Here is a 57,671-nt window from a genome sequence, read left to right as displayed (position 1 = left end):
CAGTTATAACCATGAGTAAGCCTAGTTCATTAGCGGCCTTGATAGAATCTTTATCTCGAAGACTTCCCCCCGGCTGGACAATGGCAGTAATGCCAGCAGCAGCGGCAGCGCGAATGGTATCATCGAAGGGGAAGAAACCGTCACTGGCTAAAAATGCACCTTGGGCTTTTTCTCCGGCTTGGGCAATAGCGATTTTTGTTGAACCGACGCGGTTCATTTGTCCAGCACCAATACCTAATGTAGTGCGATCGCTTGTAATTACAATAGCATTTGACTTGACGTGCTTACACACCTTCCAAGCAAATAATAATTCCCCTAACTCCTGGGGAGTAGGTTGACGTTCGGTGACAACTTGCCATTGAGTAGGATCAGCAATGATATCATCAGCAGATTGGACTAAAAACCCACCAGCGATCGCTTTTACAGTTTCTTTCGGTCCAGTCAACAAGTCTGGTAAAATCAAAAGGCGGACATTGCCCTTTTTAGTTAATATCTCTTGGGCTGCTGCGTCACAACCGGGAACAACTACGCATTCTAAGAATGTCTTTGTTAACTCCGTTGCAGTTGCCGCATCAAGAGGACGATTTAAAGCCACAATTCCCCCAAAAGCCGAAGTAGAATCGGCATTAAAAGCCTTTTGATAAGCATCGAAAATGTTGGTTGCTTCCGCAGTTCCACAGGGGTTAGTATGTTTAATAATTGTCGCTGCCGGACTATCGGTAAACTCAGCAATTATCCGCCGTGCGGCTTCCAAATCTACCAAATTATTATAGCTGAGTTCCTTCCCTTGCAGTTTAGTGGCCGCTGCCCAACCTGTGGCTTCACTGCCAGTTTGATACCAGGCTGCCGGTTGGTGGGGATTTTCCCCATAGCGTAAAGATTGAATTTGTGTACCAGCAAGAGTAAATTCTTGTGTTTGCGTACCAGCTAAATAAGATGCTATGGCATGATCATAACTAGCAGTGTGGGAAAAGCCCTTTAAAGCGCATCTTTGGCGAAACTCTAAAGAAACTACTTCATTTTGGCGTAATTCTTGTAAATACTCGCCATATTGGGCAGGATCACATAATACCGTTAAATGGGCGTAATTTTTAGCAGCAGCCCTTAACATTGCCGGACCCCCAATATCAATTTGTTCCACAGCGTCAGCTAAGGTAACACCCGGTTTAGCAATGGTTTCCGTAAACGGATAAAGATTAACCACCACCAAATCAATGGGTCGAATTTGGTTATTTTCCAGGTCTATGATATCCTCTTCCATATCCCGCCGTGCTAAAATACCTCCATGAATGCGAGGATGAAGAGTTTTGACTCGACCGCCTAAAATTTCTGGCGAACCTGTATAATCAGAAACCTTAGTAACTGGTATTCCTGCATCTTTGAGGGTTTTGGCTGTTCCTCCACTACTGATGATATCAAAGCCAAATTCTTCAACCAAACTCCGGGCTAAATCCCCAATACCAGTTTTATTAGATACACTCAGCAGGGCTAAACGCGCCATAATTCCCCAGATTCCTTTGGACTAAATTACAAACAGAAGAGTATTTTACCTAAAGAGTGGTCAGAAATGCGGCCTAGATCAGCGGTATACTGGATAGAAGTTGATTCTTGACTCAATTATCCATGACTCCAGTATTAGATTTTATTAGGGTTTCTCCACCAGCGAAACAAACACCAAAAGCCTTAATCGTTACTTTACATGGTTGGGGCGCAAATGCTCAAGATGTGGCATCTTTGATTCCTTATATCAATTTACCAGATTACGAATTTTTACTACCAAATGCTCCCTATCCCTATCCTCATGCTGACACAGGTAGGGCATGGTATGACTTGCGGACAGAAAATATGTATGCTGGATTAGTAGAAAGCAAACAACTACTCATAGATTGGTTGCAATCTTTAGAAACTAATACAGGCATACCTTTATCACGCACAATTTTGAGTGGATTTTCTCAAGGTGGGGCAATGACTTTAGATGTAGGATTAAGCTTACCATTGGCTGGTTTAGTTGTGATGAGTGGATATCCACATCCTAGCGTAGCAACGCTTAATCCAGGCAATTTTCCACCTACGCTAATCATGCACGGAACAAAGGATGAAGTAGTTCCCCTACAAGCGGCCATTAAGTCCAGGGACATGGCAAAATCTCTAGGGGTAGCAGTGGAGTACCATGAATTTGAAATGGGACATGAAATTAATTTACCAATGTTAGAAGCACTAAGAACCTTTGTTGTCAAGACAATTGGTTAACTCTAGTTACAAAAATTTTGCAAATTCTGGAAAAATCAGAAAAATTTTTACAAATTTAATGCTCGTTAATGAGTAAGATAGATCAGGTGGAAGCAACTCCACCCTAAGCTGAATGTAAGTGCTGCAAAAGGGAGGGGCAAGCATTATGAAAACTCTAAGCATTTCCAAAACAGAAATTTCTGCTATGACAGCGACAGAGGTACAAGATTTGGCTACACGTCTGGAATTAGATAACTATAGTCATGCTTTTGAGGGTTTAAATGATTGGCATCTACTGCGGGCAATTGCTTTCCAGCGTCCAGAGTTAGTTGAAGCCTATATTCACCTCTTAGATTTAGAACCCTACGACGAAGGCTAAAAATTTTAGATTTTAGATTTTGGATTTTAGATTGGTAGAACGGTTTAAAATCTCAAGTAATTGAGATCCTATCCTAAAATGCCATTATTTTCAAGTCCTAAATCCAAACGAGTCCTCATTGCTGTAGGCGGTGGTATCGCCGCCTATAAAGTTTGTGAGTTGGTTTCTACACTCTTTAAATCTGGGGTGGAATTGCGAGTTATTCTCACTAAATCTGCCCAAGAATTTATCACTCCTTTAACTTTAGCAACTTTATCGCGCCATCAAGCTTATACAGATGATGATTTTTGGCAACCAATTTATTCACGTCCATTACATATCGAATTGGGTGAATGGGCTGATTTAATTGTTATCGCGCCTTTAACTGCTAATACTTTGGCTAAGTTAGCTTATGGAATGGCAGATAATTTATTAACAAATACTATTCTCGCTTCTACTTGTCCCGTATTGTTAGCACCAGCAATGAATACAGATATGTGGGAACAGGTAGCAGTACAAAGAAATTGGCAGCATCTATTGACAGATAGCAGATTTTATGGTATGGAAACTGGTTCCGGGTTGTTGGCTTGCGATCGCATTGGTGCTGGTAGAATGGCAGAAGCCGCAGAAATATTTATTTATATTCAATCCTTATTATACACCCAAGGAAAAAGAGATTTAGTGGGGAAAGAGGTTTTAATCAGTGCTGGGGGAACGCGAGAATATTTAGATCCGGTGCGATTTATTGGCAATCCCTCAACTGGTAAAATGGGTTTAGCATTGGCACAGGCTGCACTACACAGAGGTGCAAAAGTAATATTGGTACATTGTCCAGCAAGTTGGGAAGTACCTTTAGGAGTAGAAGCAATTCCCGTAATTACCTCAGAAGAGATGCAGCAAGTCATGTTAAATCAGTTACTCAACGCAGATATAATTATTATGTCAGCGGCCGTTGCAGATGTCAAACCTAGAGATTATAGTACCGAAAAATTGCCCAAGCGATCGCTCCCCGAAAATTTACCATTGATACCAGTACCGGATATTGTCGCGGAAATCGGCAACCGTAAACAACCCCATCAATACTTAATTGGTTTTGCAGCACAAACCGGGGATATTGTCAAGCCAGCGCGGGAAAAATTGCAAAAAAAGAAATTAGATGCAATTGTCGCAAATCCTATTGATCAAGTTGATAGTGGTTTTGGGAGTGATCATAATCAAGCGGTGTTTTTAGATAAAGAAGGGAGAGAGGTGGAAATTCCCACTTGTTCTAAGTTGGAAATGGCGCATTATTTGTTTGATTTTGTTGTTTAATAGAATAAAATCACATTTTTATTTTTACCAGGACATTTAAAAATGACAGTGCATTTACCTGAAATTGGTATGGCTAATTGGATAAGAGCAATATCATTACTTGAAGAATATCCCAAAAATATTGTAGGTAGTTTTTGGGTCATGTGTGGTCGTGGATTTAATGATACACAAAAAATTCCTGATTGGTGGACTGATAATCTTAGAGAAGACAATCAAGCACAAAGTATTATTGATGGGTTTGAAAAAGGGTATTTTAAAGGAGAATATAATAATCCTAATCCTTTATATTTAGGATTTTGTATTATTGTTGTTGCAGATTCTTCTAATCCTGCTCATTTATCTTATGACATTCAACACCTGAGAATGTCGGAAGGAGAGGGAATTGCTTTATTAAGAATAATGGCACGTCATAATATACCTGCTTGTACATATACAGATCGTAGTTATCCTGATGAGTTTTTAAAATATCGTTATGGCTCAGAAAATCCTACTTATAAATACCTTCGAGAAACACTAGATCATTGGTCTGTTCAAGTTTGGGAAGACTACTGTAGTTATCTAATGTCTGTTCATGGTCAAAGAATGTTTTATGACTATTGTAAAAAAATAAATTCTGTTAAAGATGAAGTCCAAGCTACTGTAGAAAAAGGTACGAAACCTCTAGTTTTAACAGAAGGGGAAACTGACCCAATTTATATTAAAACTGCTTTAGAATTACTAGGAGAAAAGGGAATTTTAGCACAAGTTGATATTGAATGGGTAGGTGCTTCTATAGGTAAAGGTGAAAGTATCAATACTGGTGATGGTGGTTTGAAAAATACCAGAGATGTTTTACTTTCTAACCCTAAATTCTTAACTAGAAAAGTATTACTATTATATGATTGTGATACTCATAAACCTAATGAAGACCATGATAAATTGAAAATTAGGACAATACCTGAACAAAAGAATCGAAACGTGAAAAAAGGTATAGAAAACCTATTTCCTGATCATTTATTTACAGAAGAATTTTATTCATGGAAAACCAAATCTAGAAGTTATGGGGAAAAATTTCAAGAATTTCAAAAAATGAAATTTTGTAAATATATTTGTGAACAAAGAAAACAGGCTGATGATTTTGTTGATTTTAAGATCATTATTGATTTTATCAAAGATTGTTTAGGAACAGTTATTTATTAAAGTTCATCATTCGAGCGATTATAAATCGCGTCTACACAGGCAAAACCCACCTGCGTGGGTTTCAAAACACCCACATTTAATTTTCAACAGATACAGCAGTTCCCAGTATTATGAAGTACAGATATTAATGATAAAACTCTTGTGGTGCGGGCATCTTGCCCGCATAAGCAGTTCCTGGTATTATGAAGTACAAATATTAATAATAAAACTCTTGTGGTGCGGGCATACTTCGACCAAACTCAGTACAAGTCTTGCCCGCATAAAGTTTACCTCACTCAAGCTAAACTTGCTGTATCTAATGTTCTTTGCAAAAATTTACCCCATTTTGCGGCCAGGGGAACTTCTGTAAAAGGAACACAAATTGATTTATCACTAGTTAATAAAAACTGCAATTCAATTTTTCTACCTTTTTGCGGAGGATTTTCCATATCTACCACATTACCATTCACTAAAAAGCGAATTTCCTTAACATCTAATAAAGAAAAAGTTTCTAATGCAATTGGTCCTTTAGTTGTTGGTTTTCCCCAAGTAATATCATTACCTTTTTGAGCTAATACAGCATAAATATCATATTTAGCTCGTTCAAATTCTTCAGCCCAAATCCGATAAGCTTCAAGTTTCTGATATTCCTGTGAACCTTGCCACGCTAACCAGAAAAATGCTACTAACAAAGGCAACCATAAAAGACCACGTTCCATACTTTGATTTCTGTGATTTGTGTGATTTTTCTTATTATTTAGTCTAGACTATTATTCATGGAATTGATGTCAAACGATTAATTTTCACCACCCTATGCACCAAAACCAGAAACATTTCACCCCGTTACCTGTCAGCAACTATAGCCTAAATTTTCCCAAAAATACCATAATATGAGTTATCGTAGTGAACAAACTGACAAGAAGCGGTGATCAGCGGATATGAAAAAACTTATATTATTCTGCTTGTTCTTTGTGGGACTGACTACTGCGGTGTTTGGATTTCTACATTTTCAGGGACTCGCAGTTAAAGGCGAATTTGAGACAATTTTACTGGATTTTCGGGAAGATATAGCAGAAAATCTCATTCAAAAGGATTTACAAGCGATCGCTCAACAATATCATGTTACACCCCAATTGGATAATAAATATTCAGCAGCAGATCATGTATATATTATCAAAGGCGATCGCCAAAGAATCACAGATTTAAAAAAATCCCCATTGGTCAAAGTTACGGAATTTATCGAACCCAATTACATTTACAAAACTGTACCTACAGATAAAACCACCCGCTTAGGGGAAATTCTACCACCAGAAAACGACAAAGAACCAAATTCCTCTTTAATTGGTCCCAATGATCAATATTATAGCAAACAGTGGAATTTACACAAAATCGGTATAGAATCTGCTTGGACACGCACTAAAGGTAGTGGTATCACTGTTGCTGTCATTGATACTGGTATTACTAAAGTCCGTGATTTACATGAAACCAAATTTGTCAAAGGCTATGATTTTGTCAATGATACAGAACAAGCCCAAGACGACAATGGACATGGAACTCATGTCGCTGGTACAGTTGCCCAGTCTACTAATAACAGTTATGGTGTAGCGGGAGTAGCCTACGAAGCCAATCTTATGCCCCTAAAAGTATTAAATGCTGACGGTGCAGGAACAGTAGCTGATATTGCTGAAGCTATCAAATTTGCCGCTGATAATGGTGCAGATGTAATTAATATGAGCTTAGGTGGTGGTGGAGAAAGCCAACTTATGGCGGAGGCGATTAATTACGCTCATAATAAAGGTGTAACTATTATAGCCGCCGCTGGGAATGAAAACACTAATGGCGTTAGTTATCCTGCCCGTTATCCTCATGTTATCGGTGTTGCGTCCTTTGGTCCTGACGGTGAAAGGGCATCTTATTCTAATTATGGTGCAGGTGTGGACATTTCCGCCCCTGGTGGTAGTGAAACTGGGACAATTCTCCAAGAAACTATTAACGAAGAGGGTGAGGGTCTATTTCTCGGACTGCAAGGAACAAGTATGGCTTCTCCCCACGTTGCGGGTGTAGCTGCATTAATTAAAGCTTTGGGAATTAAAGAACCCAATGAAATTTTACAGGTTCTCCAGCAGTCAGCGAGAGTTATTCAAGATGATGGTTTAAACTATTATGGGGCTGGACAACTTAACGCCGAAGCAGCGGTTAAATTAGCTAGTGATGGTATAATTAGCGTTCCTGACTTTTTCCGGTGGTTGCGAGAAAACGGCTATCTAAATCCTGGTTTTTGGATAGATGGCGGTGCGATCGCTTTATTGCCTAAAATACTCATGGTGATAGGTTCTTATCTCCTGGCTTGGTTTTTACGGGTTTATTTTCCCTTCGCTTGGAGTTGGTCTTTATCCAGTGGTTTGATTTTTGGTAGTTCTGGCTTATTTTTCCTCAAAGGAATTTATATCTTTGACCTTCCCCAATGGCCTTTCCGGCTTTTAGGTAGTTCCATTCCCGAACTAGGAAACACTTTACAGGGAACAGACTCATTAAATCCTCTTTTTGCCAGTGTCTTAATTCCCTTTGTGTTGATAGCCTTATTTTTAGGACATCCTACTGGGAAATGGTTTGCTATTGGTTCAACTTTAGGTATAGCAGCTTGTTTAACAGTTACCGCTATTTATAGTCCTACTGTTTGGGGTTTAGCAAATATTCATCTATCACGAATCTTCCTTCTTGTCAATGCCCTACTTTGTTATGGATTAGCCCGGTTAGCTTTGAAGAAGGACGGACCAACTGACAACCTCTTAAAAGTCTAACTCTCAATACAAATATCCCCGATTTTTTGAACAAGTCGGGGACTCTGTGTTTTATTAATTCAATAACAGTAAAATAGTTCTTCCTTATCAAAATAAGGATAACATATTCAAATTTCTTTGTCAATACCAAAAAATAAATTTTTTCGGGGTTTTGAGTTTATTGTTTCTGTTATCACTTCCTATGAATGAGTTAACAATCAATCATCATGAAAACTGATCATAGGATTGCGTATCTTCAACCATCCAATGTGCTAATTTAACATAAGTTTTCTCTGTAGTGCAAGCTATTTGTAAATCCTGGGCTATTACCTATAATGATCTTAACTGGTGAGTGATGCAGTTAGGTCATAATTTTGACATAGCTTGATGAGATTTCCTTTAATACGCGATCGCACATCCTCCGGTGAAACTACAATACATTCAGACGAATATTGCATAATTTCCCGAATAAACCAGAATGTATTTGATATTCTTCTAATTACTTTTTTGACCTGTGGTTGATCTGGTATCCATTCCACTATTTTATCCTCTGGTTTAGGTTGATAGGCAAACGCTAACTTATTTAATATGTGCATTTCTACATCTATTTGATCTAGGTTAGAATGCCATTGTCCAGTAATTTCCGTAACTGCTGCTTCGTTAATTCTATCTAAACGGAAACACCAATTATGTTGTAGTTCTGGTATGTCAGAGTTTCCTTCTGTTTCTTCACACCAACAGTCAAGGTATTGGCGTTTTTCATAGGGTGTGATTTTGGCATAACGTACAGTAAAATTAACTACTCTTTCTGCCGCATCTTGATAAGCAAGTTGAAAGGGTTGTTGACGTAAGATATAGTGATCTATTTGTAACCGCCAAGATGGACGGCAGTTATTTAAAAACCCTTCTATTTCCTTTCGTAAAGGGACGGATAATTCACTGCGTGCTAGTAGCAAATTAGCGATAATTTCCGCTTGTTCATTTTGTCCGATGTCCGTTAATGCACTTATGCAACGATGTAAAGCACGGATACGTGAATCTTGCCAGTCATTATTTTTACTAACTATTAATTCATGTTGAGCTATGGCCTTGATCAGTTTGGAGATATTGGGATCATCTCCCCACTTCATCCCAAATTGGAGAGCGATCACTTCTAGTTGCGCTTTATCACGCTCTGATACCGACAGGGTAATAGATTGACCTTTTCGACTCATAAAAAGTGTCCGTATACTTTATACTTGTTTTCGCTTGTCAATTTTTATTGTGGCTGTTATGCTAGATTTTAGCAATAAGTTACGGACAGTTTTTAATTGTCTCAATGAATTACCAAAAATAAAACAGTAAAAAGGACTAAATAGGAAATAGCAGAAATGAGTACCAATAATTTACTATCTCGAATTTCGATTGATCCAAATATTTGTGTTGGTAAACCTTGTATTAAAGGTCATAGAATTTGGGTATCACTAATTTTAGATTCACGTGCAGGAGGGGAAACAATAGAGACAATTTTAGAAGCATATCCCAGTATAGAAAGAGATGACATTTTAGCTTGTATTGCTTACGGTAATAAAAATGAGTAACCCAATTGCCAACAAATACACAAATCTACTCATGGAAATCAAACAACTCATTATATTAGTCGAGTATCAAGCCTTAAAAGCAGTTAATCGAGAAATGATTAACCTTTATTGGGCAATTGGAAAAATGATTTTTAATCAACAACAAAATCCTAATTGGGGTAGATCAGTAGTAGAAAATTTAGCCAAAGATCTACAGACAGAGTTTCCAGGAATTAGCGGATTTTCAGCCCGAAATATTTGGAGAATGAGAGATTTTTATTTAGCTTATCACTCCAAAGAAAAACTGACACCATTGGTGGCAGAAATTAGCTGGACTCAGAATATAGTCATTTTAGAAAAGTGTAAAAATGACTTAGAACGTGAGTTTTACATGAGAATGACTCGCAAGTTTGGCTGGACGAAAAATGTTTTAATCCATCAGATTGAGAATAGAACTTATGCAAAACAGTATTCCCACAATTGCAGAACTTCAAGAATTATCTTCACAGATTCCTGAGAGAATACCTTACTTAAAAATGTTAGTTTTATTTGGTTCTAGAGCAACTGGTAATACCAAAGCCGATAGTGACTGGGATTTTGCGGTTTTATGTGATGAAGAAAAATATAACTTATACATTGAAGATCACCCATTAGCTTTATTTGCAATACCTGGAATTTTGGGAGAGATATTTAAAATCAATTCTGATAAAATTGATATTGTCAAACTTAATTATTCTTCCAAATTAATAGCCCATTTTGTAGCTCGTGATGGAAAGGTATTATATGAAGAATCAGCAGATGAATTTGAAAAATTTAAACAAAGGGTATTATTGAGTAATACAGAAATTACAATGATTAGAAAAAACCAATTGGCAACCATTGAAAATTTTTTACAAAGGTGGGAAGTATGACAAATACATCAATATCCTATTTATGTTAGACAAACTAACTCTTATTGAATTAGATTGGAAGAAGAAAATGATTAAACGTGGTCGGCTTTTAAATCGTCCTCCCATATCTTTGGAGGAACGTTATTTTAGCGAAATTCGCCCCCAGCTTTATGAAAATCATGGACATCATGATCAATATGGTGTGAGAAAAGGTAGAACTCTAGCAGAACATTTAGACTCTGCTTGTCAATTCATTTTGACAGTCAGCCATATAGCACAAGTAGCAGAAGATAAACGACCTTTATTATTAGCTGCAACTGCTGTTCATGACCTCAATAAATTAGATCCTCAAGAACGAAAAGTCAAAACCTTAGCTAGAGATAAAGACTTTTTAAAAGAACAACTTGAAAAGGCTTGTGTTCTTAGCTTTGTAAACACAGAAGATGATTTAGAATTACTCAGAAAACTAATTGAACGCCATTCAGGTCACAATGTCAGTGATGGGGCAAGATTTTTACCAGAAGACCCAAATATTGAACGTTGGGCAGCAATGTTAACTGCTGCGGACTTGTTTGATTTAGGTATTCCAGATGAGCTAAGAATTCGCAAAATAGAAACAGAATTAACCGTTGCTTTTGGCAGAAAATGTAATCTTTTTCGAGTACGTTTATCCGAAGATAAAGGTTATATTACATCTCTGTTACTGGGTGCTTGTGAAGCAGTTTTACAAAAATATGGCTTTCATACAATCGCAATTTTTCCAGATAGCGAACTGTTTGAAGGGTCAAATTTACCAAATGTAGATTTAACCAAAGAAATCGCTGCTGTTTGGCAAAGTAAAATTGATCAAGTTTTTGGTAATAATATTGAGAAACTTGTCAGACCTACTAAAGATGGTATCAAAGTTACTCATCAAGCTATTCAACAAAATGTTGATGAAGTTTTGGTCAATGTTCAAGCTCTTTTAGAAAAGAAAAAAGCTGGTTATAAATCAGATAAAATTGCTAAAGATGTTACTAAATGGGGTGATAATGCTGGTGAGGAAGCACTAATAAAAGCTGCTGAACTGGGATTATTATCTGTAAGTAATGCAGAAGAATTTGCTATATCTGAAGGTTTGAAAGCAGCTTATCTAAGCTATCGAGAAGCAGGTTTAAACCCTAAAGAAGTTTGGGATAAAATCGCTCATCATGCTGGAATTTCTGAACATCAACGTCTTGCACTTGAACCATTTAATGGTCAGTATGGACGACCTTTATTTGCAGCAAAAGCAGCTAGTAACGGAATTGAAGGAATTAACGAAGCTCTCAAAGAGTCTTTTCAATTAAGAAATAACAGTACAGAAACTTCTGAAGAAATAGAAGTATCTGAAGAAATGATTTTAGCAGTTAACAGAATGGTAAAGTTACCTTTTGCTACTCAGTTAATTGGAATTAATGATTTAAGTTCCTATGTAGAAGCTAATCCTAGACAAAGATGTTCTTTAGGTTCTACATCCAGTGAAATAGATGAATTAATTTCTGCAAATATGCCTCCTGGAACAAAAGTACAGGCTTTTTCTAATCGTTTACCAGGTGGTATTAGTGCTGAACCAAAAAGACAAGCAGATTCTATTGCGGCTTTAGCTTATCAACTAATGACAGTTGGTGCAAAATTCCCTAAAGTTAGCAAACAAGAACCTCTTTATTTACATTTAGCATTACCTAAAGGTTCTTCTCCTGAACTTTTGAGAATTTGGCGGGAATTTTTAGAAAAACTTGCAAATACAAATGCTGAAGGAGGTACTGTTACTGTTGATCAATTACAACTTTATCGAGATCACCAACTTGAATTTAAAGCTAATAAAGTAGTTGGTGCAGCATTACCTAAACGACCGGATTTTATTCATACATCTGTGATTATTCCTTTAGTTTGGGGAGATGTTAATGCTTCTTTAGCTTTACTCAAATCACTGAGATTAGGATTAGAAATATCTTTATCTTTAGATATTCGTTTTCCTTTTACTTTAAGCAGCAATATGGAGGTAGATTTATTTGATGATGTGTATGGCAGAGTTGAAGGTATTCCCTCTGCACTGCAACCTTTACTGGGAAATGGACAATATTATCAAAGTCAAGATGCAGAAAAAATTCTTGAAAGATTACGTTGTCTTGGAGAATTAGCAATATCTGTTGCCAGCATTCAGAAATCTGATGATTGTTTATATGATTTAGCTCGTACTTGTGATAGACCAATTGAACTTTACTTTGTTTTGTTACGTTGGATTTTGCGAGAACAAGATGAACCGAATTTGAGTGTTATTTGGAGTCGTATTTGTCAGCCGTTAAATACATTAATGGAGAGCCTTATGCCTAATGAAAATTCACTTTTGACTAAGTATTTGAAGGAAGCTGCTCAAATAGCAGCAGAAGGCAGAATTTGGGGAAGTTCATTTAAAAGAACTGCTCAATCAGAACCTTTGACAGCTTTTATTGCTGCTGTCAAAACTCAAAAACCTTATTTAGATTTAGAGGTAATGTTTGCAGCTTTGGTACAGCAATATCATACTCGTTTAGATCGGATTAGTGAATATCATGTAGGAGCAACCAAACGTGAAAAAGTCAAGCGTTATTACGATGTATTACACAAGCTATATGAGGAAGTTTACTCAGCACGTCCAGAAAAGTTGTTATCTGATCAAAAGACTTTAGAAGCTGCTTATTTATTTTTCTTAGAAGAAGCACGTAAACAGCTTAAAAATAAATCAGAAGATGATTCTGATGACACAAATACAAACGTTTAATTAATCATTAACCAACCAGGAGTTTATCATGTCAATTCAAAAACTTTCCCCTGTTCTTGCAACCACCTATGAAAATTTCCCCAAAGGTCGGTTTATTACCTTAATTGTTCTCAGAACAACTCACTCAGAAACGATTTTTCGCACAGAAGGTTCTGGTGAATCAATGTGTAACGAGTTTGTTCAAGCTGGTGTGAATAATGATAATATTATTCAACGTTTAGTGATGACTAAACGTAAACAAGTAGCACCAGAAAGACGTTATGGAAGAGAACATTTAAGGGCGCATGAACTCCTATACAGTAAAGATGGTTCTCTTTGTTCTTTAAATACTAATGCACCTTGTGAAATGTGTGTAGATTGTTTCCTTTATGGTTTTGCTGCTGGTGGAGGTGGCGCACAAAAAAGCCGTATTTGGACTGAAGATGCTTTTAGTATATTATCCGCTACTGATGTGGTAGGCGATCGCACTATTAACGCCATTTATGAAAACGGTACAATGCGTTTAAAGCGAGAAGAGGATACTAAAGCTTCAACATCTTTAAATACTAGCGAATACATCAAACCAGGAGTTCATTTTTTAGATGTTGTCACACTCAAAGATGTAACTGCTGATGAACTGCGCTACATTATCGGAAATATTCTTTTTACCAGTCGTTATGGTGCTGTTTCCAGTCGTGTAGGAAGAATGGAAAATCAAATATTAGGTATTTTTGGCAGTATTACCGAATTACCTAGCTCCTTGGAACTTGTACAAGCTACATACAGTGCTTTAGGTGAACCTTTAGAACACCCTTTAAATATTAATAGAGTCATCACAGCAACCAAGCAAGTAATTACAAATTGGCAAAACAGAAGAGGGGTTTCTGTGCAATTATCTGATCAAGAATTAGCAAATTTAATTACTGATGTAGAAACTCACTGGTCAGAAGCAGAACGTGATACTTTTCTCAAGCGTTTAAGTCAATCCTATGAACCTTTCCGTCAAGTAGCACCTGAGAAAAACAAAGGTAAAGGTAAAGGTAAAAACAAAAATACTCCAGTTGAAGTAGAGAGTTAAATTATGTCAACAATTCCTTTTTCACAGGCAAAACTTATTGAATTAAACTGTCTTGAACCAGTCTTTTTTGCCTCTAGGGAGTTGTCTGATACCTATTACACTGAGGGGTTACTTGGGAATTATGCTTTAACCTATGCTTTAGGTTGGGTAAATTCCCCCTATCGTCTCCAAGGTCAGGCTACAGGACGACCAACCTACAAAGAAGATTTTCAAGCAATAGCGTCATCTTGCTACATTTTACCAGCTTCACCAATAGGCAGAGTTACATTTAGATTTGAAAGATTTAACGCTCTTTCTGATGCTTATTGGTACACCATGACTAATAACCGTGTAGCAACTGCGAGAGAAGATTTACCATTACAACGTCAAGGTACAAAACCTAGTTCCTTTAGAGCAAGTAATTTTCCTCAAACTGGCAGATTACGCATGATTGAAAGGGGTAATAAATTCCAAACATTAGTATTTGGAAATCAACAATTACCAGATTATATTCGTGTGGGAAAATTCGCTAGTAAAGTTAAAGTGAATGTCTTAAAAGAGTTTCCTATAACTTTACTCCCAGAAGGCGAATATAAAAGTCAATTTTACCTAAATGTTGCTGATTTACCAACACAAATAGAAGTATTTGCATTTGACTTAATCTCTATACCTCCTGCACCGATATTAAAAAATCTCCACTTCCGTGGTGCAGCTTGGCAAATTGGAGAAATGATTGTACCCGCAGGTTTACATTATTGTGGTAGAGAAAACAGAAATGAGTAATCAAAAATTAGTTATCAGGTTAGAAGATCGGAGTATTTCAGCTTGTGTATCTCCACCAAGTGAATTATTTTTTATGGGTAGTCAACCACTACAACATCAAATTGATGTATTTGAAAAGTTAAAAAATGCCGATATTATTCTGGATTTAGCACCCACTGGTACAGGTAAAACTAAAGCTGGATTAACAGTTTTATTACATCAACCTACAAAAAGTGCTGTTTATATAGCTCCAACTAATGCTTTAATTGAACAACAAACAGAAGCAGCACAAAAATTTGTTAAAGATGCCAATTTACCTCATGTAGTTAAATCAGCTTCAGCTAAAGAGATTAAAAATTGGCCTAGTGATAAAGTTGGCAATCGTCCAGGAGAAAAGCTATATAATGTTTTGCGAAATCCGGCAACTATTTTTAGTGATATTGGTGCTAATACACCGATTTTGCTAGTAACTAACCCTGATATTTTTTACTATGCAACTTTCTTTGCATACAACAGGTTAGATAAAGGTAATATTGCTAGTGGTTTCTACACTAAATTCTCTACAGTTATCTTTGATGAATTTCATCTTTATGATGCTAAACAGTTAGTAGGGATGTTATTTTATCTTGCTTATTCTCACGTTTTTAAATTTTTCCAATATGGACGTAAGGTAGTATTACTGACAGCAACACCTGAACCAGCTTGTGAATTAGCATTAGAAAATTTACAAAATGCAGGTGTGAGAATAGCAAGAATTGATGGAGAAGCAAATAATGGTCAGCTTTTACCATCACAAACAGCAGTTAATTTAGAATTACGACCTAAACCAGATACTAAAGAAGAATGGATAACAGAAATAGCAGCAGAAGTTGTTAAACGTTTTCAATATAAACCAAATGAAAATGGTGCAGTAATTCTTGATTCTTTGGATAATATTAATCGTCTCTCAGATTTACTAAAACAGCAAGGACTTAGTGAACATATTGGACGTATCACAGGACCTGCACCAAAAAAAGATAGACATAGTGCTATGCAACGTCAAATCATTTTAGCAACTAGCACTGTAGATGTAGGATTTAACTTTGAAAGAACTCCTGAACCCACAAGACAAAATTTAGATTGGTTGATTTTTTCGGCACGCGATCGCTCGGCATTTTGGCAAAGAATAGGTAGAGTAGGCCGTGTTTTAGGTAAATCTGAAACTAATATAGATTCAGAAGCCATTGCTTATTTACCTGCTGAAGCATGGGAACAAAATATAACTTCTCTTGATACTACTGGTGGACGTGCAGCAATCAAAGAGATGTTAGATAAACTTCCTTGTTTAGATAAACCTTTCCTAAAAGCTTATTGGCATTCAGAAGCATCACTAGAAATAGCACGTCCTTTATTAGAATTGGAAGAATTACTTGATAAAATACCTGGTGCTGAATTAATTCCCAAACTGTTTGATACATTAAGACTAATTTTTGAAAGTAAACGAACTTGGGAAGAATGCCGCTACAGAATGAAAGTTTTACAAGGTGCTGAAAACATAAGTAAAGTACCATTAGAAAAAATCAGAAAAGAGTGGAAATACATTAAAGGTGGTCAAGCTTTTGTTAAAAGATTTATCAAAGTCAAATCACCTCAAGAATGGGATGATTTAGAAACTGGACGGACAACGATAGAAGAATATGAGGAAATATTTAAAAAGCACGATGATATACTGACTGAGTTAAAAGAATTTGCCGAGATATTTAGTACCAGCTATGCACCTTTATTTAGTTTTCGCTATAGCTTATTTGATACTCTTCCCATTCGAGATACCCGTGGATTTATTTTAGATGAATCTGAGGAAACACAATTAGATCCTTTTCACTTATTGAGGTATTATGAATTTTTCCAAAACGGTGAAGTTATAGAAATTCAAAGTCGTGCTAAGGAAATCTATAACATCAGTTTTAGAATGCGTTACCCTGATAGTAAACGAGAGTTTGCTAGTACGGAAATCAATAAATTAACAGCTTTTCCAAATTGTCAAGTTGTTCGTAAAATTGGAGATGCAATTAGACCAACACCAGCATTACAAATGTTATCAAAATATCTCTTACCAGGAGTAATTATTTGTCCCATAGCTAATGCTGCTGTGATTTTTCAATTACGTAAACAAGGAATAATTTCCTATCCTATAACTATTGTTTGTAATGATGGTGAAAGAGAATATCAATTTTTAACAGGTTTATCAGGTATCTTAACCATTGCCATGAAACTTAAACAGTTACAACTTCCAGATGATGAAGTTTTAATTGCTTAATCTTATACCCATAACCATCAATAAAGTTGACAAAATAAACCCGATCAAATTACAGAGATTCAAACCGAGGAAAATTAGATTATGACTATTCTTGATCATACTCAATCTTATACTTTTAGCAAATATTTTGAGATGCACATTTCACCTCAAGATTTTGCTCAAGAATTTGGCTATACATTTACTCGAAAACGTTTGAATTTACCCCAATATCAAGAAAATCTAGACCGATTACAAGAATTGCAAGAAAGACTTGATGAAATTCTTCCATACTTTGATTTAGCCAATGAGACAAGTCGCAGAGAAGTATTAATTTCTCCAATAATTTTAGACTTAGTTCACTATACTAAATCACAGGTGAGAATTGAATATCAAATTAAAGTCAGCGAACAACTACAAGGTTACTTTGATTATCTGATTAAAAATCGCAATAACCTCTTAGTAATCGAAGCTAAAAAAGAGGATTTAGATTATGGTATGACACAGCTTTTTGCAGAATTAATTGCCCTAGATAAATGGCAAGAAAATCAACAACAAACTCACCTTATTGGTTCAGTTACCACTGGCAAAATATGGGAATTTGCACAACTAGATCGCATTAATAAACATCTTACTCAAGGACTTGATAGTTATCGTGTTCCTGATGACGTAGACCCCTTAATGCGGATTCTCGTTCAAGCTCTCATTTAACATTTAATTGACTCTCATCGCCATTAAACATTTATTTCCAGGAGAAAATTATGTCACTCTTAAAAACCGTTGACGCTAAATTATTTCAAACAGAAATTCCCTACAAACCAATGGGAAAATATGTCCACTTTTTAACTATTCGTGTTACTGAATCTTACCCTTTATTCCAAACAGATAGCGAACTAAATAAAGCACGAGTAAGAGCAGGAGTTAAAGACAAAAACACCATTAGCCGTCTTTCCATGTTCAAACGTAAACAGTCTACACCAGAAAGATTAGTAGGTCGGGAATTATTGCGGAAATACAAATTTATGACAGCAGAAGAATGTGAATATAACGTATCTTTTGCAATGGATAACCCTGATTGTATAATTTACGGTTTTGCTATTGGTGATTCTGGTTCAGAAAAATCCAAAGTTGTGGTAGATACCGCATTTTCAATTACTGCTTTTGATGAATCTCATGAAACCTTTACTCTCAATGCTCCTTTTGAAAATGGGACAATGGCTTCTAAAGGAGAAAGTGGTTCTAAAGCTGGTGAAGTTACTAGCAGAATTAATCAACAAGACCACATTAGACCACAGGTATTTTTCCCCAGCATTGTCACATTAAAAGACCCCACAGAAGCTAGTTTCCTGTATGTTTTTAATAACATCCTCCGAACTCGTCACTATGGCGCACAAACAACCCGTACAGGTCGTGTTAGAAATGAATTAGTCGGTGTGATTTTTGCTGATGGAGAAATTACCAGTAACCTGCGTTGGACTCAAGCCATATATGACCAAATGAAAGCAAATAATACTCTCAAATCTCCAGATCCTTTAGATGAAGATGATGTAATTACATCTGCTAAAAGTGCAATTGAGAGTTTAATGAATGATGAATTTATTGTGCATACAGACTTTATTGGTGATGCTTTTATTCCGCTAATTAATGAAGTTAAATCTCTCACAAATAACGAAGCAGGAATTAAATCAATTTTGCAAAAAGCTGATACTGAAGCTAAAGAATATGCCAGCAAACATATTAGCAAAAAGAAAACAGCCGCTAAAACTAAGTAGTTGAATATTCAGATTCTCGACTTCTCAAAGAAGTCGGGAATCTATACCCCATCATCACCACTATGACCATTATCTATCGCTGCAAATTAGAACTACATGACAGCCTCTATTTTGCCACCCGTGAAATTGGCAGACTTTACGAAACAGAAGCCATAGTTCATAACTACGCACTTTGTTATGCACTCGGTTTAGTTGATAGTCAAATCTACTCAACAACCGTTGCAGAAGAAGATTCTTATCGCTATTTCTGTCCCGAACAAGTACCAAAATATGCAGCACATTTAACTCCTTTAAATGAGCAAGGAATTTATATAACTCCGGCTCGTTCTTTGCATCATTCATCTGTTCTAAATACATGGAAATATGCAAATAATAACTACCATGTAGAAATGGAAAAAACCCAAAAGAATATTCCCAGTTTTGGTAGAGCAAAGGAAATTGCCCCAGAAAGTCAATTTGAGTTCTTTCTAATTGCTCAAAAAGACATCAAATTACCTAAATGGATTCGTTTAGGTAAATGGATGAGTAAAGCAGAAATTACCGTTGAGAAATTACCACCACCAAAAACTAAAACTGATTTATTTACTTGTACTCATCCTTTAAATCCTTTAGATGTCATGTTTACTAATCGAGTAATTAGCTATGATGTGGTAAATATGCCGCCAGTAAGTCTGATTCAAAATGTGCAAATGCAAGGAGAATATTACGATTTTGATGATGTCAAAAATGTAAAAATTCCCAAACAAATGCAATATAGATTTAAGGCTTAAATTCTCATCATTTTCACACTTACAAATCCTGTGGGGTGGGCATCTTGCCCGCCCTTAACTTAAAATTTTCAACCATCAAAAATATGCCCCATAGTCTCATCCTCAACATCATCCCCCAATCTCCAATTTACCCCAATTTCCTCACCGGGAGACATTACCACGCCTTATTTCTTAACCTAGTCAGTTCTGTTGATAGAAAATTAGGAGACTACTTACACGAATCCAACGCCGATAAAGCCTTTACTCTCTCACCATTGCAGGTACAAAACAAACATAAAACCCAATCTTATACTTTGCAATATGCCCATCAAAACCCTATTCCTGCTGGTAGTTCTTGTTGGTGGCGTATTTCTTTATTAAATGACAATTTATTTAGTCAACTCACCCCTTTATGGTTAAATATCAACCCGGAAAAACCTTGGCACTTAGGTTCAGCCAACCTATATATTACTAGCATTCAGGGTACACCCCAATCTAATCAACCTTGGGCTAATGCTTGTACTTATTACCATTTATATCAACAAGCAAGTGAAATAGAACGCAATCTTAATTTCATCTTTTCTACACCTGTAGCTTTTCGTCAAGGTGAATTTGATAATGTTTTACCAACACGGGAATCTGTATTCAATAGTCTACTAAATCGGTGGCATAAATATAGCGGTATTGAATTAACCAATATTTCTTTTGAATCAATTTATGCTAGTGCTTTTAATATCAATACTCAGGTTATTAGCAACTATGACAACAAATTTATTGGTTGTTTGGGTGAAATTAGTTATCGCATTCTTGGCAATGTAGAAACAACAGCAATTAAACAAATTAACGCCTTAGCTGATTTTGCTTTATATGCAGGTGTTGGCAGAAAAACAACTATGGGTATGGGCATGGTGAGGAGAAGGTGAGAGGTGACAGGGGAGAGGTGACAGGTGACAGGTGACAGGTGCTACGCCACGGGGAGAGGTGACAGGTGACAGTTAAGAAGTAAAAAGAGAAAAGAGAAAAGATAAGAGGAGTTATTTATGAAGATTGAATCACATCGAGATTTAATTGTGTGGCAAAAATCAATGGATATGGTAGTGAATATCTATCAATTAGCTGCTGGATTTCCAAATACAGAAATTTATCGTCTTACTTCACAAATTACCCGTGCGGCTGCATCTGTTCCAGCCAATATTGCCGAAGGTCATGGACGAGGAATAACTAAAAACGATTTTGGACATTTTTTATCTATAGCTAAGGGTTCATTAATGGGAACAGAAACTTTTTTAATGCTTGCAGTTAGGTTAACTTATCTAACTTCAGAACAGGCAAATCCTACATTATCCCTGATTATAGAAATTAGTAAAATGCTCACTTCTCTTCGTTTGAAAATCTTAAATACACCATAACTAACTTTCTTCCCACTATCAACTTTTACCACTTTTAATTAACTATGACTAAACAAAATCAAACTAACTCTCTTCCTACTGTAACCTGTAACCTGTCACCTGTCACCTATTACCAGTCACCTGTCACCTCTGATGAGGATTACGTTAATATTGCCTCTTTAAATCAATATTCCTATTGTCCTCACCGTTGCTGGTTGATTCATTGTGCTGGTGAATTTGTTGATAATCAATATACCATTGAAGGTACAAGTTTACATGAACGAGTTCACACAGTTGGAGGACAAAATCGTGAGGAAACTTGGCAGATACGCGCTATTTATCTGAAATCAGAGCAATATCAACTTATCGGTAAATCTGATTTAATTGAATTTGAAAATGGCGAATTTTACCCTATTGAATATAAACGCGGACGTAAAGGAGAATGGGATAATGATGAATTGCAAGTTTGCGCTCAGGCTTTGTGTTTGGAGGAAATGACAGGCAAAAATATCAATACTGGCTATATCTATTATGCTCAAACTCATCAACGCAAATTAGTAGAAATTACCCCAGAATTACGAAGTATTACTATTGCGACTATTGAAGCTATCCAAACCTTACTGTTTACAGGTGCTATGCCAAAAGCTGTCAAAACAAAACGCTGTGATGCTTGTAGTCTTTATTCTCGATGTTTGCCACAAGTTGCTGATAAAGTGGGGCGTTATCAAGAAGCAGATTGAGAAATTTATACTTGATGCAAAAACCTTTCTAAAACTCCTTTTACTGTCAACTGTCAACTGTCAACTGTCACCTATTTTGAGGATTTAATCATGGGTACTCTTTACATCACACAAGATGATGCTTTTATTGGTAAGGTTGATGAACGGATTCATGTGAAATTTGAAAAGAAAATTCTTCAAGATATTCCTTTTATTCATCTGGAAGGTGTAGTTATTTTAGGACGAGCAACTATTTCACCAGCGGTTATTTTTGAGTTAATGGAACGCCATATTCCTCTATCTTTTATCAGTAATATTGGTCATTATTTGGGACGGTTACAGCCAGAAATGACTGGCAATATTTTCATTCGCCAAGCACAATGGCAAGCAGCAGGAGAAACACCTAAATCTATTCATGCTGTTCAAGGTTTTGTGAGGGGGAAATTAAAAAATTATCGCCAAACTTTAATGCGGTATCAGCGTGAATTTAGTGATATTGATCTATCTAAAAGTATTCCTCGCATTGAACAGGTCATTACTGCAATTAGTTCAACTGAAAATATCAGTTCTTTGCGTGGTTTAGAAGGTTCTGGTAGTGCTGCTTATTTTGGTTGTTTTGATCGTCTGATTCGTAATTCTCAATTTTCTTTTACTAAGCGTGTCCGTCGTCCACCTACAGATCCAGTAAATTCATTGTTAAGTTTTGGTTATTCTTTATTGCGTCATGATGTGCAAAGTGCTGTGAATATTGTCGGTTTTGATCCATATTTAGGATACCTACATTTTGATCGCTATAATCGCCCTTCTTTAGCTTTAGATTTAATGGAAGAATTTCGTCCTTTGGTGGTAGATGCGGTGGTTTTATCTGTTTTGAATAAGCAATTATTAACCCCAGCAGATTTTGTAACTGAACCATTAAGTGGCGCTGTTTCTCTCACTCCAGAAGGACGCAAAACTTTTTTGACTTTGTACGAAAAGAAAAAAATATCAGAGTTTAAACACCCGGTAATGGGACGTAAATGTACTTATCGAGAAGCTTTTGAATTGCAAGCAAGATTACTGGCTAAGTATTTAATGGACACAACTGATAAATATACCCCTTTGGTACTCAAATGAAACTTCTCTACATCAACAAGGTATAACTTAACACAGAATTTATGAATGTTGTTATTTCTTACGATATTTCTGAGGATAAACGACGTACTAAAATCCATAGTATTCTCAAGTCCTATGGACAATGGGTGCAGTATAGTATTTTTGAATGTGAGTTAACTGATACTCAATATGCTAAATTGCGATCGCGTCTTAATAAACTCATTAAACCTGAAACCGACAGCATTCGCTTTTACTTCCTTTGTGCTTGCTGTTTTGGTAAAATAGAGAGAATTGGTGGTGAAGAACCCCGTGATCAGACAATTTTCTTTGCTTAATAATGCGCGGATGGGTGGGTGTAAAAAATTCAGATCAGAAAAAAATGCCTGCAATCATTTCTACACAAGCTTTTCATCGAGTTCATGGAGTTCACCCATCCGCGCACCTTGCACAGCAAGAGTTTCAGCTATTTTACCCCTTGACACTTTTTTTGAAATAGATTATCATAAGAACATCCGCGCAACTGAACCTTGAAAACTACATATATATAGGCTTTCAGCATTCCGCTATTGCAATTTAACTTAATCCCTATTAGGGATTGAAACAGCTAATCAGTTGCATGATAAAGATATGCAACTATCCGAATTGCAATTTAACTTAATCCCTATTAGGGATTGAAACTGCAACCTGAAACTATTAGATATTTGTCAGAAATTGCAATTTAACTTAATCCCTATTAGGGATTGAAACATTGATCATCAATAATAATCATCGACTTTTTTCCTATTGCAATTTAACTTAATCCCTATTAGGGATTGAAACTTTACATTTAAAATGAGTTATTGATCATCAATAATATTGCAATTTAACTTAATCCCTATTAGGGATTGAAACTAGTAGCATGATTTTTTCTCCTAAGATTGTAGATATTGCAATTTAACTTAATCCCTATTAGGGATTGAAACTTTAGTAGGTTATTTTGTAGCATTTTAGGAGTCAAATTGCAATTTAACTTAATCCCTATTAGGGATTGAAACTACATCTGATAAATTAGAATCTGGAAAATATCAGTTATTGCAATTTAACTTAATCCCTATTAGGGATTGAAACCTGCTTTATTCAATGCTAAATTACCATTGACTAAAGAATTGCAATTTAACTTAATCCCTATTAGGGATTGAAACTTAGAACGTTCAAAAATTGAATCTAATTCTGATTTAATTGCAATTTAACTTAATCCCTATTAGGGATTGAAACCTAATAACAGGTTCTCCTAAGTATAAATGCATACCATTGCAATTTAACTTAATCCCTATTAGGGATTGAAACCACAAAAACTCCTAATTAATGTTAATTGATCCCGGCATTGCAATTTAACTTAATCCCTATTAGGGATTGAAACTGGTTTTTTCGGCATCTTCGCTTAGGAATCCCAGACCATTGCAATTTAACTTAATCCCTATTAGGGATTGAAACATGATGCTTTAATCCTGGTTTTCGTAGTGTTTAATATTGCAATTTAACTTAATCCCTATTAGGGATTGAAACCCTGCTGAACTCAAGCGTAAGCTTTTAAGAATTATATTGCAATTTAACTTAATCCCTATTAGGGATTGAAACGAGAAAGTAGGGGACTAACATTAAGAGAATTTTATTGCAATTTAACTTAATCCCTATTAGGGATTGAAACACCCCTATGAATAGCTTTAAGTAAGGAGTTAGGGTGGTATTGCAATTTAACTTAATCCCTATTAGGGATTGAAACTTCCATATTTACATTATGTATGGATAGAACAAAAATGTCAAATTGCAATTTAACTTAATCCCTATTAGGGATTGAAACGCTCATCAGACAAGGAAAGGTTTAAGTCAAAGACCGATTGCAATTTAACTTAATCCCTATTAGGGATTGAAACCCAATGCCATGCCTAAAACATCTTCAGCAGTTTTGGGTATTGCAATTTAACTTAATCCCTATTAGGGATTGAAACCATACTAGAAGCGCGACTACATATTGATTTAATTAATATTGCAATTTAACTTAATCCCTATTAGGGATTGAAACGGGCTAACAGATAGCCCCAACCCAGCCAAAGGCCAGATTGCAATTTAACTTAATCCCTATTAGGGATTGAAACCCACCAAATGACAAATACATCAGATTTAAGTTTTTTATTGCAATTTAACTTAATCCCTATTAGGGATTGAAACCCTCTGGTTCTGCAAGTTGAAATATGCTTACTTCCAAAATTGCAATTTAACTTAATCCCTATTAGGGATTGAAACATTATAAAAGAGTGGGAGAAAACAAAAAGAGTGGGAGATTGCAATTTAACTTAATCCCTATTAGGGATTGAAACTATATGCGATCCACCGTGCGAGCAGCTTTTATGATTGCAATTTAACTTAATCCCTATTAGGGATTGAAACTTAGAATCAAGAAAAAAGCTCGATTGATTCTTATTGCAATTTAACTTAATCCCTATTAGGGATTGAAACGGTTTTTTCTAGCATAGCACAAAACAAGTAAACTTATTGCAATTTAACTTAATCCCTATTAGGGATTGAAACGACAGGTAGTAGATAACTTGATATGATGTAAACATGATGATTGCAATTTAACTTAATCCCTATTAGGGATTGAAACATTTCAAGTAGAGACTCAAGCTCTAATCGAAATTATTGCAATTTAACTTAATCCCTATTAGGGATTGAAACTAAATCAATTACAAGTAAACTTGTATATAGCTATTATTGCAATTTAACTTAATCCCTATTAGGGATTGAAACGATACTGACCAACGCCTTGATATTTAAGGCAAAATTGCAATTTAACTTAATCCCTATTAGGGATTGAAACTTGATTGGGATGTGGTTGCATGGTAAAGCAGATTGCAATTTAACTTAATCCCTATTAGGGATTGAAACCGCACTGGATAATCTGCAAAAGCAATTTAATAATTATTGCAATTTAACTTAATCCCTATTAGGGATTGAAACTTGAAGTGGAGTGAGTTATTTGGAGTAGAAACTAATTGCAATTTAACTTAATCCCTATTAGGGATTGAAACGCAAGTTCATAATCAAACACAACTGTAGCACCTGTAATTGCAATTTAACTTAATCCCTATTAGGGATTGAAACATTTCTAATTCAGCAATTAGGGATTCACGACTAAATTGCAATTTAACTTAATCCCTATTAGGGATTGAAACATTAGACCCTCTCCGATTAGTGTTTGTAGGCGTAATTGCAATTTAACTTAATCCCTATTAGGGATTGAAACAATAGTGAGTTGCAATTAAATAATGAGAAGTTGTGCCTATTGCAATTTAACTTAATCCCTATTAGGGATTGAAACAACTAACAAAGATATGCAACTATCTGCTGAACAAATTGCAATTTAACTTAATCCCTATTAGGGATTGAAACTTTGACAGATGCGCTTAAATATCTACTGTATTTGATTGCAATTTAACTTAATCCCTATTAGGGATTGAAACCTTAAACATATTTTAGATGGTGGTACGTTTAGTATTGCAATTTAACTTAATCCCTATTAGGGATTGAAACCTTCTTTTTTCTTCTTAGCAAATATTCCAATCTCTATTGCAATTTAACTTAATCCCTATTAGGGATTGAAACAAAAAAGAAAAAATTCAGAAGACGATAGCATTTTTATTGCAATTTAACTTAATCCCTATTAGGGATTGAAACGCTTATTTTCCCATTTTTCGCGCCGCTAATAGATTTAAATTGCAATTTAACTTAATCCCTATTAGGGATTGAAACCTAATTCGACATTTTTTGAATTATTTACAATCTCATAATTGCAATTTAACTTAATCCCTATTAGGGATTGAAACGAAATTAAAAACCACAAAACCCTTGATTAAATGTATTGCAATTTAACTTAATCCCTATTAGGGATTGAAACTTCTATGTCGTCTTGGGTTGTGGTGACGGCTTCATTGCAATTTAACTTAATCCCTATTAGGGATTGAAACTAGCAGGTGGTAGTTGTTTCATTTGATTTCTAGATAAATTGCAATTTAACTTAATCCCTATTAGGGATTGAAACAAAACTATCACCTATATCGATCAACCCTGGTAATAACGACAATTGCAATTTAACTTAATCCCTATTAGGGATTGAAACCAAATAACTGGATAACCTCACACCTATGAGATTTTAATTGCAATTTAACTTAATCCCTATTAGGGATTGAAACCCCATAATTTTAGCCATTAATTATTAGAAAATAATTGCAATTTAACTTAATCCCTATTAGGGATTGAAACCTAGCAGTTGGTTTTCTGCTTATGTTTTTACTATAGCAGAAAATTGCAATTTAACTTAATCCCTATTAGGGATTGAAACAATATTTTTGAAACATTATCTATGCTACTAGGATATTATTGCAATTTAACTTAATCCCTATTAGGGATTGAAACAAGACTGCGGAAGATGTAATGCAAAAAGTGGAAATAATTGCAATTTAACTTAATCCCTATTAGGGATTGAAACTACACTTTGAGGTAGTAATAAGCTCATAGCAAAATAGCATTGCAATTTAACTTAATCCCTATTAGGGATTGAAACTGAATCTCAAAATTGAAAGGAAGAGGAATAGGATTATTGCAATTTAACTTAATCCCTATTAGGGATTGAAACGTCAAGCTAGGGGCTGATAACTCACCACTGATTGCAATTTAACTTAATCCCTATTAGGGATTGAAACTCCTGTGGGGTGAAATTGTGACTTCCCACGATTACCGGGGATTGCAATTTAACTTAATCCCTATTAGGGATTGAAACATCTAAAAAAGTATACATTGAATCTATGTACACAAAATTGCAATTTAACTTAATCCCTATTAGGGATTGAAACAACATTTTGGGGTATTAATATTTCTTATAAGGGTACAAATTGCAATTTAACTTAATCCCTATTAGGGATTGAAACTATATAACGCATATATCATTTATACATCACGCATAATTGCAATTTAACTTAATCCCTATTAGGGATTGAAACAAAACAAAGAATTATTTAGAATATCAAAAATACATATTGCAATTTAACTTAATCCCTATTAGGGATTGAAACAATTTTTGTTTGTAAATGAATCACAAATGAAAAATATTGCAATTTAACTTAATCCCTATTAGGGATTGAAACCTATTGTATCAAAATTTATTAAAGATTTGATTTATAAAGAATTGCAATTTAACTTAATCCCTATTAGGGATTGAAACCAGAAGTGAAATTTGATATCTTTATGGCTACCTTTATTGCAATTTAACTTAATCCCTATTAGGGATTGAAACAATTAGTAGAGGCTCTAAGGCGATTACCAGCGCTGATTGCAATTTAACTTAATCCCTATTAGGGATTGAAACTCGTTGTGCGATCGCGCGAAAGCCGAAAAAATTAAATTGCAATTTAACTTAATCCCTATTAGGGATTGAAACATCACTATACCAAATTTTTCTAAGTATACGTATATTATTGCAATTTAACTTAATCCCTATTAGGGATTGAAACCATATTTAAACCTGTGGAAACTGTCAAACTATTCTGATTGCAATTTAACTTAATCCCTATTAGGGATTGAAACGTTGAGCTACTTGAATAACTACAGTTCGTAACTGATTGCAATTTAACTTAATCCCTATTAGGGATTGAAACCTGAAGATGCGATCGCCTCCAAAGTATTAAAGTTATTGCAATTTAACTTAATCCCTATTAGGGATTGAAACGTAGACAAAATCATCTAAATCATAACTCTCAAAAGATTGCAATTTAACTTAATCCCTATTAGGGATTGAAACTTTTAAAATATTTTTAGATTGCGATCGCAACCCTGATTGCAATTTAACTTAATCCCTATTAGGGATTGAAACCCTTGACGTTATCAGGCGTGCTATCGCCTAAAATTGCAATTTAACTTAATCCCTATTAGGGATTGAAACAATTTCCACATCTCCATTAACAGCCTGACTCACCAATTGCAATTTAACTTAATCCCTATTAGGGATTGAAACAACCATGCTTTACAATCTATGAAAAATGAACAGCAATATTGCAATTTAACTTAATCCCTATTAGGGATTGAAACGAGAGAAACAATGGCTAGTAAAAACAAACTGGATATTGCAATTTAACTTAATCCCTATTAGGGATTGAAACTGATCATCACGGGATGCCAGTGTGGGACTAGCAAATTGCAATTTAACTTAATCCCTATTAGGGATTGAAACAAAAAATCTATTAACGAATCTTGCTTCATAGCAGGTATTGCAATTTAACTTAATCCCTATTAGGGATTGAAACCGCTTAGAAGGCGGTAAAGAAATCTTTGGAGTCTATTGCAATTTAACTTAATCCCTATTAGGGATTGAAACGTTTAAATTGCATTTGGTCGGGCTTCATCATTGAATTGCAATTTAACTTAATCCCTATTAGGGATTGAAACATTCCAAAAACAACTAATTCCGTGACAGTATTGAAAGGGATTGCAATTTAACTTAATCCCTATTAGGGATTGAAACTTTTACGCTTACAGGAAGTACAAACGCTATTCCTGGATTGCAATTTAACTTAATCCCTATTAGGGATTGAAACTCATAAATTCAAATAGCAAACATCACCAAATATTTTACATTGCAATTTAACTTAATCCCTATTAGGGATTGAAACAACTAAATTCACAGAGCGTCAATTCTGGTTTCTGATTGCAATTTAACTTAATCCCTATTAGGGATTGAAACCTCTTAACTGAACTTCCCAGTTTTCAGAGTCAAATTGCAATTTAACTTAATCCCTATTAGGGATTGAAACCCATCTAGCTTGTCTTTGAAAACAGGAGGACCATAGATATTATTGCAATTTAACTTAATCCCTATTAGGGATTGAAACTATCAATCTTTTATTTTGTTTTTAATCATGTCTGCATTAATTGCAATTTAACTTAATCCCTATTAGGGATTGAAACAACATTTGGGGTATAAGACTTGCTTATACAAACATTGCAATTTAACTTAATCCTTATTAGGGATTGAAACAACGAACGTAGGGGTTAACGGCCGTTAACCCCTACACAATTGCAATTTCACTTGTGATATAGTGAATCTATAATCGTAAGATTGCAATTTAACTTAATCCTTATTAGGGATTGAAACATTGGAACTATTGCAACGCCAAAAAATCATTCAATGTTGCAATTTAACTTACTCCTTATTAGGGATCGAAACATTGGAAATATTACTGGAAAGTCTATCCAATGATTGCAATTTAACTTAATCCCTATTAGGGATCGAAACATTATTAAACTGTAACCTGTCACCTGTTCCCTGTCACCTGTTCTCTGTCACCTAATTGCAATTTCACCTACTCCCTAAGATATTGGATTTTGTTCCTCCACCCAAATTACATAATTTATTTCGTGGGTAATTTTGGATGTTCTTGGGAGTATTTACTGACTAGGTTGGATACTTCCGGGTTATACAGTCGCAGGTAATTCCAGTAATTACCGAATACTTGACGGACATAATTTTTGGTTTCATCAAAGGGAATTTCTTCTACAAATTCATCAGGATCTTTTTTGGGTATGGTTTGCAACCATTTAGCTACATTACCCGGACCTGCATTATAACTAGCGATCGCTAACATGGAATTATTGCTATACTGTCGATGAGTATAATCTAAGTACCAAGTCCCCAACATAATATTATCATTGGCATTTTCCAAATTGATTTTTTTGATATCTGCATTCATTTGTGGGGCTATCCACGCTGCTGTACTGGGCATAACTTGCATTAAACCTGTTGCACCCACGGGAGATTTAATTTTTGCCTGAAACCGAGACTCTTGGCGCATCAAAGCTGTTACTAACAGTGGATTAAGTTGACGGGAAATTGACCATTTTTCAATTTCCTGAAAATAGGGAAAGGGATAACGGGCTTGCCAGTAGATGCTTTTTTGACTTAAAGCTTGATATTCGGCTTTTTCGGCGGGTTTTTCTCGATCTTCTAATTTGGCAATTTTGTCAATCCCAATCAGGTACTCACCCTTTGTTAATTTCATCAACCCTTCTGTAAATTCTTCAGCGACACTAGGCTGATTTTTACTCTGAAATTCCGTTTCCCATTGCAACCAAGCATCACGGTCTTGTCCTAATAAATACAATTCCTTAAAGGTTTCAGAACCCGCTGGTGGCACAGGACGTTGAAATGGTATAATTGTCGGGTTCATCAAGCGCAGGCTGTCAAAATTACCTACATTTAAACCCAAAATACTCGCCGAACGCCAGGCATAATAAGAGTAAGGAAACTCACTAATCACAGACTTATAAGCTGTGACAGCTTCCTCTTGCTTACCTAATATCGTTGCCCATTTACCTACCCAAAATCCGGCTCTGGGTGCTAAAATACTACTCTTGTTATTAATGGTAATTGGTTGCGCCCATTCCCATGCCCCTAAATAGTCATTGTTTTTTGCCTTGGTTTGGGCTGTTTTCCACCGAAATTCTGCTGCTTCATCACTGGTACTATATTTACCTATTAATAATTTATATATGCCATCAGCCGATTGATTATTTTTTAGGGTTGTCAATAATGTGGCTTTTTTGACTAATGCCTGCGGAGCTATTTCGGGAAATTTAGTAATAATTTCGTCAAGATAGGTAATAGATTCTTTACCTTTGGCAATGTCTGATAATCTTAATAGAGCTATACCTGTTTCTGTCGCGGTGGGGAATTTTTGCAGCAGTTGTTTATAAACGCTAATGGCTTGATCTTGCTGTTTATTTAATTGTAATCCCCTAGCGATGCGGTAGAGGCTGGTGGCCGTTTTCGGTGCTTGAATATAAGCATCTTTAGCTTTCGTGAATTGATTATTATCCCAGTAAACTGAACCAATTAGTTCCCAGTCTGTGGATTTGAGTTGGGTTTGTTTGACTAATTGATCTAATACACCCACAATTCCCGGCTCGTCAGCGGCGTATTTAGCTAAGATTAATTGTAAGTTCGGCTGATTTGAGTTATCTTTTAAGCTTTTGCGGATAATTTCCCAGGTGAGAGGATGGGAGGGAAATTGTGCGATCGCTTGATTATATAATTTTGGTTGGGCGATCGCATATATGGCTTTGACTACGGCCGCTTCCTTGCTATATTCCTTTACTACCTTTTGGCGCAAATCTGAGGCTTTCCTATCTTCACCTAAAATATCATGAGCTTGGGCTTGTTTAAGTAAAATATAAGGAGCTAAAACAGGATAGTCTTTTTCCAATCCTGCCAATAAACTCAGGGCCTTTTTTCCCTGGGAGGTTTCTACATAATCACTGGCCAATAGATAACGGGCCCGTTCCCGATCTGGTGAACTACCTGTTTCAGCAATTTCCTGGAGTTTTGTTAATCTCTCTGGTACAGATTCAGACAACAGAGAAAATACAACCGACTTGACTTTATTAGCCTCAGATAACCCTTCTGGCTTACTCTGACTCAAGTTCAACCATTGACTTAGGGTTTTGCCAGCTTGGGGGGCTGACACCATTGCCCCAGCTAAAAAGGCACATAGTCCAGCACCAGCAAGCAGATAAATTTGTCTTTTTTGTAGTTTCTTTAACATTGATACTCGCTGTTTGCCTAGTGTCTCCAAAAGTTGCCAATTAATCTCTTTGCAACTCTAACATTAAGGTAACACCCATGACCAACTTTTACTGCTATGATGGCGGACTTTCCGCTAGTTTCGACAAATTCTTTGGTCTCCACGGGAAATAGGGCATATTCATAGATCATGGGTGACTTTTTAAACATCTTTTAATTCCCCGCCCCACACCGGACAAATGGCAATAAATCCTGTAAAATCACCTCATGATAATGTTCTTGGGGGTAATGTCCCACATTATTAAGTTTGATAATTTCACCATTGGCTACAGATTTAACCAAGTTTTCCGCTATATCTACAGATAACCAAGGATCTATCATTCCCCATTGTACTAAAATCGGTTTTTGCCATCCTTTCAACCCATCTTCTATTTCTATCATCGCTTTTTCTAATTGTAAATTGCGAATTGTCCCTAGGAGACTTCTCCCAGACGCAGAACTTTTCAAAAATGGTTTTCTATAAACATCTAAATCTTGATCTTCAATGCGGTAACAACTACCACTTTCTAAGGTTCTATCCACTAATAAGGGGTCTTGGGTGATTATATCCCCAGCTAGAGGTAAACCCATTTGTTTGATTTTCCAAGGGATTTTCACGGACGTAGAAATCGGTGTATTTAAAATGACTATATTAGCAATTTTCTCAGCATGACGTAAGGCGTATTGTAACCCAACTGAACCTAAAAATCCTTGGACAACTAAGGAAAATCTTTCTAATTTTAAAGCTTCAACAAATCCTTCTAGTGCTTTGATGAATTCATCTGGAGTATAAGCAAAATCCTCCTTCTCTGGTTTACCTGAAAATCCGCAACCAATCCAATCAGGAGCGATCGCTCTAGTTCCCTGTGCTGCTAAACTGGGAATAATATTCCTCCAACTATAACTTTGAGAAACTAACCCATGTAACAATAACACGGGAATTAAGTCCGTTCTACCCATCGGTTCAGCTTCCCGATAAAACCATTCTAAAGAATCTACTGTAATTTTATGTTCTTGAATTGACACTTTATTTTATTTTCCTATGTGGGAATTCAATAGTACCGCACAGATAGTACAGAACTTTCCTATCATCCTACTAGGTAATAGGCAACCAAATTCCACAAGACAAAAAATAATTTTCAATTTTTTTCGCATTTTATGAGTTAAGGGTATTGACTTGCGGCTGGGAATTTGCTATACTCAATCCTGATAAGGAAGAACTATCTCGCCATAAAATCACCAAAAATACCATCTTCACAAATTCTTACCCCTACTTTTACTCCGTGGGTCTCAGGGGTGAGACACATTCATACTTTCATTTTTCCAGTCGGGTTCTATCATGGATAATCTGCGATACTGTGTTTGAGAATTTTATCGCGGCGGAGATGGAAAGTATTGGCAATTTCCAGAAAATGAGTAATTAAGGGGAAACTTAAAAAAATATTCCCCTAATTCTCCAGCAATAGGGAATTAAGGGAACCTGATTTTGATTTGGTCAAATCCAAACTACTAGGAAGTAAGGATGTAAGATCTCAGTTGAGCGCGTATTAGGCAATCAAAGTAAAATCGCTACTCACAAGGGTGATAGTAGGATCACTTAAAACGGCAAACTTAGATTCTCCACCCGGAGTAGATCCGTTGGAGTTATAGAAAAGACTACCAGTGCCTTGGCTATACACAATGCGGGCATTACTAGCACCTACTGAATTATCGTTAGGAACTACTCCAAAATCAGTCAGAGCCTGTCCCACTGCATTAGTAATGGCACTGAAAGTAGCTTTACTCAATGCAATGTTGTCTCTATTTTGTCCTAGACTAATTTGTCCCGCTTGAAAATTGATGGTATCAACACCTAAATTGTTAAAGACTCCATTGAACTGATACTGATCATTACCGAGTCCTCCTCTGAGAGTATCATTACCACTTCCTCCTATGAGAGTATCATTACCACTTCCTCCGTCCAGAATGTTATGGCCACTATTACCAGTGATGACGTTATTACCTATGTTACCTGTACCATTGATATTGCCAGTGCCGGTGAGATTAAAATTCTCGTACAGGTCACTTAAAACGTAGTCCACTGAACTTGATTGGGTACCAATGACAGTAAAATCATTCCTGTCAAGGGTGATACCAGGATCAACTTTGGCAAACCGAGATTCTCCACCCGCAGCACTTCCGTTGGAGTTATAGAAGACAAAACCAGTGCTTGTGCTATAAACAATGCGGGCATTACTAAAAGTTGCTAAAGAATCATCAGTAACTTGGGCAAAATCAGTCACCGATAGATCCCCACTATCAACACTAATAGCATTGAAACTAGCTTTACTTAAAGCTATTTTATCTTCTCCTTTGACAAAATTCTCGATTGAAGAAAGACCTAATGAGGGGGAAGAAGAGGAAGAGTAATCTCTCTTGAACCAAAATGTATCATTACCATTTCCTCCCTCGAGAATATCGAAATTAGTATTTATATTTGATCCAGAATTACTCCCTCCCCACAAAGTATCATTACCATTTCCTCCCATCAGAATATCAGCACCAGATCCTCCCATGAGGATATCATTTCCGTTCTGTCCGCTCAGTCGGTCATTACCACTACCGCCCTGTAATGAATTATCTAAGGCATTACCAGTGAGCAGGTCATTTCCTGCTCCACCAATCGCATTTTCAATGACATTTCCGGCAGAAAGAGTAAGTTTGAGGTTACTATTATTGACCGTTACCGATTGCTGTGTGGTGATGCCCAAGTTAATATTTACCGGAACAGCAATATTAGTCCTAGGATCACTAAAGTCAATAGTATCAATACCCTCGTTTGCTGCTTCCACAATGGTATCTGCTCCCAAAGCATTGGCAACACTAAAGACATAAGTATCGTTTCCTGCTCCACCAGTAAGGATGTTGTTGCCACTATTACCAGTGATGACGTTATTACCTGCGTTACCTGTACCATTGATATTACCAGTGCCGATGAGTGTGAGGTTCTCTACGAGGTTAGGTAAAGTGGTGGTCTCTGAACTTGACAATGTATCAGTAATAACGACTTCTATGCCACGACCGGTTAAAGATGGACTGATAGTAGCATTAGTTGGGTTGGACAATCTTAGTAAGAAGGATTTATCGGGTTCATTGATGTTGTCATTGGTGATGGGAATACGGATAATGCCGGAGGAAGTGCCGGCGAGGATAGTCACCGTTCCTGAACTATTAGTATAATCAACGCCCGGTATTGCGAAAACTGCACCTGTCGGACTGGTGGTGTAATTGAAGGTGATGTCGTCTTTACTAGTGACGGGTTGTCCATTAGCATCGATAAGGTCTATGACTATTACAGCCTGATTATTGAAGCCTTCAACGCCAATGAAGTTAAACTGACTGGATGATAAAATTGGACGGTCATTGTCATCGTTAATAGTCCCTGTGACGGCTCCTGGTGTATGAACGGTGTAACCTGTGCCATTAGCTAAGGTGACAACAACTGTCTCATTACCTTCGTAGTTGTTATCTGATGTGGGGTCTATGGTTAAAGTAGCTGTGTTTGCACCCGCAGCAAAGGTGATGGTTTTACCTGTTCCTGGTGTTGCTCCTGTGTAGTCATCACCATTGGCTGTACCGCCAATGCTATAGTTGACCGTTAGGGGATTACCTAAGGACAGGCTTGTACCACCAGGATAACTGCGAGTGAAGGTATAGACTAGGTTGGTTGTACCGTCTTCATCTACGCTGCTTGGAGTTACGGTTAGGGTAATGCTGGCAGTATCGTCATCATTAATAGTTCCTACGACGGCTCCTGGTGTATGAACGGTGTAACCTGTGCCATTAGCTAGGGTGACAACTACTGTCTCGTTACTTTCAACGATGGTATCTGCTTTGGGGTCTATGATTAAAGTAGCTGTGTTTGCACCCGCAGCAAAGGTGATGATTTTACCTGTTCCCGGTGTTGCTCCTGTGTAGTCATTACCATCGGCTGTACCGCCAATGCTATAGTTGACTGTTAAGGGATTCGTTGTGCTTCCTGTACGGGTGAAGGTATAAAACAGGTTGCCTGTACCGTCTTCAGATACGCTGCCTGGAGTTACGGTTAGGGTAATGCTGGGAGTATCGTCGTCGTTAATAGTTCCTACGACGGGTCCTGTTGTACCAACGGTATAACCTGTGCCATTAGCTAAGGTGACAGCTACTGTCTCATTACTTTCAATGATGGCATCTGCTCTAGGATCTATGATTAAGGTAGCTGTGTTTGCACCCGCAGCAAAGGTGATGATTTTACCTGTTCCCGGTGTTGCTCCTGTGTAGTCATTACCATCGGCTGTACCGCCAATGCTATAGTTGACTGTTAAGGGATTCGTTGTGCTTCCTGTACGGGTGAAGGTATAAAACAGGTTGCCTGTACCGTCTTCAGATACGCTGCCTGGAGTTACGGTTAGGGTAATGCTGGGAGTATCGTCGTCGTTAATAGTTCCTACGACGGGTCCTGTTGTACCAACGGTATAACCTGTGCCATTAGCTAAGGTGACAGCTACTGTCTCATTACTTTCAATGATGGCATCTGCTCTAGGATCTATGATTAAGGTAGCTGTGTTTGCACCCGCAGCAAAGGTAATGGTTTTACCTGTTCCCGGTGTTGCTCCTGTATAATCGCTACTATCTGCTGTACCAGTGATACTGTAGTTGACGGTTAAGGCATTGGTGGTAATTCCAGTTCTAGTGAAGGTGTAAACTAGGTTGGTTGTACCATCTTCAAAGACGCTACTTGGTGATACTGCCAGGGTAATGTTAGGAAGAGTCATATTTCACTCCATTCAAATTTACAAATCGCTGTTGAAATTAGCCAAATACTATCCCAAGACATCCTATAGGATAAATAATCCTATAGGATTCTAAAACTACAAATCCAAAGAGTCTATTGACAAAGCAGACCCGCCTTTACAAGTATTACTTCCAAAGACACCAGTTGCTTGTTTAATTGTTCATGATGATAATCTTTACTAAAATAATTGTCACATAATTGATTTGGATTTGTCAATCCCAAATCCAAATTTTTTTTACTCAAGGCGGTATTGAAAACCTGCTAGAAACTATTTAGTCCCTGGACATTCCCAAACTCCGGCTGGGAACGAGTTAATGATAATCAGCCAGAGCCAGGGCGGGCAGGATGCCCACAAAAGTTTAAATTTTAAGTAATTCAAGTAAAATATTTAACAGCTTATTTAGTCAGTAATTTTGGGCGTTCTTGGGAGTATTTGCTGACTGTAATTTCAAATAATTTTCAATATTTTTTGCATTTTATGAGTTAAGGGTATTGACTTGCGGCTGGGAATTTGCTATAGTCAATCCTGATAAGGAAGAACTATCTCGCCATAAAATCACCGAAAATACCATCTTCACAAATTCTTACCCCTATTAATAATAAAACTCTTGTGGGGTGGGCATCCTGCCCGCCTATCTGTACCTTACCCAGATCATATATACTGTAAGTTCAAATAATTTTCAATTTTTTTCGCATTTTATCAGTTAAGAGTATTGACTGGCGGCTGGGAATTTGCTATACTAAATCCTGATAATGAAGAACTATCTCGCCATAAAATCACCGAAAATACCATCTTTACAAATTCTTATCCCTATTAATAAAACTCTTGTGGGGTGGGCATCCTGCCCGCCTATCTCTACCTTACCCAGATCATATATACTGTAAGTTCAAATAATTTTCAATATTTTTCGCATTTTATCAGTTAAGAGTATTGACTGGCGGCTGGGAATTTGCTATAGTCAATCCTGATAAGGAAGAACTATCTCGCCATAAAATCACCGAAAATACCATCTTCACAAACTCCTATCCCTATTAATAAAACTCTTGTGGGGTGGGCATCCTGCCCGCCTATCTCTACCTTACCCAGATCATATATACTGTAAGTTCAAATAATTTTCAATTTTTTTCGCATTTTATGAGTTAAGAGTATTGACTTGCATCTGGGAATTTGCTATAGTAAATCCTGATAAGGAAGAACTATCTCGCTATAAAATCACCAAAAATACCATCTTTACAAATTCTTACCCCTATTAATAATAAAACTCTTGTGGGGTGGGCATACTATGGCTAACGCCACGCTACGCGAACGACAAGTGTTACAGTGAGCTTGTCGAACTGCTCAGTACAAGTCCTGCCCGCCTATCTCTACTTTACTCAAATCATATATACTGTAAGTTCAAATAATTTTCAATATTTTTCGCATTTTATGAGTTAAGAGTATTGACTTGCGGCTGGGAATTTGCTATACTAAATCCTGATAAGGAAGAACTATCTCGCCATAAAAAATATCCTAAACCCCAATTCCCCGTCCCTCTTCTCGCCATAATTGATTTAACCTAGTAGCGGGCATAGTTAAATACAGAACATCACCAGGGGCCAAAATAGTTTCCAATAAATCCCAGCCTTGGACAGTTTCGTGATTGATTTCCACATACAAAGGCACAAAATCCGCAGACTTAGCCACATCCTTTACCCACTCATCACAAAAAGGGTGTATAGGTGTAATCACAGTCGCAAAAGCTACCCATAAACTATCGGCGATCATGCCATTACCAATAATCCTACCACCAATAGCCGCAGCAGCAAAAGCAGGAGCGGCTAATTCAGCGGGACTGAGTACAGCTTCAAAGTCAAATACCTGTTGCGCTATACCCGCGAAATCAGGATCAGCATAGTTGACAATTACAGGAATATTTGGCGCTAAAGCCTTAGCTTTGAGAGCAATTTCCAAATTCGTGGCATCATCACTAGTAACGGCTAAGACTGAGGTAGCAGTATCTATGTTACTCCTTTGTAAAGTAGCACGGAAACTAGCATCAGCCAGGATGACAGGAATACTCATGTCTCTTGCAGTAGTTACAAATCTGTTATTAGCGTCTGTTTCAATTACTACTACTTCATGGCCACTCAGATGCAGTTGTTGAACAATTTTAATACCAATACCACTTAAACCACAAACAATATAATGATGACGTTCAGGAATTCTGGCCGCATCTAAAAATTGCTTTAAACGACTACCCAGAATAAAATCTGTTAGCATAGCATACCAAATCCCAATCACCGCTGCCCCAATGAGCATAATCACAACGGTAAATAATTTAATACTATCCGGTGCATTTTCTACTACTTTATCATTGCCACCGGCTCCCGTAATCATGCCCACAGCAAAATATAGGGCATCTATAAAGGAGATACTATGTTTAGTGGAAATATAAGTAAATGTAGATAGTAGAATAATTACTAGTAGTGCAATGGCCATACCAGTAACAGATTGGGCGTGCTTCTGAAATTCCCTGATATTGGCAAATATTTTGACCAGTTTTCTGATTAGTGATTTACGCGGTTGACGAATGCGCGGTTGTGTGCCGATAATTAAGCGATCGCCTACTCTTAATTGTTGTTCTGATAAAACCGCAGAAACTAAATTCATTTTTCCCTGCACAGGTACATAATAAATTAGCATCCGCGTAGGATCTTCCCATAAATCACTGAGTTTTTTACTTTTCCAAGGATGATTTTCGTGAATATATTCCTCCTGAATTGGCCAAGTTTGCTGGAGTAATTTAATTTGTCCAATAGCTTTATTTCCCAAAGCTGCAAAAGTAAATACTGGTGCTGCTAAACCAACAACACTCATACTTAAATGGTTTGACAAGGTTTGATCCAAACGCTCACCTAAATTTGTATTATAAAAACGATTAATAATCCGAATTTGCGGGTTTAGAACTCGTGCTTGCATCATAATTGACAAATTTAGCGCATCCTCGGTAGTCGCAATTACTAGAGTATGTGCTTCTTTAATTCCCGCTGCTTGCAGGGTAGAAGCTGCTTGTAACTCACCAACAATTACATTAGCAGCGGTTTCCCCAGAAACGGGTTGGTGGTGAATACCGACAACTATAGCGCCCTGTTGTCTGAGTAATCGCAAAATCTTATATCCAGTACGTCCTAAGCCACAAACAATAATTCGAGGTTTCATACAACAGCAGCATAAAGCATAATATTTTATTTGTATAAAGGGCTATTACTTATTACGAAATAATTCATATAGCAGGAAATAGGGAATAGGGAATAGGGAATAGGTAACAGGTAACAGGTAACAGGTAACAGGTAACAGGAAATAGGGAATAGGTAACAGGTAACAGGTAACAGGTAACAGGTAACAGGAAATAGGGAATAGGAAATAGGTAATAGGTAATAGGTAGTAATATTGAAAGTCTTGATCTGATTAATTCTGACTTTCTTTTATTAATCTCTATTGTTGCTCAATTTGCCCGATAATAACTGTAACTGAACACACGATATTCACTTGATAGCAAATTAAAATTAAACTGCATAGAATATATTTATAGAATAATTGACCGGAGATAAACGCAGATAAATACGGATAATGATTATTCTGTGCAGTCTAACATAAAATTGGTATCAGATACTTCTATTTGAAAATTTTCTCAAGTCATAATTTTAGATTTGAGTTAGTATTTCAGTTAGTAATTATATCCATCCCCATTCATGGCAAAATTGTCATCAGCGAATATAGCATGATTATTATCATCGCTAGTTTCTTGATCAAGAACTTTGATAACTTTGTTATAAATATCTTCCGCTTCTTGGGGAGAATCACCAATACTTGTTAATCCTAATTTACCAAATTGAGAAAGACAACCCATGAGGTGAAATACCGTACCCGTCTCTGTGCCACTATCAAAATGTAGTCTATAATGGGCGATAATATCCATTAAGTCATTCGGTAATAATCCTCGATAACTGTCTTTTTGTAAGTTGTCTGTAGCAATATAATACTTAGGTCTTCCCTGTTGACTATAAAATAAACCATTGGATAAGTCATAACGACCATTAGTTAATAATTTTAAAGTCATAAATGGGTGAGTTGTTCCTCCTTTACGCAGGTTAATTTCAATGGCTTGAATATCCCATTCACCATGACCTTTGTCAACAGTAACAAAATCCACTGCAAATCTTTCTAAAGCCCCTTTTTCCGCCAATTTTTTGCCAACTTTTAAGCCTAATTCCTGTAATTCACAGCGATAATTTTCATCCGCAGGAAAGCGACAACCTATATAAATTTGTCCGTCTGGTCCTCCTAATATTTGGTCATGGGTAGAGAGAATTTCTACCTCTCCAGTGGGTGTAATTCTACCTTGTACACTGGGAGAATCCTTGACTTCTCCTTCTATAAAAGCTTCCACTATTGCACCTAATTCGGGAATACGTTGGGAAAAATTTGCCCAGGTTTCTTGTGAGGATTGAAAACGTAAATTTAGGAAGCGATCGCTAATTGCTGCTACTCTTTGATGATGATCAGCTTTCCCCGGTGCAAAATTCATTATTGGTCTTAAATCTAAAAGTGCATTTCCTTCTCCTGAAAACCCTTCATTTAACTTAATTACCATTCTTTGTAATGTCGGTTGACGTTCCCACAAATCAGCCCCAGCATTAGCTAGATCTTCGCAATTTTTCACTAATTCACTACCATCAGGAAGAGGTACACCACTTTCTTGAAAAATCTGTCTACTCCCGCTTTTAGTTCCCCAAATTTGCAAATCCGGTGCAGCAGCATATAAAGGTACACCCAATTTTAGAGATAATTCTGATTCCCAAAATGTGGAATTATAACATACCATAAAAGCTTTATCTAACCGCAAAGCTTTATGAATTCTTTCCAATAACCGGGGACGTTCTAATATTTTTTGACTTAGGGGTTTTAAAGAAGCATCATAAGTCGAAAGTAGTAATAAACGATGACGAGCGTGAGAAAAAGGAATACCAGGAAGTAATTGCAGATAATAATCAATAATGCTGGGATGCAGTGGCATTGATGTTACATAAATTAACCTAGTCCGGGGATTTCTTAACCGCATTAATGAGAAAAGTAATCTTTCCTCATAGTGTTCACAGCCTTCTACCTTGAGTAATTCCCGTTGATCTATACTCAAAGAAGGAATAATTAAAATATCCGCTTCGCTATTGTCGAATAACTCGCTAGTTTTCCAGCGATCGCGTAATGTTAATTGTAAGTTCCGAAATTTATCAATATTATCAATATTTAGTGTCACCATATCCCCGTCCCAATATTATCACCGATTTATATCTAATAATATACCCTAAGATAGAGCATCAATAGCGATCGTTAATGTATCTTTTTGTAACTTTATTAAAGATAAATTCTCAATAAAATAAATTACAAATACAAATAAATTAAGAGATAAAAATCTCCTCTTCCTCCACCTCTGTGTTCTCTGTGCCTGGAGTGGTTAGTTAAAAAAATACCAGCTTCCACATAAAAATTTGTAACTTAAACGTAATTACTCAAAACTTCAAACCAGAGAGAGATAAATAAATAGTTAATAACTAATATAATCTACAAATAAGAATAGATAAATAACAAAAAATCCAATTATGGTATCTTCACAACCATTACATGATATAGAATTAGTAAATTGTGCCAGAGCAAATGCTACCCAGGGCATAGAAACCGCTGCTTATCAGTGTGGTTATGGGGATAATATTAATACATTTGCTCAAGAATTACGCCAAGCTTGTGAAAAAATGAATTTACAAGTTAAAGAACTCAAAGAACTGATTACCGATCAGGATATAATCTTAAAAATGGGTTCTGGAGAAATTATTGCCCCTCAGACAGCATCAGAATTTTAACACTTTGCTCCTGTGCCGAATGTAATAACATAAAGATTGTATTTTGTCAAGTTTTTGGACTCTAAATTGTAGTGAGAACTTTAGTCCTCTCCTCCAGACGCTACATCAACAAAATAAGGGCTAAAGCCCTGGCTACCAACAAAAAATTAATCATAAATTATAATTTTGTGTGACAAATAATTATATAATATAATTCTTTAGTGTGTCGTGTCACCACAACGCGGTTTGATCAGAAAAAAATAAACAAAAATAAACTTACTTAACTTATTTATTGATTTTATCCTCAAAAACGGTAAAATATGGTAAAATATATAAAAAACAAAAAACAGACTTGTTCTAGTACACAAAGGCTGTCGTCAACCAAACATTAAAAATTTGACAAAAGCTTGTGTAATCTGCTTTATTTAAGTTTTAATTTTTAATTTTTAATTCCGCACTGCGGTACTAGCTTCGGTCTCAATAGCAAAGGTTTAGAGATGTTGACTTCATCGGAAACTCCTATAATTGCAGCCATTGTGCTGATAGCGTCCGGCATTTTAGGCTGGGGCTTTTATCGTGCCAGACCCTTTGGTAAACTGGGAATCTTGGCCTGGTTACAATCTGTCGTTTTAATGACTCCCTGGCTTTTGTTCTTTGGATTATTTGCTCTGGGTATTTATGTTAACATTGTCGGGATCTTGTTCTCAGTGATAGTTTCCGCTGGATTGTATATTTTCCTGGGCAGAAAGTTACGCCAAGCAGGTCAAGATGCTATTCTCAAGCAACGAGCCACAGAGCGCCTCGCTGCTCAAAGTTCATCAGCAGCCGATAAAAATATCCCAGCCGTGGTAGAATTACAGTCAGAACCGACTCCCATACCTGAAGCTGATTTAAGCTTAATTCGCGGTATTTTCGGCATTGATACATTTTTCGCTACGGAAACTATTCCCTACCAAGAAGGAGTAGTTTTTAAAGGTAATTTGCGCGGCGAACCAGAGGCTGTTCACAACCGCTTAACGAAGAGTTTGCAAGAACGGTTAAATGATAAATATCGACTGTTTTTGGTAGAAAATACTGACGGTAAACCAGTAATTATTGTTCTCCCTAGCCGCACTGACCCCCAACGGACTCAATTAGGACAAAAAGCCTTTGCGGTGATTTTGTTGATAGCAACTATGGCTACAAGTCTAGAAGTGGGAGGTATATTACAGAATTTTGATTTACTCAGTAACCCCGAACGTTTTGCAGAAGCTTTACCTATTGCTTTGGGCTTATTTGTCATTCTCATATCTCATGAAGTCGGACATTGGTTGTTAGCACGTCGTCACCAAGTACGGTTAAGTTGGCCGTTCTTTTTACCAGCGGTGCAGGTTGGCTCTTTTGGGGCAATTACTAGGTTTGAGTCCCTTGTCCCTAACCGGAATGCCTTATTTGATATTGCTTTGGCAGGACCTGCTTTCGGTGGCATTACTTCCCTGTTATTATTGGTGGTAGGGTTGCTACTTTCCCACCCCGGCAGTTTATTCCAATTACCAAATCAGTTTTTTCAAGGTTCTATTTTAGTCGGTAGTTTAGCGCGGGTTGTCCTCGGTTCGGCTTTACATTCCCCTGTAGTCAATATTCATCCTTTGGTAATTATTGGTTGGCTAGGATTAGTCATTACTGCGTTAAATTTAATGCCCGCTGGACAATTGGACGGGGGGAGGATTGTACAAGCCATTTATGGGCGCAAAACTGCAGGGAGAACCACTTTTGCGACCATAGTTTTACTCGCTATCGTATCCCTGGGTAATCCCTTGGCTATGTATTGGGCAATTCTGATTTTGTTTTTACAACGCGATTTAGAACGTCCTAGTCTCAATGAAATTACTGAACCAGATGATGCTAGAGCAGCTTTATGTCTTTTGGCTCTGTTTCTAATGATTGCTACTCTTTTACCCTTGACCCCCGCTTTGGCTGGACGTTTGGGTATTGGTACGTAGGAATAAAGCAGAGCCTCTTAATAGCATTCCCAGTCTCCGACTGGGAACGAGATATTTAACGAGATATTTTCTTTACCAAGTTCCTACGGTTGCCAATTTGCTAGTAAGTTGGGATAATTTGCTGGTGTGGGGAATATTTTTCGCCATGTTTGTTGACGTTGTTGGGGTTTTTCTTGGCTGATATTCCATAGGGTTTCATAGAAGAAAAAGGAAACACCAGCAAATTTCCTCTCGCGCACTTTCTCAACTTGGGTTTTTATTTGTTCTATGGAAACTGAACGATTTTTTAACCCACTTAAAATCCCAATACTTACGGGAATATGACTTTGGGCTAGTTTTACTTCTGGATATTCTAATTCGCTGATAAAGATGTTTAAATCATCACGATAAATCTGTAAAACCAAGTCTTCAATTATTCCCATTCTTTCCCATTTTTGCCAATCTGCTAGGAAATATTCATAGGAAAAACGCTGGGGATTTGGTGCCACGGAAACGATACAATCTTTTTTATTGGCTTTAATTGCTGTAAATACCTGCTTCATAAATGCGGTGATTTTGTTCGCTCTCCAATTTACCCATTCTGGATTTTTGAAGTCTGTGGGGGGAAGTTTACCCTGATGTTCTTGCTGGTATAATGCTGTAGTGTAGGCATCATATCCTAGTTCTGATGGTAAACCGAAATGATCATCAAATTGAATTCCATCAAGATCATAATTTTTAACTATTTCTACTATTAAATCTTGAATAAATTTTTGCACTTCGGGACGAAAGGGATTTAACCAAACTCGGTTATGTATTCCTTCTTTGACTATTCTTGTGCCATCTTTGCGATTTGTCAACCAACCAGGACGATTTTTAGCTAAAAGTGAATCAGCAGGTGCCATAAAGCCAAATTCAAACCAGGGAATTACTGTTAAATTTTGTTTATGTCCCTGGGTGATGATTTCTTTGAGCATATCTCGCTTTTGCAGTCCGGGGGTAGGGTCAACTGCTTTACCAATGACTTTGGCTGCTACTTTGCTAGGATACAATGTATATCCCCAATTCCAGACGGCGGGATAAACGGTGTTAAAGTTGAATTGCTGTAATGTTCGTAAACTCTGTTTTAATCGTTCTCTTGCAAATAAAACATCACTATCAATATTTGTTAACCATACTCCCCTTAATTCTGTAGAATTAGGCATTTGTGCTTTTAAGGAGAATGACGGCATAATGATAGCTATCATACTCATGGCCATGATAACCGCTAAAAATCCCAGTTTTCTAGTTTGATGTTGCCATTTGAGAAATATTTTTTTCATTAATTTCAATTAATTTAATTGCAAAACTTTGCCTTCTGTGCAATTTTACATTATTCTTAGGCATAATCTCGCAAATAACTATATTCTCCTCCTTGTTGTCTTGAGTCTAATTACCAGATTTTAATACTAAAATATCCATGAAAACATCTACAGCCCCTAACTATAGCCAACCACCTACCAACTACCCCCCCTCTGTCCCTCTCTACGTTTATCGGGAGTTGACAGCGGAGTTACAAGCAATACAATCCAAATTGGATGTAGTCACAAATCACAATCAAAAACTAGCCCAAGAAAATCAACAACTGCGTCAAGAAATTACCAAAGTGATTGAGTCTTGCTTAGAACTACAAAGGTTAGTTGATGCTTCAGCACCTAGTTCTCCCGTAGCACCTCAACTGAATAAAGAAGTCAAATCTTTAACGCAACTTCAAGCTACAATCAATAATAACCATGAGGTAACATATACAAATAAGCCGAAAGTTACCGCAGCACCCCCACGTCAAGAGACTAAACCCCAAAAAAAGGCAGTCATAAAAAATACACATTCTCAAAACCATCACCAGGGGGCGGCCGTATCTGGTACGGATATTAACGCTACAGGGTCACAAAAGGTATTTATAGAAGAGAAAAAGGTACGCTTTTCTCGTCCTACCATGTCTAATACAAAGGAATTGAGTGGCTGGAATTTATTAATCACCATTGTATTAATTATGATTACTGGTTTTGCGGCTGGGTATGTAGTTGTTCGTCCCTTATTCCAAAATCATAGTCAACAGTTTCAACTTAAACATTAGAAATGTAGAGACGTTCCAGGAAACGTCTCTACTAAATTTGGTTGTTTCCTATTGATTATCTATCAACAGAACCCATAATTACGTCAATACTACCGAGAATAACAACAATATCTGCTACCTTCATTCCTCGGAGTAAATGGGGAAGAATTTGTAGGTTGTTGAAATCTGCGGCGCGAATTTTCCAGCGCCAGGGGAAAACATTATTATCACCAACTAGGTAAATTCCCAATTCTCCCTTACCACTTTCGACACGGGAGTAAATTTCACCTTTAGGAACTTTAAAAGTAGGAGCAACTTTTTTAGCCACGAACTGGTAATCAAAACCATCCCATTCAGATTTTTTTCCAGCCATTAACCGTTTCGCTTCCAGGTTTTCGTAAGGTCCTCCGGGTAATCCTGCAATAGCTTGGCGAATGATTTTTACAGATTCGCGCATTTCTCGCATCCGTACCATGTAGCGTGCAAGACAATCGCCGACAGTTTCCCACTGAACATCCCAATCAAAATCATCGTAACATTCATAGTGGTCAACCTTCCGTAAATCCCATTTTACCCCAGAAGCGCGTAACATCGGACCAGAAAGCCCCCAATTAATAGCTTCTTCACGGGTAATAGTTCCCAGACCTTCAATACGGCGGCGGAAAATGGGGTTATTGGTAACTAAGCGTTCATACTCATCAACTTTGGGGATAAAGTAATCACAAAAATCTAAACACTTATCTACCCAACCATAGGGTAAGTCAACGGCCACACCACCAACACGGAAATAGTTATGATTAACCATGCGGTAGCCTGTGGCGGCTTCCCACAGATCATAAATCATTTCCCGTTCCCGGAATTGGTAGAAAAAGGGTGTTTGGGCGCCAACGTCAGCTAAGAATGGACCAAACCATAGGAGGTGGTTAGCAATGCGGTTGAGTTCCAGCATGATCACACGGATATAGCTGGCGCGTTTGGGTACGGTAATACCCGCTAATTTTTCCGGTGCGTTGACTGTCACCGCTTCATTAAACATCCCCGCAGCGTAGTCCCAACGGCTAACGTAGGGGACATACATGATTGTAGAACGGTTTTCGGCAATTTTCTCCATCCCCCGGTGTAAATAGCCTATAACTGGTTCACAGTCAACGACATCTTCACCATCTAAGGTCATGATTAAGCGCAAAACTCCGTGCATTGATGGGTGATGAGGACCCATATTTAGCACCATCGGTTCGGTGCGGGTTTCTATTCTACTCATAGATTTTGCTGTTCTCCCGTTGTGGATGTTGTCAATTGACCCGCTAAGATTAACTTGTACTTCAATTATTATAGGGAAGCTTGATATATAGGGGATTAAGAGTTTTGACTTTTTTCATGTATCAGATGATGATTGGTATTGAGTTCTTGACAATTATATCAATATTTGGGTAGTTTTGCTGGTTTTTGACTCGTAGCAAGATAGATTTAATTTATAATTACCTTAATTAGTATCTATGGCTATCTATGGCTAATTTTTTTTAGCTCACCCAGAAGCGCGAGGTGCGAAGTTGGAGAAGCAGAGTTTTTTAAGGGGTATGATTCAGTTATGAAGTATTTGCAAGTTTATTTTCAGGAAGTGAATCAAGTTTATCAAGGACAAAATGCTACTGAGCATAGTTATCGTCCAGCTTTGAAGAAGTTAATGGAGTCTTTAGATTCTGGTATTCAAGCTATTAATGAACCGAAAAGAATCGCTTGTGGTGCGCCGGATTTTGTGATCAAAAATGGTGTTTTAGATGTTGGTCATATGGAGGCTAAAGATATTGGTGTTTCTCTGAAAAAAGTGGAAAAAACTGCTCAAATGGGGCGTTATTTTCAGGCTTTGGGTAATTTGATTTTAACTGATTATTTAGAGTTTCGTTGGTATGTCGAAGGAGAGTTAAAACTATCTGCATCCTTGGGAACTATTGATAAAAACAAAAAAATCAAAGTTGATCAGGAAGGAATACAGGAAGTTGACCAACTTTTGCAGCAATTTTTATTAGCTAAAGTTCCCCAAATCACGACACCCAAGGATTTAGCTAAACGTATGGCTAGTTTAGCTCAATTGATGAGAGATGCTATTAAAACAGCGTTGCATGATGTGGATAAAGGGGGAACTTTACGGGAACAGTTGGAATCATTTCAACGAGTATTAATTAAGGATTTAACCGTTGAACAATTTGCGGATATGTACGCCCAAACCATTTGTTATGGTTTATTTGCAGCGCGGTGTAATACTGATAATGTTCAGACTTTTTCACGGGAAACAGCAGCGTTTAAATTACCGAAAACTAACCCTTTTTTAAGAAGTATTTTTGGACAAATAGCCGGACCTGATTTAGATGATAGAATTAGTTGGGCTGTAGATAATTTAGCGCGTATTCTCCAACAAACGGAAATGGCGGAAATTCTCAAAAATTTTGGTAAACGGACTCGCAGAGAAGACCCTGTTGTCCATTTTTATGAAACGTTTTTGGCGGAATATGACCCGAAAATGCGAGAATCAAGAGGGGTTTATTATACTCCTGAACCTGTGGTTAATTATATTGTCAAAAGTGTAGATTATATTCTCAAACATAAGTTTAATATTAGTAAGGGTTTAGCAGATTCTAAAAAGATTAAAGTTCCTAATCCCAAGGGTGAGGGAACTATCGAAACCCATCAGGTTTTGATTTTAGATCCTGCGGTGGGAACGGGAACTTTTATTCACAATGTCATTGATTTTATTTATGATAAGTTTAAAAATCAAAGGGGGATGTGGTCAAGTTATGTTAGTCAACATTTATTACCGCGATTATTTGGTTTTGAGTTATTAATGGCTCCCTATACTGTAGCACATATAAAATTAGTTTTACAGTTGCAAGAATTGGGTTATGATTTTAGTTCTGAGGAACGGTTAAGGATTTATTTAACTAATACCTTACAAGAGGCTTTTCAAATTCCTCCTGCTGATGGTTTTATGAACAGAATTAGAAATGAAGCAGAAGCAGCAAAGGATGTAAAACAAGATGTTCCTGTGATGGTCATTTTAGGAAATCCTCCTTATTCTTATGAATCTATAAATACTGATCCTTGGATTGTCGGGTTAGTTAGGGATTATTATCAAGTAGACGGTAAACCTTTAGGAGAAAGAAACCCCAAAGGATTATTAGATGATTATGTAAAGTTTATCCGTTTTGCTCAACATCGAGTTTCGGAAACGGGTTATGGTATTGTGGCTTTAATTACGAATCATGGTTATTTAGATAATCCCACTTTTCGGGGAATGCGTCAAAATTTGATGCAAACTTTTGATGAGATTTATGTTTTAGATCTACATGGTAATAGCAAGAAGAAAGAAGTTTGTCCTGACGGTTCACAGGATAAAAATGTTTTTGATATTCAGCAAGGGGTAGCAATCAGTATTTTTATTAAATATGAACATAGTCAGCAAAAATTAGCAACAGTTTATCATGCTGATTTATGGGGTATGAGGGAGGTTTATGAAAATAAGGAGTTGGTTGGAGGTAAGTATCATTGGTTAGCTGAAAATGATATTAGTTCAACTGAGTGGAAGGTTTTGCAACCTCAAACTGAATTTTATTTATTTAGTCCTCAGAATACCGATTTATTACCAGAATATGAACAGGGACGGAGAATTATTGATATTATGCCAGTTAATTCTGCTGGTGTCAAAACTCATCGAGATCACTTTGTATTTGATTTTGAAATTTCGTATCTTCACCAACGAATCAAAAATTTCCGAGATTTAAATATTAGTGATTCTCAAATACAAAGTGAATATTTACTACAAGAAACAAGTGATTGGCAATTATATCAGCAAAGAAGAATTTTATCATCTTGTGTAAATTGGAAAGAGTTTTTTGTTAAATGTCTTTATCGTCCTTTTGATTTTAGAGAGTATTATCATCATTCTAGTGTTGTCAATAGACCTAGACAGGAAATTATGCAACATTTTATGAATGTTCACAGTAATATTGGGTTATTAATTTCCAGACAAGTAGTTAAAGATTTTAGACATATATTTTGTACTGATACAATAGCAAATATTAATGCTTTAGATACAGCCGGTAAATTTGGTGGTGGTCCTATCATACCTCTCTATCTTTACCCAACCAATACCCCAACTTTATTTGATTCTACACCAACTAATGCACCTGGAGAACGTAAACCGAATTTATCCCCAGAATTTATTACACAATTCTCTCAAAAACTAGATTTAGAATTTATTTCTGATGGAAAAGGAGATAAAACTAAAACCTTTGGACCAGAGGATATTTTTAATTACATTTACGCTATCTTTCATGCTCCTATTTACCGTCAACGTTACGCCGAATTTTTAAAGATTGATTTTCCTCGTGTTCCTTTAACCGCCAATGCTGCACTTTTTTGGGAATTAGTGATCAAAGGTGATAAACTAGTCAAATACCATTTAATGAAGGAAACCGGAACAGAAATTTCTACCTATCCTATTCCTGGTTCTGATATGGTCGAACAAGTCAAATATCATGAAAATCATCAACAAATCTGGATAAATGCTGAACAGTATTTTGATCAAGTTCCGCAACAAATCTGGAATTTTTATATTGGTGGTTATCAAGTTTGTCAAAAATGGTTGAAAGACAGAAAAGGAAGACAATTAAATTTTGATGATATTAGTCATTATCAAAATATTATTTCCATCATATCGGAGACTATTAAGATTATGGAAAATATTGATCAAATCATTGACAAATATGGCGGTTTTCCGTTAGAATGAAATAAAAAAGGTGTTCATTTTCAGCTATAAAGATTAAGAAATTGTCTAATATTCCAGCATCTAACCCCAATCAAGCAAATGGTGAAATCTCTCTTAATGATAGATGGTCTTATCTTAATCAATATGAGAAAAAATATCTCAAAGAAGCTATGAAAGCTTATGATAAAATTATAGAATCAAAAGACGATATTCTCAAAATAGCCAATCGGTATCAATTAAATTGTGAGGATATTGAACGAGCTAAACAGTATGCTTTTGGTAGGGGAGTGTTACAATATCAATTTATCCCTGATTTGCGTATGGCTGAAAGTTGGGAAAGAATGACACTAGGAGAAGAAATTGATAGTGATGAGGTTTTACTAAAGCATGAAATTCTTGAATCAGATTTGGTAATTAATCAAGGTATGAATCAATTAGATGCTCATAAAATAGCTCAAAATAAATACCCTTGGTCTATAATGATAACTAAATGATAACTAAAGCAGATAAGCAAAAATGAACAAAACATCTGAACAAAAATTTTTAGAAGCCTTAGATATTTGTCAATTATTAATTGATTTTAAATATCGTCCTACCAATTTAACCTATCAAGCAATAGAGTTATTTTGTGATATCGGTAAAAATCCTCTTGAATTATTAGAATTATGTCAAAAATATTCTGGTAGGATTGAAAAAATATGCGAAGTTATTCATGAATATGGCACAAGTATAGATAATTGGCGTGTTGATTGTCCCCTTGGTTTTGGTGTAAAAGATCATTGTAGCTTTTTGAGTTTTTTTCTCAATCTTGATCCTTGCCAATTTGAATATTTTACAGACAATTTTACCACATTAGAACAAATTGCGGAACTATTTAAAGATTGGAAAGGAATTGATTTTAATTCTGTCATTAAAAAGCAAAAAGTAGTTACATTTTCATAAATTAATAAAATAAATTAATGAGCAAATCAGATTTACAAAACTCACTAGATTTAGAAGAAATTACATTTTCCCATATTCCCGTTCTCAGTCAAGAAGTAATCACAGGTTTAAATATCCAACCTGGTGGACATTATTTAGATTTAACCGTTGGTGGTGGAGGTCACAGTCGCTTAATCTTAGCAACTGCTGAAGATGTGAAAATTACCGCTGTTGACCAAGATTTAGATGCTTTAAATGCAGCCAAAGAGAATTTAGCGGAATTTGGAAATAGAGTGAATTTTATTCATAGCAACTTTGCAAATTACCAATTTCTAGAAAGTACATATCATGGAATTTTAGCAGATTTGGGAGTAAGTTCATATCATTTAGATCATCCAGAACGAGGTTTTAGTTTTAGAAATACTGCTAATTTAGATATGCGTATGAACCAACAACAGTCCCTCACCGCTGGAGATATTATCAATGAATGGGACGAAAAAGAATTGGCGGATATTTTCTTTAAATATGGTGAAGAGAGACTTTCCAGAAAAATAGCTAGAAGAATAGTAGAAAATCGCCCATTTAATACTACTACAGAATTAGCAAATGCGATCGCCTACTCTGTCCCTCCTAAATATCGCTACGGAAGAATACACCCTGCAACCCGTGTTTTCCAAGCCCTGCGAATAGCAGTCAATGATGAATTAACAGTCTTAGAAACCTTAATAGAAAAAGCACCAACAGCCCTTATTCCCGGCGGAAAAATAGCAATTATCAGTTTTCACAGCTTAGAAGATAGAATAGTTAAACACGGTTTAAGAAACTTACCCTTCTTGCGAATTTTAACAAAAAAACCAATTATGGCTACGGAAGCGGAAATAAAAGAAAACCCCCGTTCTCGTTCTGCTAAGTTGAGAATAGCACAAAAAGAAATTTGACGATGATTGATACTTTTAAACTCTCTCTTTGTCCCTGGTTTAGCCTTAACACTCTTTTTTGAACTAACCACTCCAGGCACGGAGGACAGGGAGTGAAGAAAATTCTTGACTGAATTATCTACTGTTGTTATATGCTATATTTTGATGTTTTGAATCAGAAATTGAGTTATGAAGAAAAACCCGATAGTATTGATGTTTAGCACTATGATTATTGGTTTGGGATTTTTACCGTCTTTAGCGCAAGCGAAACCTCCTAAACCTCCTGCTTCTGATACCCAAGTCGCAGCCATGGTGGAAGCTTTGCGACTAGCTGCACCGAAAACGAAAAAGCGCAATGATGGATATTATAGTGAATGGCAAGTTAAACCGGACACTCTCAAAGGTTGGACGAGAAATTGTCTGAAAAAAGAATTAACACCAACTCAGTTTGAAAATGATCCCAAGGTAGCCCGTCAAGTTGTTTCTTGTATCACCACCCGTGAGTTAAATAAGCAATTTGCAGCCACTAAAAACGATGAGACTGCTGCTGTGCGTGGTGTTGCTTGTTGGTGGATGACTGGTAACTATACGGGCTGCGATAAGGGCTTTACGGCTGGTTATGTGCAGCAGGTGGTTCGCTTTTACAAGCAAGAAGTTTCTAAACCAGCAGCGGTAACTCCTGCACCACAAAAAACCCCAAATAAAAACCCAAATAAAAATAATTCAAATTAGGTTTATTTATTCCTGATGATACTTTTAAAATATCCTGTTAAAGGTCAGGGAATTTATTATTAGGATATGGCTATTGGCCTAATTCTTGTATAGGGGTAATCCAGGAATTACCCCTAATTTCTGTTTTTTCTGTTTTGCTTCTTGAATATGAAATAACTGGGACAGAAAGAACAAATAAAATATTAAATTTACCCAAAAGAAAAGTAAAAATGATCCCACATTTGCTAAAATTACTTAATGCTAAACCAAAAATTAACAGATAATTGCCGGCATAATTAAAGGAGGATTTATCCAATGAATAAAGTATTAAATGAAACTCTGTCTCATCAAGTTGCAAACACTATCAAAAGTAAAGCCAAAAAACCTTTTGATAATGCTTATAAAGCGGTTTTAGTGACTGAGGGGGCAAAGTATGTACAAGGCTTTTTAGTATTTGCGGGTAAGCCATATAAACCCGTTGAACATGGTTGGATTGAAGTTAATGATGTGATTATTGATCCTACACTTCCTTTTCTCCAAAAAAAGCCCCAAGAACTTTATTATTTTCCGGCTCAAAGTCTCAGTGTTAAGAAGTTAAAAGCCGTAATTGAAGAATCTCAGGAAGATTATCCAGAGGATGATCCTTTACCTATTTATGGTGAAGCGCCTTATGATTATTATGGTGATGTTATGTTGGGTGGCCAAGAATATTTGCTGGCCTATCAAGCCGCAGAGATCAAGTGTCAAGAAATCAATGGTTTAATTTTTGAAAAAAATTAGTTAGCATTCAGTTACAATTCTACTTTTGCAAGTTCTAACGGTTTTCAATTTCCTATTTCCTATTTATGAGCATCTACCCATCTCAAGTTAAATCGGATACGGTATACCGCCCTCGAGAAAATGACTGGCGGTTATTTTTGCGCTTAGTACCCTATGGTCGTCGTTATGGCAAATTATTGGCAGTATCTATGTTACTGCTAATTCCTATTGCTGTTGCTAGTGCTATTAAACCCATGTTAGTCGGACAAGCAGTTTCTCTAATTCGCAAAGAACCAAGTACATATCAATTTTTGCAAAATATGCCCCTGTGGCAGGGTTTAAATATTCTCATTGGGATGTTACTGATAGCAACGGCTATCCGCTTAGTATTAATAGGTGTACAAGGTTATTTAGTTCAGAAATTAGGACAAAAAATCACAGCAGCTATTCGTGAGGATTTATTTGATCATGTGACATCTTTAGCTGTACGTTTTTTTGACAGTACACCCGTAGGTAAATTAATTACTAGACTTACTAGTGATGTAGAAAGTTTAGGAGATGTTTTTTCGACTGGGGCTATAGGTATTATTTCTGATTTATTATCTATGGTAGTGATTATTGGATTGATGTTTTCAATTCAATGGCAACTTGCTTGTTTGTTGATATTTATTCTTTTCCCAGTTACTTGGTTAATAATTTATTTCCAACAGCAATATCGAGCAGCTAATTATAAAAGCAGAGAAGAACTTTCTCAACTAAATTCTCAACTCCAAGAAAATATTGTTGGTATTAATGTAGTCCAATTATTCCGCCGAGAAAAAGTTAATTTGGAGTTATTTCGGGCTGCTAATCAACGTTATGTTAGGGAAGTAGATACTAGTATTTGGTTTGATTCAGCGGTTTCTGCCACCCTAGAATGGGTTGCTTTAATTGCTATTGCTGGGGTATTATGGTTAGGTGGCGGGTTATTGTTAGATCAACAAATCACCTTTGGGATTTTATCGGCATTTATTTTATATGCCCAACAATTCTTTGAACCTTTGCGGAATTTTGCCGAAAAATTTACCGTGATTCAATCTGGTTTTACGGCTATTGAACGGGTAATTGATATTTTAGATGAACCCATCGAAATTAAAGATTACCCAGGTTCAGAAAGTTTCAATAAAAATTTTGAATTTGGTTACATTGATCAGATCATCTCTAAGTTAGAAACTCAAGATTTTACACCTATTCCCGCCTTGGGGGAAATTAAGTTTGAAAATGTTTCCTTTGCGTATAAAGATGATGATTATGTGATTAAAAATTTAGACTTTACTATTTACCCAGGGGAAAAAGTCGCTTTAGTCGGTCCGACAGGTGCGGGGAAAAGTTCGATTATTCGCTTGTTGTGTCGTCTTTATGAACCAACTCAAGGACGTATTCTAATTGACGGTGTGGATATCCGCGAAATTCCCCAAAGGGAACTGCGAAGTTATATGACGGTAATTTTGCAGGAGGCGTTTTTGTTTGCGGGTGATGTGAAAAGTAACATTACTTTAGGTGATGATTACAGTTTTGCAGAAATTGAACAAGCAGCGGTGAGAACCAATGTTGCAGCGTTTATTAATCAACTACCCCAGGGTTATGATACTCAATTGCGAGAACGGGCGACAAATATTTCTAGTGGTCAAAAACAACTTTTAGCCTTTGCGCGGGCTGCTATTCGTAACCCTGAAATTTTGGTGCTAGATGAAGCTACAGCTAGTTTGGACGTGGGGACTGAGTCTTTGGTTCAAGAGGCTTTAAATCAGTTGCTGATAGGGCGTACAGCAATTATTATTGCTCACCGTTTGTCTACGATTCGTAATGTAGACCGGATTTTTGTGTTGAAGCGGGGAGAATTGATTGAACAGGGTAGTCATGAAGAATTGTTGCAACAAGAGGGATTTTATGCTACTTTGCACAATTTGCAAATGTTAGGAATTTAACAACAACTGAATCAATACCTTGACGATTTTTTTGTAAGTGGGGTTTGAAACGGTTGAACAAACCTCAAACCCACCTACGAATCAGGGCTTTTTTAATTTGGCCAAGGTATTGTTGAATGAGATCCAAAATTTACTTAAAAAAGTATACACCGAAAAACTTGTGACTCTATTCCCTCTTCATTATTCATCTAAACCTCCTGGTGATGGGAGGAATGGAGGGTTAATTGTGAAACGTCCGTTGAGTAATTTTGTGTGCCAGCACAAACAATGAGAGGGACAGTTGAGCAATTAACAAATCTTTTATACTGCATACGAATAACCATCCTTTGCGTGAATGCGTTTACAAAACTTATGTGATATTCCTTGAATCAATCCATTTTTA

39 protein-coding genes, 1 pseudogene and 1 CRISPR repeat array (1 of these 41 running past the window's edge) are annotated in these 57,671 nt (G+C 36.6%); of the genes and pseudogenes, 30 read left to right on the top strand and 10 right to left on the bottom strand.

Translation table 11 applies throughout. The features are described 5' to 3' along the window. Nucleotides 1-1,501: the 5' portion of a bifunctional phosphoribosylaminoimidazolecarboxamide formyltransferase/IMP cyclohydrolase gene (gene purH / locus H6F62_RS07880; protein WP_190371756.1), read on the bottom strand. It extends 23 nt beyond the left edge of the window; the window shows 1,501 of its 1,524 coding nt (coding positions 1-1,501); it begins with the start codon at nucleotides 1,499-1,501; its stop codon lies beyond the left edge, outside the window. Between the two features lie 122 nt (nucleotides 1,502-1,623). On the opposite strand from purH, the gene H6F62_RS07875 reads away from it, so the two are divergent. The 4 genes from H6F62_RS07875 (at nucleotide 1,624) to H6F62_RS07860 (ending at nucleotide 5,077) form a co-directional block, all read left to right on the top strand. After that, a complete protein-coding gene (locus tag H6F62_RS07875) occupies nucleotides 1,624-2,250 on the top strand; it encodes an alpha/beta hydrolase (RefSeq protein WP_137908179.1) in 627 nt (208 codons plus the stop codon). Between the two features lie 145 nt (nucleotides 2,251-2,395). Then, nucleotides 2,396-2,608, top strand: a complete 213-nt coding sequence (locus H6F62_RS07870; RefSeq protein WP_137908178.1) for a DUF2555 domain-containing protein — start codon at nucleotides 2,396-2,398, stop codon at nucleotides 2,606-2,608. A gap of 78 nt (nucleotides 2,609-2,686) precedes the next feature. Next, nucleotides 2,687-3,898 carry a bifunctional phosphopantothenoylcysteine decarboxylase/phosphopantothenate--cysteine ligase CoaBC gene (coaBC, locus tag H6F62_RS07865; protein WP_190371755.1) on the top strand — a complete coding sequence of 404 codons (1,212 nt, stop codon included), beginning with the start codon at nucleotides 2,687-2,689 and terminating at the stop codon, nucleotides 3,896-3,898. 42 nt (nucleotides 3,899-3,940) lie between these two features. Next, the gene (locus tag H6F62_RS07860; RefSeq protein ID WP_190371754.1) at nucleotides 3,941-5,077 is read left to right on the top strand and encodes a hypothetical protein; all 1,137 of its coding nucleotides are present in this window, start codon (nucleotides 3,941-3,943) and stop codon (nucleotides 5,075-5,077) included. A gap of 275 nt (nucleotides 5,078-5,352) precedes the next feature. Here H6F62_RS07860 and H6F62_RS07855 read toward each other — a convergent pair whose 3' ends face one another. Continuing rightward, the gene (locus H6F62_RS07855; RefSeq protein ID WP_137908175.1) at nucleotides 5,353-5,775 is read right to left on the bottom strand and encodes a hypothetical protein; all 423 of its coding nucleotides are present in this window, start codon (nucleotides 5,773-5,775) and stop codon (nucleotides 5,353-5,355) included. A gap of 219 nt (nucleotides 5,776-5,994) precedes the next feature. Here H6F62_RS07855 and H6F62_RS07850 point away from each other — a divergent pair, with 219 nt between their 5' ends. Continuing rightward, entirely contained in the window at nucleotides 5,995-7,857 is a 1,863-nt protein-coding gene (locus H6F62_RS07850; protein WP_190371753.1) for a S8 family peptidase, read from the top strand. 320 nt (nucleotides 7,858-8,177) lie between these two features. Here the strand turns inward: H6F62_RS07850 and H6F62_RS07845 are convergent, their stop codons facing one another. Continuing rightward, nucleotides 8,178-9,050 (bottom strand): WYL domain-containing protein, encoded by an 873-nt coding sequence (locus H6F62_RS07845; RefSeq protein WP_190371752.1) that lies wholly within the window; start codon nucleotides 9,048-9,050, stop codon nucleotides 8,178-8,180. Nucleotides 9,051-9,206: 156 nt separating this feature from the next. On the opposite strand from H6F62_RS07845, the gene H6F62_RS07840 reads away from it, so the two are divergent. From H6F62_RS07840 to cas2, 15 genes and pseudogenes are all read left to right on the top strand, one after another. Next, a complete protein-coding gene (locus tag H6F62_RS07840) occupies nucleotides 9,207-9,416 on the top strand; it encodes a DUF433 domain-containing protein (RefSeq protein WP_190371751.1) in 210 nt (69 codons plus the stop codon). Beyond that, a pseudogene (locus tag H6F62_RS07835) lies at nucleotides 9,409-9,855 on the top strand (DUF1016 N-terminal domain-containing protein); the annotation flags it as partial. The gene H6F62_RS07840 and the pseudogene H6F62_RS07835, both read left to right, overlap by 8 nt. After that, complete coding sequence (locus H6F62_RS07830) at nucleotides 9,854-10,306, top strand: nucleotidyltransferase domain-containing protein (protein WP_190371749.1); 453 nt, start codon at nucleotides 9,854-9,856, stop codon at nucleotides 10,304-10,306. The pseudogene H6F62_RS07835 and the gene H6F62_RS07830, both read left to right, overlap by 2 nt. A 67-nt stretch (nucleotides 10,307-10,373) precedes the next feature. Then, a complete protein-coding gene (locus tag H6F62_RS07825; RefSeq protein ID WP_190371748.1) occupies nucleotides 10,374-13,067 on the top strand; it encodes a CRISPR-associated protein Csc3 in 2,694 nt (897 codons plus the stop codon). A gap of 28 nt (nucleotides 13,068-13,095) precedes the next feature. Then, on the top strand, nucleotides 13,096-14,124 hold the full coding sequence (cas7d, locus tag H6F62_RS07820) for a type I-D CRISPR-associated protein Cas7/Csc2 (protein ID WP_190371747.1): 1,029 nt from the start codon (nucleotides 13,096-13,098) through the stop codon (nucleotides 14,122-14,124). Between the two features lie 3 nt (nucleotides 14,125-14,127). Beyond that, nucleotides 14,128-14,886: a type I-D CRISPR-associated protein Cas5/Csc1 gene (gene cas5d, locus H6F62_RS07815; protein ID WP_190371746.1), complete on the top strand. Its 759-nt coding sequence runs from the start codon at nucleotides 14,128-14,130 to the stop codon at nucleotides 14,884-14,886. Then, complete coding sequence (gene cas3 / locus H6F62_RS07810) at nucleotides 14,879-17,161, top strand: type I-D CRISPR-associated helicase Cas3' (RefSeq protein ID WP_190371745.1); 2,283 nt, start codon at nucleotides 14,879-14,881, stop codon at nucleotides 17,159-17,161. Before cas5d (H6F62_RS07815) ends, cas3 begins: the two co-directional genes overlap by 8 nt. A gap of 81 nt (nucleotides 17,162-17,242) precedes the next feature. Continuing rightward, a complete protein-coding gene (locus tag H6F62_RS07805; protein WP_190371744.1) occupies nucleotides 17,243-17,848 on the top strand; it encodes a type I restriction enzyme HsdR N-terminal domain-containing protein in 606 nt (201 codons plus the stop codon). Nucleotides 17,849-17,898: 50 nt separating this feature from the next. Continuing rightward, the gene (gene cas7d, locus H6F62_RS07800) at nucleotides 17,899-18,909 is read left to right on the top strand and encodes a type I-D CRISPR-associated protein Cas7/Csc2 (protein ID WP_137908167.1); all 1,011 of its coding nucleotides are present in this window, start codon (nucleotides 17,899-17,901) and stop codon (nucleotides 18,907-18,909) included. A gap of 62 nt (nucleotides 18,910-18,971) precedes the next feature. Then, nucleotides 18,972-19,679: a type I-D CRISPR-associated protein Cas5/Csc1 gene (gene cas5d / locus H6F62_RS07795; RefSeq protein ID WP_190371743.1), complete on the top strand. Its 708-nt coding sequence runs from the start codon at nucleotides 18,972-18,974 to the stop codon at nucleotides 19,677-19,679. An 83-nt stretch (nucleotides 19,680-19,762) separates the two neighbouring features. After that, on the top strand, nucleotides 19,763-20,581 hold the full coding sequence (gene cas6, locus H6F62_RS07790; protein ID WP_190371742.1) for a CRISPR-associated endoribonuclease Cas6: 819 nt from the start codon (nucleotides 19,763-19,765) through the stop codon (nucleotides 20,579-20,581). A 117-nt stretch (nucleotides 20,582-20,698) separates the two neighbouring features. Continuing rightward, nucleotides 20,699-21,067 carry a four helix bundle protein gene (locus H6F62_RS07785; RefSeq protein WP_190371741.1) on the top strand — a complete coding sequence of 123 codons (369 nt, stop codon included), beginning with the start codon at nucleotides 20,699-20,701 and terminating at the stop codon, nucleotides 21,065-21,067. A 44-nt stretch (nucleotides 21,068-21,111) separates the two neighbouring features. Continuing rightward, nucleotides 21,112-21,786, top strand: a complete 675-nt coding sequence (gene cas4, locus H6F62_RS07780; protein ID WP_137908163.1) for a CRISPR-associated protein Cas4 — start codon at nucleotides 21,112-21,114, stop codon at nucleotides 21,784-21,786. A 90-nt stretch (nucleotides 21,787-21,876) separates the two neighbouring features. After that, complete coding sequence (cas1d, locus tag H6F62_RS07775; protein ID WP_190371740.1) at nucleotides 21,877-22,881, top strand: type I-D CRISPR-associated endonuclease Cas1d; 1,005 nt, start codon at nucleotides 21,877-21,879, stop codon at nucleotides 22,879-22,881. Between the two features lie 41 nt (nucleotides 22,882-22,922). Continuing rightward, entirely contained in the window at nucleotides 22,923-23,195 is a 273-nt protein-coding gene (gene cas2 / locus H6F62_RS07770; protein WP_137908161.1) for a CRISPR-associated endonuclease Cas2, read from the top strand. A 230-nt stretch (nucleotides 23,196-23,425) separates the two neighbouring features. Beyond that, nucleotides 23,426-29,928: a CRISPR direct-repeat array (repeat unit 37 nt; unit sequence ATTGCAATTTAACTTAATCCCTATTAGGGATTGAAAC). Between the two features lie 371 nt (nucleotides 29,929-30,299). Here cas2 and H6F62_RS07765 read toward each other — a convergent pair. The 5 genes from H6F62_RS07765 to H6F62_RS07745 all read right to left on the bottom strand — a co-directional run bounded on the left by H6F62_RS07765 (nucleotide 30,300) and on the right by H6F62_RS07745 (nucleotide 42,619). Further along, a complete protein-coding gene (locus H6F62_RS07765; RefSeq protein ID WP_190371739.1) occupies nucleotides 30,300-32,489 on the bottom strand; it encodes a transglycosylase SLT domain-containing protein in 2,190 nt (729 codons plus the stop codon). 191 nt (nucleotides 32,490-32,680) lie between these two features. Continuing rightward, nucleotides 32,681-33,532: an alpha/beta fold hydrolase gene (locus H6F62_RS07760; protein WP_190371738.1), complete on the bottom strand. Its 852-nt coding sequence runs from the start codon at nucleotides 33,530-33,532 to the stop codon at nucleotides 32,681-32,683. Between the two features lie 521 nt (nucleotides 33,533-34,053). After that, nucleotides 34,054-37,299, bottom strand: coding sequence for a Calx-beta domain-containing protein (locus tag H6F62_RS07755; RefSeq protein WP_190371737.1), 3,246 nt, complete (start codon nucleotides 37,297-37,299; stop codon nucleotides 34,054-34,056). 1,530 nt (nucleotides 37,300-38,829) lie between these two features. Further along, nucleotides 38,830-40,518 carry an NAD-binding protein gene (locus H6F62_RS07750; protein ID WP_190371736.1) on the bottom strand — a complete coding sequence of 563 codons (1,689 nt, stop codon included), beginning with the start codon at nucleotides 40,516-40,518 and terminating at the stop codon, nucleotides 38,830-38,832. 508 nt (nucleotides 40,519-41,026) lie between these two features. Continuing rightward, a complete protein-coding gene (locus H6F62_RS07745; RefSeq protein ID WP_190371735.1) occupies nucleotides 41,027-42,619 on the bottom strand; it encodes a peptide ligase PGM1-related protein in 1,593 nt (530 codons plus the stop codon). Between the two features lie 340 nt (nucleotides 42,620-42,959). On the opposite strand from H6F62_RS07745, the gene H6F62_RS07740 reads away from it, so the two are divergent. Together H6F62_RS07740 and H6F62_RS07735 are read left to right on the top strand one after the other, a co-directional pair. After that, a complete protein-coding gene (locus tag H6F62_RS07740) occupies nucleotides 42,960-43,217 on the top strand; it encodes a hypothetical protein (RefSeq protein WP_137909416.1) in 258 nt (85 codons plus the stop codon). Nucleotides 43,218-43,693: 476 nt separating this feature from the next. Continuing rightward, on the top strand, nucleotides 43,694-45,178 hold the full coding sequence (locus H6F62_RS07735) for a site-2 protease family protein (protein ID WP_190371734.1): 1,485 nt from the start codon (nucleotides 43,694-43,696) through the stop codon (nucleotides 45,176-45,178). A gap of 83 nt (nucleotides 45,179-45,261) precedes the next feature. On the opposite strand, the gene H6F62_RS07730 is transcribed toward H6F62_RS07735, so the two are convergent. Then, nucleotides 45,262-46,479, bottom strand: a complete 1,218-nt coding sequence (locus H6F62_RS07730) for a glycoside hydrolase family 10 protein (RefSeq protein ID WP_137909414.1) — start codon at nucleotides 46,477-46,479, stop codon at nucleotides 45,262-45,264. A gap of 137 nt (nucleotides 46,480-46,616) precedes the next feature. On the opposite strand from H6F62_RS07730, the gene H6F62_RS07725 reads away from it, so the two are divergent. Next, nucleotides 46,617-47,273 carry a hypothetical protein gene (locus tag H6F62_RS07725; protein WP_190371733.1) on the top strand — a complete coding sequence of 219 codons (657 nt, stop codon included), beginning with the start codon at nucleotides 46,617-46,619 and terminating at the stop codon, nucleotides 47,271-47,273. 55 nt (nucleotides 47,274-47,328) lie between these two features. Here the strand turns inward: H6F62_RS07725 and H6F62_RS07720 are convergent, their stop codons facing one another. After that, nucleotides 47,329-48,513, bottom strand: a complete 1,185-nt coding sequence (locus H6F62_RS07720; protein WP_028083481.1) for an NAD(P)H-quinone oxidoreductase subunit H — start codon at nucleotides 48,511-48,513, stop codon at nucleotides 47,329-47,331. A 327-nt stretch (nucleotides 48,514-48,840) separates the two neighbouring features. On the opposite strand from H6F62_RS07720, the gene H6F62_RS07715 reads away from it, so the two are divergent. The 7 genes from H6F62_RS07715 (at nucleotide 48,841) to H6F62_RS07685 (ending at nucleotide 57,289) form a co-directional block, all read left to right on the top strand. Beyond that, nucleotides 48,841-52,035 (top strand): type ISP restriction/modification enzyme, encoded by a 3,195-nt coding sequence (locus H6F62_RS07715; protein WP_190371732.1) that lies wholly within the window; start codon nucleotides 48,841-48,843, stop codon nucleotides 52,033-52,035. A 41-nt stretch (nucleotides 52,036-52,076) separates the two neighbouring features. Then, nucleotides 52,077-52,508 carry a hypothetical protein gene (locus tag H6F62_RS07710; protein WP_199290986.1) on the top strand — a complete coding sequence of 144 codons (432 nt, stop codon included), beginning with the start codon at nucleotides 52,077-52,079 and terminating at the stop codon, nucleotides 52,506-52,508. 22 nt (nucleotides 52,509-52,530) lie between these two features. Further along, on the top strand, nucleotides 52,531-52,956 hold the full coding sequence (locus H6F62_RS07705) for a hypothetical protein (protein ID WP_137909411.1): 426 nt from the start codon (nucleotides 52,531-52,533) through the stop codon (nucleotides 52,954-52,956). A 17-nt stretch (nucleotides 52,957-52,973) separates the two neighbouring features. Beyond that, a complete protein-coding gene (gene rsmH, locus H6F62_RS07700) occupies nucleotides 52,974-53,873 on the top strand; it encodes a 16S rRNA (cytosine(1402)-N(4))-methyltransferase RsmH (protein ID WP_190371731.1) in 900 nt (299 codons plus the stop codon). Between the two features lie 168 nt (nucleotides 53,874-54,041). Continuing rightward, nucleotides 54,042-54,584: a hypothetical protein gene (locus H6F62_RS07695; protein WP_137909409.1), complete on the top strand. Its 543-nt coding sequence runs from the start codon at nucleotides 54,042-54,044 to the stop codon at nucleotides 54,582-54,584. A 294-nt stretch (nucleotides 54,585-54,878) separates the two neighbouring features. Beyond that, nucleotides 54,879-55,343, top strand: a complete 465-nt coding sequence (locus H6F62_RS07690) for a hypothetical protein (protein ID WP_137909408.1) — start codon at nucleotides 54,879-54,881, stop codon at nucleotides 55,341-55,343. Between the two features lie 65 nt (nucleotides 55,344-55,408). Beyond that, nucleotides 55,409-57,289 (top strand): ABC transporter ATP-binding protein, encoded by a 1,881-nt coding sequence (locus H6F62_RS07685; protein WP_190371730.1) that lies wholly within the window; start codon nucleotides 55,409-55,411, stop codon nucleotides 57,287-57,289. Nucleotides 57,290-57,671 lie beyond the last annotated feature (382 nt).

Origin of the sequence: Anabaena sp. FACHB-1391, assembly GCF_014696755.1 — a bacterium.
GTDB lineage: Bacteria > Cyanobacteriota > Cyanobacteriia > Cyanobacteriales > Nostocaceae > Dolichospermum > Dolichospermum planctonicum.
Note: the sequence above shows the minus strand (reverse complement) of the source record. Positions and strands in the feature narration are given on the sequence as shown.

Bases quoted from the DNA above. Each gene is read 5' to 3' on its own strand.
- H6F62_RS07830 (WP_190371749.1), top strand. From the start codon at position 9,854: ATGCAAAACAGTATTCCCACAATTGCAGAACTTCAAGAATTATCTTCA.
- H6F62_RS07875 (WP_137908179.1), top strand. From the start codon at position 1,624: ATGACTCCAGTATTAGATTTTATTAGGGTTTCTCCACCAGCGAAACAA.
- H6F62_RS07785 (WP_190371741.1), top strand. From the start codon at position 20,699: ATGAAGATTGAATCACATCGAGATTTAATTGTGTGGCAAAAATCAATG.
- H6F62_RS07725 (WP_190371733.1), top strand. From the start codon at position 46,617: ATGAAAACATCTACAGCCCCTAACTATAGCCAACCACCTACCAACTAC.
- H6F62_RS07845 (WP_190371752.1), bottom strand. From the start codon at position 9,050: ATGAGTCGAAAAGGTCAATCTATTACCCTGTCGGTATCAGAGCGTGAT.
- H6F62_RS07730 (WP_137909414.1), bottom strand. From the start codon at position 46,479: ATGAAAAAAATATTTCTCAAATGGCAACATCAAACTAGAAAACTGGGA.
- H6F62_RS07855 (WP_137908175.1), bottom strand. From the start codon at position 5,775: ATGGAACGTGGTCTTTTATGGTTGCCTTTGTTAGTAGCATTTTTCTGG.
- cas1d (WP_190371740.1), top strand. From the start codon at position 21,877: ATGGGTACTCTTTACATCACACAAGATGATGCTTTTATTGGTAAGGTT.
- H6F62_RS07740 (WP_137909416.1), top strand. From the start codon at position 42,960: ATGGTATCTTCACAACCATTACATGATATAGAATTAGTAAATTGTGCC.
- H6F62_RS07695 (WP_137909409.1), top strand. From the start codon at position 54,042: ATGAAGAAAAACCCGATAGTATTGATGTTTAGCACTATGATTATTGGT.
- H6F62_RS07825 (WP_190371748.1), top strand. From the start codon at position 10,374: ATGATTAAACGTGGTCGGCTTTTAAATCGTCCTCCCATATCTTTGGAG.
- H6F62_RS07805 (WP_190371744.1), top strand. From the start codon at position 17,243: ATGACTATTCTTGATCATACTCAATCTTATACTTTTAGCAAATATTTT.
- H6F62_RS07765 (WP_190371739.1), bottom strand. From the start codon at position 32,489: ATGTTAAAGAAACTACAAAAAAGACAAATTTATCTGCTTGCTGGTGCT.
- H6F62_RS07685 (WP_190371730.1), top strand. From the start codon at position 55,409: ATGAGCATCTACCCATCTCAAGTTAAATCGGATACGGTATACCGCCCT.
- cas6 (WP_190371742.1), top strand. From the start codon at position 19,763: ATGCCCCATAGTCTCATCCTCAACATCATCCCCCAATCTCCAATTTAC.
- cas7d (WP_190371747.1), top strand. From the start codon at position 13,096: ATGTCAATTCAAAAACTTTCCCCTGTTCTTGCAACCACCTATGAAAAT.
- H6F62_RS07720 (WP_028083481.1), bottom strand. From the start codon at position 48,513: ATGAGTAGAATAGAAACCCGCACCGAACCGATGGTGCTAAATATGGGT.
- H6F62_RS07850 (WP_190371753.1), top strand. From the start codon at position 5,995: ATGAAAAAACTTATATTATTCTGCTTGTTCTTTGTGGGACTGACTACT.
- cas4 (WP_137908163.1), top strand. From the start codon at position 21,112: ATGACTAAACAAAATCAAACTAACTCTCTTCCTACTGTAACCTGTAAC.
- cas5d (WP_190371746.1), top strand. From the start codon at position 14,128: ATGTCAACAATTCCTTTTTCACAGGCAAAACTTATTGAATTAAACTGT.
- H6F62_RS07840 (WP_190371751.1), top strand. From the start codon at position 9,207: ATGAGTACCAATAATTTACTATCTCGAATTTCGATTGATCCAAATATT.
- H6F62_RS07750 (WP_190371736.1), bottom strand. From the start codon at position 40,518: ATGAAACCTCGAATTATTGTTTGTGGCTTAGGACGTACTGGATATAAG.
- H6F62_RS07735 (WP_190371734.1), top strand. From the start codon at position 43,694: ATGTTGACTTCATCGGAAACTCCTATAATTGCAGCCATTGTGCTGATA.
- cas2 (WP_137908161.1), top strand. From the start codon at position 22,923: ATGAATGTTGTTATTTCTTACGATATTTCTGAGGATAAACGACGTACT.
- H6F62_RS07705 (WP_137909411.1), top strand. From the start codon at position 52,531: ATGAACAAAACATCTGAACAAAAATTTTTAGAAGCCTTAGATATTTGT.
- cas7d (WP_137908167.1), top strand. From the start codon at position 17,899: ATGTCACTCTTAAAAACCGTTGACGCTAAATTATTTCAAACAGAAATT.
- rsmH (WP_190371731.1), top strand. From the start codon at position 52,974: ATGAGCAAATCAGATTTACAAAACTCACTAGATTTAGAAGAAATTACA.
- cas3 (WP_190371745.1), top strand. From the start codon at position 14,879: ATGAGTAATCAAAAATTAGTTATCAGGTTAGAAGATCGGAGTATTTCA.
- H6F62_RS07870 (WP_137908178.1), top strand. From the start codon at position 2,396: ATGAAAACTCTAAGCATTTCCAAAACAGAAATTTCTGCTATGACAGCG.
- H6F62_RS07755 (WP_190371737.1), bottom strand. From the start codon at position 37,299: ATGACTCTTCCTAACATTACCCTGGCAGTATCACCAAGTAGCGTCTTT.
- H6F62_RS07715 (WP_190371732.1), top strand. From the start codon at position 48,841: ATGAAGTATTTGCAAGTTTATTTTCAGGAAGTGAATCAAGTTTATCAA.
- cas5d (WP_190371743.1), top strand. From the start codon at position 18,972: ATGACCATTATCTATCGCTGCAAATTAGAACTACATGACAGCCTCTAT.
- coaBC (WP_190371755.1), top strand. From the start codon at position 2,687: ATGCCATTATTTTCAAGTCCTAAATCCAAACGAGTCCTCATTGCTGTA.
- H6F62_RS07690 (WP_137909408.1), top strand. From the start codon at position 54,879: ATGAATAAAGTATTAAATGAAACTCTGTCTCATCAAGTTGCAAACACT.
- H6F62_RS07860 (WP_190371754.1), top strand. From the start codon at position 3,941: ATGACAGTGCATTTACCTGAAATTGGTATGGCTAATTGGATAAGAGCA.
- H6F62_RS07745 (WP_190371735.1), bottom strand. From the start codon at position 42,619: ATGGTGACACTAAATATTGATAATATTGATAAATTTCGGAACTTACAA.